General features: G+C 44.8%; 56 protein-coding genes and 1 pseudogene (2 of these 57 running past the window's edge). 18 read left to right on the top strand and 39 right to left on the bottom strand.

Features of this window, described 5'->3' with window-relative positions; genetic code table 11:
* Positions 1 to 69: the beginning of a beta-galactosidase gene (locus tag MMB75_RS21625; protein WP_277510641.1), read on the bottom strand. 2,289 nt of this gene lie to the left of the window's left edge; 69 of the gene's 2,358 nt are visible here — the first part of the coding sequence; it begins with the start codon at positions 67 to 69; its stop codon lies beyond the left edge, outside the window.
* A gap of 78 nt (positions 70 to 147) precedes the next feature.
* On the bottom strand, positions 148 to 1,434 hold the full coding sequence (locus MMB75_RS21620; protein WP_277510639.1) for a cellulase-like family protein: 1,287 nt from the start codon (positions 1,432 to 1,434) through the stop codon (positions 148 to 150).
* 249 nt (positions 1,435 to 1,683) lie between these two features.
* Here MMB75_RS21620 and MMB75_RS21615 point away from each other — a divergent pair, with 249 nt between their 5' ends.
* Together MMB75_RS21615 and MMB75_RS21610 are read left to right on the top strand one after the other, a co-directional pair.
* Positions 1,684 to 2,565: an AraC family transcriptional regulator gene (locus tag MMB75_RS21615; protein WP_277510638.1), complete on the top strand. Its 882-nt coding sequence runs from the start codon at positions 1,684 to 1,686 to the stop codon at positions 2,563 to 2,565.
* A gap of 84 nt (positions 2,566 to 2,649) precedes the next feature.
* Positions 2,650 to 3,624 (top strand): bile acid:sodium symporter family protein, encoded by a 975-nt coding sequence (locus tag MMB75_RS21610; protein ID WP_025363946.1) that lies wholly within the window; start codon positions 2,650 to 2,652, stop codon positions 3,622 to 3,624.
* 69 nt (positions 3,625 to 3,693) lie between these two features.
* Here the strand turns inward: MMB75_RS21610 and MMB75_RS21605 are convergent, their stop codons facing one another.
* The 4 genes from MMB75_RS21605 to MMB75_RS21590 form a co-directional block, all read right to left on the bottom strand.
* Positions 3,694 to 4,122, bottom strand: coding sequence for a MarR family winged helix-turn-helix transcriptional regulator (locus MMB75_RS21605; RefSeq protein WP_025363945.1), 429 nt, complete (start codon positions 4,120 to 4,122; stop codon positions 3,694 to 3,696).
* 132 nt (positions 4,123 to 4,254) lie between these two features.
* Positions 4,255 to 4,989, bottom strand: coding sequence for an SDR family NAD(P)-dependent oxidoreductase (locus tag MMB75_RS21600; RefSeq protein WP_277510632.1), 735 nt, complete (start codon positions 4,987 to 4,989; stop codon positions 4,255 to 4,257).
* A gap of 385 nt (positions 4,990 to 5,374) precedes the next feature.
* Positions 5,375 to 5,884 (bottom strand): hypothetical protein, encoded by a 510-nt coding sequence (locus tag MMB75_RS21595; RefSeq protein ID WP_277510629.1) that lies wholly within the window; start codon positions 5,882 to 5,884, stop codon positions 5,375 to 5,377.
* 656 nt (positions 5,885 to 6,540) lie between these two features.
* On the bottom strand, positions 6,541 to 7,551 hold the full coding sequence (locus tag MMB75_RS21590; protein WP_277510627.1) for a zinc-binding dehydrogenase: 1,011 nt from the start codon (positions 7,549 to 7,551) through the stop codon (positions 6,541 to 6,543).
* A gap of 253 nt (positions 7,552 to 7,804) precedes the next feature.
* On the opposite strand from MMB75_RS21590, the gene MMB75_RS21585 reads away from it, so the two are divergent.
* Positions 7,805 to 8,239: a MerR family transcriptional regulator gene (locus MMB75_RS21585; protein ID WP_016819563.1), complete on the top strand. Its 435-nt coding sequence runs from the start codon at positions 7,805 to 7,807 to the stop codon at positions 8,237 to 8,239.
* A 39-nt stretch (positions 8,240 to 8,278) separates the two neighbouring features.
* Here MMB75_RS21585 and MMB75_RS21580 read toward each other — a convergent pair.
* The 7 genes and pseudogenes from MMB75_RS21580 to MMB75_RS21550 all read right to left on the bottom strand — a co-directional run bounded on the left by MMB75_RS21580 (position 8,279) and on the right by MMB75_RS21550 (position 15,490).
* Positions 8,279 to 8,807 (bottom strand): annotated as a pseudogene (locus MMB75_RS21580) (aldo/keto reductase).
* Positions 8,808 to 8,895: 88 nt separating this feature from the next.
* Positions 8,896 to 9,876, bottom strand: coding sequence for an aldo/keto reductase (locus tag MMB75_RS21575; RefSeq protein WP_277510625.1), 981 nt, complete (start codon positions 9,874 to 9,876; stop codon positions 8,896 to 8,898).
* A 409-nt stretch (positions 9,877 to 10,285) separates the two neighbouring features.
* Entirely contained in the window at positions 10,286 to 11,542 is a 1,257-nt protein-coding gene (locus MMB75_RS21570; protein WP_277510623.1) for a nucleoside permease, read from the bottom strand.
* A gap of 327 nt (positions 11,543 to 11,869) precedes the next feature.
* Entirely contained in the window at positions 11,870 to 13,060 is a 1,191-nt protein-coding gene (gene deoB / locus MMB75_RS21565) for a phosphopentomutase (protein ID WP_277510620.1), read from the bottom strand.
* A 154-nt stretch (positions 13,061 to 13,214) separates the two neighbouring features.
* Positions 13,215 to 13,676 (bottom strand): nucleoside deaminase, encoded by a 462-nt coding sequence (locus MMB75_RS21560; RefSeq protein ID WP_277510617.1) that lies wholly within the window; start codon positions 13,674 to 13,676, stop codon positions 13,215 to 13,217.
* Between the two features lie 46 nt (positions 13,677 to 13,722).
* On the bottom strand, positions 13,723 to 14,634 hold the full coding sequence (locus MMB75_RS21555; RefSeq protein ID WP_016819557.1) for an EamA family transporter: 912 nt from the start codon (positions 14,632 to 14,634) through the stop codon (positions 13,723 to 13,725).
* Positions 14,635 to 14,671: 37 nt separating this feature from the next.
* Positions 14,672 to 15,490 (bottom strand): purine-nucleoside phosphorylase, encoded by an 819-nt coding sequence (locus tag MMB75_RS21550; RefSeq protein ID WP_016819556.1) that lies wholly within the window; start codon positions 15,488 to 15,490, stop codon positions 14,672 to 14,674.
* 364 nt (positions 15,491 to 15,854) lie between these two features.
* Here MMB75_RS21550 and MMB75_RS21545 point away from each other — a divergent pair, with 364 nt between their 5' ends.
* Positions 15,855 to 17,069, top strand: a complete 1,215-nt coding sequence (locus MMB75_RS21545; RefSeq protein ID WP_016819555.1) for an ROK family protein — start codon at positions 15,855 to 15,857, stop codon at positions 17,067 to 17,069.
* Positions 17,070 to 17,330: 261 nt separating this feature from the next.
* Here the strand turns inward: MMB75_RS21545 and MMB75_RS21540 are convergent, their stop codons facing one another.
* From MMB75_RS21540 to MMB75_RS21530, 3 genes are all read right to left on the bottom strand, one after another.
* Entirely contained in the window at positions 17,331 to 18,149 is an 819-nt protein-coding gene (locus MMB75_RS21540; protein ID WP_277510614.1) for an alpha/beta fold hydrolase, read from the bottom strand.
* Between the two features lie 828 nt (positions 18,150 to 18,977).
* Complete coding sequence (locus tag MMB75_RS21535; protein ID WP_155399775.1) at positions 18,978 to 19,148, bottom strand: hypothetical protein; 171 nt, start codon at positions 19,146 to 19,148, stop codon at positions 18,978 to 18,980.
* Positions 19,149 to 19,347: 199 nt separating this feature from the next.
* Positions 19,348 to 20,370: an MBL fold metallo-hydrolase gene (locus MMB75_RS21530; RefSeq protein WP_017427997.1), complete on the bottom strand. Its 1,023-nt coding sequence runs from the start codon at positions 20,368 to 20,370 to the stop codon at positions 19,348 to 19,350.
* A 165-nt stretch (positions 20,371 to 20,535) separates the two neighbouring features.
* Between MMB75_RS21530 and MMB75_RS21525 the strand changes: the two genes are divergently transcribed.
* Both MMB75_RS21525 and MMB75_RS21520 read left to right on the top strand, forming a co-directional pair.
* Entirely contained in the window at positions 20,536 to 21,546 is a 1,011-nt protein-coding gene (locus tag MMB75_RS21525) for a fumarylacetoacetate hydrolase family protein (RefSeq protein WP_025363934.1), read from the top strand.
* Between the two features lie 93 nt (positions 21,547 to 21,639).
* On the top strand, positions 21,640 to 22,221 hold the full coding sequence (locus MMB75_RS21520) for a TetR/AcrR family transcriptional regulator (protein ID WP_016819551.1): 582 nt from the start codon (positions 21,640 to 21,642) through the stop codon (positions 22,219 to 22,221).
* A 222-nt stretch (positions 22,222 to 22,443) separates the two neighbouring features.
* Here MMB75_RS21520 and MMB75_RS21515 read toward each other — a convergent pair whose 3' ends face one another.
* From MMB75_RS21515 to MMB75_RS21495, 5 genes are read right to left on the bottom strand one after another with little or no spacing between them, the layout of a single operon-like run.
* Entirely contained in the window at positions 22,444 to 23,763 is a 1,320-nt protein-coding gene (locus tag MMB75_RS21515; RefSeq protein ID WP_277510608.1) for an ABC transporter permease, read from the bottom strand.
* On the bottom strand, positions 23,756 to 24,658 hold the full coding sequence (locus tag MMB75_RS21510) for an ABC transporter ATP-binding protein (protein WP_277510606.1): 903 nt from the start codon (positions 24,656 to 24,658) through the stop codon (positions 23,756 to 23,758). The genes MMB75_RS21515 and MMB75_RS21510 overlap by 8 nt, the downstream gene beginning before the upstream one ends.
* Positions 24,655 to 25,620 carry an ABC transporter ATP-binding protein gene (locus tag MMB75_RS21505; protein WP_019686051.1) on the bottom strand — a complete coding sequence of 322 codons (966 nt, stop codon included), beginning with the start codon at positions 25,618 to 25,620 and terminating at the stop codon, positions 24,655 to 24,657. The genes MMB75_RS21510 and MMB75_RS21505 overlap by 4 nt, the downstream gene beginning before the upstream one ends.
* 5 nt (positions 25,621 to 25,625) lie before the next feature.
* Positions 25,626 to 26,027 (bottom strand): GntR family transcriptional regulator, encoded by a 402-nt coding sequence (locus MMB75_RS21500; RefSeq protein WP_017428002.1) that lies wholly within the window; start codon positions 26,025 to 26,027, stop codon positions 25,626 to 25,628.
* 41 nt (positions 26,028 to 26,068) lie between these two features.
* Positions 26,069 to 26,788 (bottom strand): hypothetical protein, encoded by a 720-nt coding sequence (locus MMB75_RS21495; protein ID WP_174821133.1) that lies wholly within the window; start codon positions 26,786 to 26,788, stop codon positions 26,069 to 26,071.
* 238 nt (positions 26,789 to 27,026) lie between these two features.
* Here MMB75_RS21495 and MMB75_RS21490 point away from each other — a divergent pair, with 238 nt between their 5' ends.
* Both MMB75_RS21490 and MMB75_RS21485 read left to right on the top strand, forming a co-directional pair.
* Complete coding sequence (locus MMB75_RS21490; RefSeq protein ID WP_174821132.1) at positions 27,027 to 27,254, top strand: DUF1858 domain-containing protein; 228 nt, start codon at positions 27,027 to 27,029, stop codon at positions 27,252 to 27,254.
* Between the two features lie 14 nt (positions 27,255 to 27,268).
* The gene (locus MMB75_RS21485; RefSeq protein ID WP_151255706.1) at positions 27,269 to 28,534 is read left to right on the top strand and encodes a DUF438 domain-containing protein; all 1,266 of its coding nucleotides are present in this window, start codon (positions 27,269 to 27,271) and stop codon (positions 28,532 to 28,534) included.
* Here the strand turns inward: MMB75_RS21485 and MMB75_RS21480 are convergent.
* The 3 genes from MMB75_RS21480 to MMB75_RS21470 all read right to left on the bottom strand — a co-directional run bounded on the left by MMB75_RS21480 (position 28,526) and on the right by MMB75_RS21470 (position 30,296).
* Positions 28,526 to 29,035 carry a GNAT family N-acetyltransferase gene (locus MMB75_RS21480; protein ID WP_090891018.1) on the bottom strand — a complete coding sequence of 170 codons (510 nt, stop codon included), beginning with the start codon at positions 29,033 to 29,035 and terminating at the stop codon, positions 28,526 to 28,528. The genes MMB75_RS21485 and MMB75_RS21480 overlap by 9 nt on opposite strands.
* Positions 29,036 to 29,219: 184 nt before the next feature.
* Complete coding sequence (map, locus tag MMB75_RS21475) at positions 29,220 to 30,002, bottom strand: type I methionyl aminopeptidase (RefSeq protein WP_107734813.1); 783 nt, start codon at positions 30,000 to 30,002, stop codon at positions 29,220 to 29,222.
* A 105-nt stretch (positions 30,003 to 30,107) separates the two neighbouring features.
* Positions 30,108 to 30,296, bottom strand: a complete 189-nt coding sequence (locus tag MMB75_RS21470) for a hypothetical protein (protein WP_007428354.1) — start codon at positions 30,294 to 30,296, stop codon at positions 30,108 to 30,110.
* A gap of 363 nt (positions 30,297 to 30,659) precedes the next feature.
* Here MMB75_RS21470 and MMB75_RS21465 point away from each other — a divergent pair, with 363 nt between their 5' ends.
* From MMB75_RS21465 to MMB75_RS21445, 5 genes are all read left to right on the top strand, one after another.
* Positions 30,660 to 31,697, top strand: a complete 1,038-nt coding sequence (locus MMB75_RS21465) for a serine hydrolase domain-containing protein (protein ID WP_025363931.1) — start codon at positions 30,660 to 30,662, stop codon at positions 31,695 to 31,697.
* A 43-nt stretch (positions 31,698 to 31,740) separates the two neighbouring features.
* Positions 31,741 to 32,892, top strand: coding sequence for an MGDG synthase family glycosyltransferase (locus MMB75_RS21460; RefSeq protein WP_102998364.1), 1,152 nt, complete (start codon positions 31,741 to 31,743; stop codon positions 32,890 to 32,892).
* Positions 32,893 to 32,922: 30 nt separating this feature from the next.
* The gene (locus MMB75_RS21455; RefSeq protein WP_277510573.1) at positions 32,923 to 33,204 is read left to right on the top strand and encodes a transposase; all 282 of its coding nucleotides are present in this window, start codon (positions 32,923 to 32,925) and stop codon (positions 33,202 to 33,204) included.
* Positions 33,205 to 33,648: 444 nt separating this feature from the next.
* Positions 33,649 to 34,332 carry an MOSC domain-containing protein gene (locus tag MMB75_RS21450; RefSeq protein ID WP_016819538.1) on the top strand — a complete coding sequence of 228 codons (684 nt, stop codon included), beginning with the start codon at positions 33,649 to 33,651 and terminating at the stop codon, positions 34,330 to 34,332.
* Between the two features lie 141 nt (positions 34,333 to 34,473).
* On the top strand, positions 34,474 to 34,812 hold the full coding sequence (locus tag MMB75_RS21445; RefSeq protein WP_019686043.1) for a DUF4870 domain-containing protein: 339 nt from the start codon (positions 34,474 to 34,476) through the stop codon (positions 34,810 to 34,812).
* Between the two features lie 57 nt (positions 34,813 to 34,869).
* Here the strand turns inward: MMB75_RS21445 and MMB75_RS21440 are convergent, their stop codons facing one another.
* Entirely contained in the window at positions 34,870 to 35,826 is a 957-nt protein-coding gene (locus MMB75_RS21440; RefSeq protein ID WP_017428007.1) for a sigma-70 family RNA polymerase sigma factor, read from the bottom strand.
* Positions 35,827 to 35,844: 18 nt separating this feature from the next.
* The gene (locus MMB75_RS21435) at positions 35,845 to 36,288 is read right to left on the bottom strand and encodes a carboxymuconolactone decarboxylase family protein (RefSeq protein WP_277510566.1); all 444 of its coding nucleotides are present in this window, start codon (positions 36,286 to 36,288) and stop codon (positions 35,845 to 35,847) included.
* 150 nt (positions 36,289 to 36,438) lie between these two features.
* On the opposite strand from MMB75_RS21435, the gene mscL reads away from it, so the two are divergent.
* Positions 36,439 to 36,933: a large conductance mechanosensitive channel protein MscL gene (mscL, locus tag MMB75_RS21430; protein ID WP_222821966.1), complete on the top strand. Its 495-nt coding sequence runs from the start codon at positions 36,439 to 36,441 to the stop codon at positions 36,931 to 36,933.
* An 85-nt stretch (positions 36,934 to 37,018) separates the two neighbouring features.
* On the opposite strand, the gene MMB75_RS21425 is transcribed toward mscL, so the two are convergent.
* Together MMB75_RS21425 and MMB75_RS21420 are read right to left on the bottom strand one after the other, a co-directional pair.
* Positions 37,019 to 37,720, bottom strand: a complete 702-nt coding sequence (locus tag MMB75_RS21425; RefSeq protein ID WP_025363925.1) for a histidine phosphatase family protein — start codon at positions 37,718 to 37,720, stop codon at positions 37,019 to 37,021.
* Between the two features lie 76 nt (positions 37,721 to 37,796).
* The gene (locus tag MMB75_RS21420) at positions 37,797 to 38,090 is read right to left on the bottom strand and encodes a hypothetical protein (RefSeq protein ID WP_016819532.1); all 294 of its coding nucleotides are present in this window, start codon (positions 38,088 to 38,090) and stop codon (positions 37,797 to 37,799) included.
* A gap of 173 nt (positions 38,091 to 38,263) precedes the next feature.
* On the opposite strand from MMB75_RS21420, the gene MMB75_RS21415 reads away from it, so the two are divergent.
* Positions 38,264 to 38,896 (top strand): NUDIX hydrolase, encoded by a 633-nt coding sequence (locus MMB75_RS21415; protein WP_277510558.1) that lies wholly within the window; start codon positions 38,264 to 38,266, stop codon positions 38,894 to 38,896.
* Positions 38,897 to 38,904: 8 nt separating this feature from the next.
* Here the strand turns inward: MMB75_RS21415 and MMB75_RS21410 are convergent, their stop codons facing one another.
* Together MMB75_RS21410 and MMB75_RS21405 are read right to left on the bottom strand one after the other, a co-directional pair.
* Positions 38,905 to 39,693, bottom strand: a complete 789-nt coding sequence (locus MMB75_RS21410; RefSeq protein ID WP_017428008.1) for a TrmB family transcriptional regulator — start codon at positions 39,691 to 39,693, stop codon at positions 38,905 to 38,907.
* Positions 39,694 to 39,758: 65 nt separating this feature from the next.
* On the bottom strand, positions 39,759 to 40,604 hold the full coding sequence (locus MMB75_RS21405) for a zinc ribbon domain-containing protein (RefSeq protein ID WP_277510557.1): 846 nt from the start codon (positions 40,602 to 40,604) through the stop codon (positions 39,759 to 39,761).
* Positions 40,605 to 40,915: 311 nt separating this feature from the next.
* Here MMB75_RS21405 and MMB75_RS21400 point away from each other — a divergent pair, with 311 nt between their 5' ends.
* Positions 40,916 to 43,348 carry a UvrD-helicase domain-containing protein gene (locus MMB75_RS21400; RefSeq protein ID WP_277510556.1) on the top strand — a complete coding sequence of 811 codons (2,433 nt, stop codon included), beginning with the start codon at positions 40,916 to 40,918 and terminating at the stop codon, positions 43,346 to 43,348.
* 211 nt (positions 43,349 to 43,559) lie between these two features.
* On the top strand, positions 43,560 to 44,321 hold the full coding sequence (locus tag MMB75_RS21395; protein ID WP_017428009.1) for an SDR family oxidoreductase: 762 nt from the start codon (positions 43,560 to 43,562) through the stop codon (positions 44,319 to 44,321).
* Between the two features lie 113 nt (positions 44,322 to 44,434).
* Here the strand turns inward: MMB75_RS21395 and MMB75_RS21390 are convergent, their stop codons facing one another.
* The 3 genes from MMB75_RS21390 to MMB75_RS21380 form a co-directional block, all read right to left on the bottom strand.
* Positions 44,435 to 45,769, bottom strand: a complete 1,335-nt coding sequence (locus MMB75_RS21390) for an SMI1/KNR4 family protein (RefSeq protein ID WP_277510554.1) — start codon at positions 45,767 to 45,769, stop codon at positions 44,435 to 44,437.
* Between the two features lie 71 nt (positions 45,770 to 45,840).
* A complete protein-coding gene (locus tag MMB75_RS21385; protein ID WP_228552516.1) occupies positions 45,841 to 46,041 on the bottom strand; it encodes a hypothetical protein in 201 nt (66 codons plus the stop codon).
* A gap of 87 nt (positions 46,042 to 46,128) precedes the next feature.
* Positions 46,129 to 46,923, bottom strand: coding sequence for a GNAT family N-acetyltransferase (locus MMB75_RS21380; protein ID WP_277510551.1), 795 nt, complete (start codon positions 46,921 to 46,923; stop codon positions 46,129 to 46,131).
* A gap of 444 nt (positions 46,924 to 47,367) precedes the next feature.
* Here MMB75_RS21380 and MMB75_RS21375 point away from each other — a divergent pair, with 444 nt between their 5' ends.
* On the top strand, positions 47,368 to 49,338 hold the full coding sequence (locus tag MMB75_RS21375) for a glycosyl hydrolase (RefSeq protein WP_277510549.1): 1,971 nt from the start codon (positions 47,368 to 47,370) through the stop codon (positions 49,336 to 49,338).
* Between the two features lie 231 nt (positions 49,339 to 49,569).
* Here MMB75_RS21375 and MMB75_RS21370 read toward each other — a convergent pair whose 3' ends face one another.
* From MMB75_RS21370 to MMB75_RS21345, 6 genes are all read right to left on the bottom strand, one after another.
* A complete protein-coding gene (locus tag MMB75_RS21370) occupies positions 49,570 to 51,249 on the bottom strand; it encodes an ABC transporter substrate-binding protein (protein ID WP_016819522.1) in 1,680 nt (559 codons plus the stop codon).
* A 42-nt stretch (positions 51,250 to 51,291) separates the two neighbouring features.
* A complete protein-coding gene (locus tag MMB75_RS21365; protein ID WP_016819521.1) occupies positions 51,292 to 52,230 on the bottom strand; it encodes a carbohydrate ABC transporter permease in 939 nt (312 codons plus the stop codon).
* Positions 52,231 to 52,244: 14 nt separating this feature from the next.
* Entirely contained in the window at positions 52,245 to 53,201 is a 957-nt protein-coding gene (locus tag MMB75_RS21360) for an ABC transporter permease (protein WP_016819520.1), read from the bottom strand.
* Between the two features lie 86 nt (positions 53,202 to 53,287).
* Positions 53,288 to 54,838, bottom strand: coding sequence for a response regulator transcription factor (locus MMB75_RS21355; RefSeq protein ID WP_123796772.1), 1,551 nt, complete (start codon positions 54,836 to 54,838; stop codon positions 53,288 to 53,290).
* Complete coding sequence (locus MMB75_RS21350; RefSeq protein WP_045245058.1) at positions 54,835 to 56,616, bottom strand: cache domain-containing sensor histidine kinase; 1,782 nt, start codon at positions 56,614 to 56,616, stop codon at positions 54,835 to 54,837. Before MMB75_RS21350 ends, MMB75_RS21355 begins: the two co-directional genes overlap by 4 nt.
* A 130-nt stretch (positions 56,617 to 56,746) precedes the next feature.
* Positions 56,747 to 57,671, bottom strand: partial view of an alpha-galactosidase gene (locus tag MMB75_RS21345; RefSeq protein ID WP_045245059.1) — the final stretch only. It continues 1,259 nt past the right edge of the window; only the last 925 of its 2,184 coding nucleotides appear in the window; the start codon falls outside the window, past its right edge; the stop codon is at positions 56,747 to 56,749.

The following is a 57,671-nucleotide window of genomic DNA, read 5'->3' as shown; positions in this document are numbered from 1 at the left end:
GCCAAGTCTGAGTTGGCCTTTCACAATATGCTTATGATCATCTTGGACCGTAATTCGATAGTTTCTCATAAAGTTCACTCCCCTCAATCGTTCATATTGAATGACACCAGCTATCTCAGAGACAATAGATTGTCTAGGAAGGAACCTCTAATCTGAATTTAGGATAAATTGGTTCCACTTGCGCTGCCAGGCTATATCATTCCAGAACGGATGATGCGGAGCACAGTTGGAGCAGAGGGTCATTCCCCAGAACCCCAGTGCCATCCCTTTTCGCAACACATATTCAGCTATATATTTACCGACTGGGCCTTCTTCAAATTGGGCATGCAGGGGTGTATAGCCTACATATCCTTCTCCTATGACAATTGGAATACCGGAATGACGAGTCCATTCATGAATCTCTTCCAACCGGGAGTCGGCCTTCTGCAACATGGCCATTTTATGATCTCCGTACCGATCGTACAAAAATAAATCCCATTGATCCGGATCTACCCAGTCGTGTAAATAGATAAGCCTCATCCCAACGGGATTGCCCTCCATCCGCCATTTCTGCTCTGTGGGCAGGTCCCACTCTGCGAATGGAGGAGCATCTTCCCTCAATAGAGATTGGACGAATGAATTGGGGAATGTCGCCAACTCATCATCAAGCCCCGCCGCTTCCATCAGCTCATTCAGCACCCCTTTAATATAAAGATGAAAATGGGCCACCTGCATATTGCGCGCGACGTAAGCTTTGGGGTAGGCTTCATTTAACGTATAGCTGGCTGTCATCATAATATCTGGATGGCTTTGGCGAAGATATTCAATCGCTTCTTCTACGTAAGGCTGCATTGCTTCAATAAGCGCTGGTATGTTTGTTTCCGCTATGCCTTCAGACGTTCCGACAGCGTTTAACTGCCCAAACTCCACTTCGTTATGTAACTCTGTATAGATAATCTGATCCCTATAGCCTGCTGCTGTAACAAAACGAATCAACTGATCCATTGATTTTGCAATCGTCATGAATCTTTCCTTAGGTGGGATCGCAGCTAATTCATCTCTAAGCTCAGCATGGGCCAGGAAGGTCGGACTCTGCTGATATTCCCAAGAGGATAATATAATGTAACAATTATGAGCCTTTGCCTGTCTAAACAGTTCGAGCAAATGAGCATGCCCATCCAGCACTGCACCGCCGCGACAGTTATACCAGCGCGTACGCTGGCCCACTTTTCCAAGACTCGCAAACTCCAATGAACCTGGGCGTTTGCCATCCACCGTAAACAACATAAAGGGCATAGCGCATATTCGGATCGTATTGTAGCCTCTTTCGACCGCTTCCTGAAAACGAGCTGCCAGGTCGCTGTAGGGCTCCCCCTCCTGTGTCATGGTATACCAAGAGAAGTCCCACATCGTGATCGTCAATTTACGCGGTACATTTCTCATCAGATTACTCATGTGATTTCCCTCCCAGCCCCAGTCCATAGGGTTCAATGCTCCTTAATCTACAAGCCTTCCGCAGCCCTTCTACAGCCTGTTCAATCTGACCGGTTACCTTCATTTTCAATTCATCACTCCCTCATAATCGCTCTTATATCAAAGCTTACAAGTTAGCGATATTACAGACAATTGACAATCCACTGTTTATGATGGACTATATACGTATTTCATCATTAGAGCCGCCTACGGCTGGGAGATAAATAGATTATGACTAAAAAAGCCGATGATTTTGAACGTAAAAAGGTATATGTCCTTCCTCCCTATATGCTGAAAAAATTAAAAATGAATCCGCTTACGAAAGATTTATATATTACGGATATAGGCTGCTTTAGCCATGCCCGTCATCATTTTCGTGAAAGAACAAATGGCTGCGACTCTCATATATTCATTTACTGTGCGAGCGGAAAAGGCTGGATACGAACCAAGGATAACCTAACCATTGTCCTGAAAGAGCGAAGATTTGCGTACATTCCTAGGGACATGCCGCATGCTTATGGGGCTGACGATGAAGATCCATGGACAATTTACTGGTTTCATCTTAAAGGGGATCAAATGGATGATTTTATGGATTTGTTTGAGCCGTTTAAAATGTATATTTCGCTGGCTGTTAGTGATGAAATCAAACTGCTGGAGCTATTTCATCAGTGTTACGACCTTTTACTGAACAAATCATACTCCATGATACATTTAGTTCAAGTGTCGCAAACCATCCGCTATCTGCTGAGTTTTGTTGTATCCGTTGCAGCTCGCAAGGAAGACAGCACGTACCAGAGCCATGTCGATAAGGCCATACGTTATATGGGCGAACAATTGGAATCCACCGTTTCGCTTGATGAGCTTAGCCAGCATGTTCAGGTATCCAAGCAGCATTTAAACCTAATATTCAAGCAATCAACCAGGTATTCCCCTGTCGATTACTATTTAAGAATGAAAATTCAAAGAGCCAGTCAGCTTTTGGATTTAACGAATGCTTCTATTAAAGAAATTAGCATACAACTCGGTTTTAGGGACCCTTATTACTTCTCCAGGCTATTCAAAAAAATAATGGGCTGCTCTCCTCTGGCGTACCGAAATAATTTAAAGGGCTGATCCATAGATGATCTTCCCCCTACACGGATCATTTACGGATCAAGGGGCAAGGTCTATACTTAAGTACAAAAAAGGAAGTTTTGTATGCTCCTAACGTTGAATCGTAGACTCAATTCAGCTATGCCGCTAATCACACCCATCAGCATTCTAATCGGCGTCCTGATCGGTACGCCGTTGTCCCAATATACTGAGCTTTCTCCCTGGCTATTTGCCTTCATGACCTTCGCGGGCAGCATCAGCATGGGGTTCAAGGATTTTATCCATGTAATCAAGCATCCGGGTCCGCTGATCGCCTGTCTGTTTATTCTTCACCTAGCCATGCCGCTGCTCGCCATGCTGCTTGGGCATCTGGCTTTCAGTGACGATCCTTATACGATTACTGGACTGATTCTTGGTGCAGCTATCCCTACTGGCATTTCCAGCTTCGTCTGGGTTAATATCTACAAAGGCAATACAGCCCTTACATTGGCGATCATTCTAATCGATACAATTTTGGCCCCGTTCGCTGTGCCCGGCATTATGTCCCTGCTGATCGGAGCGAATGTCCAGCTCGACACCTGGGCAATGATGCAAAGCCTGTTCTGGATGATTGTCGTTCCTTCATTAATTGGCATGGTGCTGAACGAATGGACCAAAGGAAAGATTAAGCAGGTGTGGGGGCCTCGGCTGGGCCCGTTCTCCAAGCTAGCTATGGCTCTGGTCGTCATGATTAACGGATCTGTCATCGCACCTTACCTGGTTGACTTTAATCTCAAGCTTGTCGGAGTATGTCTCTCCATCATTATCCTTGCCTCCACTGGATATGCGATTGGTTACCTCATATCATGGCTGATGCGGTGGAATAATGCAGACCGAACGGCGCTGGTCTTCAACGGCGGCATGCGCAATATTAGCGCGGGGGCTGTGCTAGCCATCACCTACTTCCCGGCTCCCGTAGCACTGCCCGTTGTACTCGGAATGATTTTTCAGCAATCCACAGCATCTCTGGTCGGATTTCTGCTGAGCCGCCGCGACCGCGCCAACGCTAAGAATAAGCGCAGTACGCTCTCTGCTTCCTAAAGTCGGAGCGGTTACAATTATTAATAAAAAGAAGCCGCCAACATGGCGGCTTTTTTATGATTACCTGTATCAATCCTCACTCATGACCTTATTTAGTTTTTCATAAACAGACAACAAGGCCTCTCTTTCTTCTTCAGTTAGGTTTTCAAATAGTTCTCTTCTAAGCTGTCGTCCGTCTTCCTGCGCTTTATTTAGCATTCCGACACCAGCGTCAGTTATTTGCAGGTACACAATCCGCCGGTCCTCCTCATCCGCCACTCGTACAGCCAACTCCTTTTTTACAAGCTTTCCAGATAGATGGGTTAATGTCGGAGGAGTTAGCCCCAATAACCTGGCCAGATCAGAAGGGCGGCACTTTCCGTAACTATTTAAGTACGAAAGAATAAGGATATGTGATACCCCTAGATTCTCATTAAACATTTTATTCCACTTAATTAATAGGTTATTGGTAACCTGGTCCATAGCATGAATCAGCGTAAATATATTTTGTTCTTTCATTAATACTCTTTAACCTGCTTTCTCAAATGAAGTAATAGCCCCCTATATTGTATAGGGGGCTTGTATAAAAGTCATTCTTTACTGAAAGAAGGTCAGGCATATACCCATTCCCCTGTAAAGTGAATTCTAATTTTATTGAGCAGAAAAACCGCCATCAATAACAAGCTCCGATCCCGTAATGTATGAAGACTCGTCAGAAGCCAAAAACAAAGCAGCGTTAGCTACATCATCAGGTCGACCAAGTCGCTGCAATGGAGTCGCTTGAATTAAGTGGGTAAGCATTTCTTTAGATGTGCTAAGGGCTTCAGTCATTGGTGTCTCAATAATGCCCGGAAAAAGCGTATTTACACGGACCCCAAACCGGCCGAACGTTGTTGCCGCAGCCTTCGACAAAGCACGTACAGCACCTTTTGAAGCGGAATAATGATTAAATCCCTGACCGATTTGAGCGGTGTAAGAAGAAATATTAATAATAGCGCCGCTCTTTTGGGCAGCCATATACGGGGCTACATGCTTAATACCTGCAAACGGTCCATACCCGTTAATCGACATTAATTTATGCCAGTCATTTAGGTCGATATCCTGATATCCTTTCTCAGAAGTTATTCCTGCATTGTTAACCAAAATGTCAATTTTACCGAATTTATTGTTCACTTCTGCGGAAAGAGCCTTCCAATCCTCGTCAGAAGAAACATCCAGTTTCATTCCGTACACATTCGTTTTATTACTAGCCCGTTCAAGAGCTTGAACATTGATGTCTGCAGCAATAACTACAGCTCCCTCCTCACTGAAGAGGTCGACCATCCGTTCTCCTATCCCTGATCCTCCGCCTGTGATTATAGCAATTTTACCTGCCAGTCTATTCATGTTGATATCTCCTTTTATCATTATCAATTTACTCAAATCTTATTTATTCAGATATTTTAATTAGATATCTAAATATTAGATATCTAAATTATATTCCTTTTATACTCAACATACAACTGCTGCTTTATCCCAGCCATATGGTTAGTTGCTATGTAGAAAGGAGTAATATTATCGCTCTCGAATAATAAAAAGCACCGGAGATTTCTCCGGTGCTCAGAGTATCGAGAAACTTTCTCGACAGCTTTTTTTATGTGTTTATATTCTTGTGTTCAGTGATCTTTTCAATTATATTATTTCGATTTTAAAACACTGTCCAATATTAGGAATCTAAAATATTATTTCTGAGTAGAGCGAAGCTTAGGCTCATATACTTAATTTTTTCCGATTAGAAGTTTGTTTTTTTCCAGTCAGTCTCACATTTTTTTTCGTATGTTATAAAACCTTCAGTCGAAAACCTTTTCTCAAGCGCCCTACTAGCCTCATATTTACTACAATCCTTTTCCACATAAATTTCATCTTGTGAAAATAATATAAATATAGAACTAGATACATCGTTATTCGCCAAATAGAAACCCAATAATTCGTTGTATTGAGTACTAAAAAACAAACCTATATATTCTACTCTGAGTTTAATATTTTCTTTAGATTCAATCAATCCTTCATAACTTGCAAATAAGTTAAAATCATCCAAATCGTAAATTCTATTCACTGAGATCAACGGATTCATGCCTCTTATATATAAGCCTATAACATTACCATCACCTTTCTCAAGGAAAAGGACATGGTCTAATCTCTCATTATCATCCTCATCATGTATATAAATAATATTTGAGATTTCTTTTTGCTCGAAAAAATAATCAAACTTTTTTGTAAAAGATATTATATAGTTATTCATAGTCGTCCTCACTCTCTAATCAAATCTAATTCTGATTTTAACTTACTTGATAAACGATCTCCTTTTTTTTTTAAAGAAAGTCAATATCTCGTTTGTTTGTCGATTAACTAAAACAACTGCATCCCCCTTAACAAAAGCGTCTACAGACTCGATTGTTTCCACTACTAGATTAGGAAAGTTACGTATTTTCCCCCATGTCGCTTCTACACTCTCATTGGCAAAGTTTTTTTTATTTCATTGAACACAATTCCGCTTAGTCTCATCCAGGTCTTTCATAAAAGAAAGGGACTTTCCCTATACGGCTCATACTCTTTTTTAGAGCAAAACATGTGCTTTGTTTAGAAGTCGTTGAGGACGCGGCTTATTATAGTACCAAAACCGCGTTTTTTTGAGGTAGCAGCTAAAACAGCACAGGATCGATTACAATGTTATCCTGATAGTCATGTTCAAATCATTAAGTCCACTGAAGCTTACAATATTGTGGCTCAAGGAGCCGGTTGTATGGTGTTGGATTATTTCTTGTCCACGCCTGAGATGAGAACTTGAATCATCAAACAAAAAAGACGAGCCTATCGACTCATCTTTGGAAGTGACTGCTTATTTACGTACGACGTCATAGCCCTTATTCTTCAGAAATTGGTGACTCCATGCTCTCGTTAATCTTGTGGAATGGTCAAAACGATTTTCCCGAAGTTTTCTCCCTTTTCCATTCTGAACAGTGCCTCGGTCACTTCCTCCAGCGGATAAATCTCGTCCAAAACAGGATCAATCTTGTGTTCTTCTATGAGTTTGACCATATCAGCAAAATCTTGCTGGCTTCCCATCGTTGAGCCTAACACCGAGATTTCTTTCACATACATATTGGGTAGAAGCAGATTCGGAATCGGACCTCTCGTCGCCCCGAAGCTGACGATTCGACTTCCGATTTTGCCAAGTGACAGCAGTTGATTGAACACCTCGCCGCCAATACTGTCGACGGATAGATCAATGCCGCCAGTTAGTTTCTCCAATTTCTCCACCCAATCATCTGCTGTGTAGTTGACACCTCCGGTTGCACCCAATGTTTTTGCTTTTTCGATCTTTTCTTCTTTGCTGGATGTCACGTAAACCTCAGCTCCGAGTGCGGCTGCAAACTGAACGAGATAGGTAGCTACACCTCCACCAACGCCGGGGATCAGAACGGTTTCGCCTTTCTTTACCTTGCCTTTCGTCACGAGAGCACGGTAGGCGGTCAAACCGGCGAGCGGGAGCGCTGCTGCTGCTTCCCAAGATAAATGGGACGGCTTTGAATAGACACTTTCCGCTGGTACCTTTACATATTGGGCATACGTTCCGTTAGTAGGAACGCCGAGAATTGTGAATTCAGCCCTTTTTTTGTTCATATCGTTGCCCCAGTTCAAACCTGGATTGATGATCACTTCATCACCGATTGAGACATCATAAATCTCATCTCCAACCGCAACAATTTCCCCTGCGCCGTCAGAGCCGGGAATAGCAGGTACCTTGGTCCCCGGATATCGGCCTTGTATGACTAGCAAATCCCGGCGATTAAGAGCTGCTGCTTTTAATCGCACGACAACCTCTTTCGAACCAGGTATAGGCGTTTCTACATCTTCCAGCTTCAGTTGGTTGAGTCCGCCAAATTCTCTTAACATCATTACTTTCATATAATTTTACTCATCCCTTTTACCCTCGGCTTTTGTCATTCGTTTTTAAATATCAAATCATCTTAGCCCCAAACAATTAAAATCATACAACCTTCGAGTAACACGAAGTCAACAATGTTAAAAAGTTTTGTTCTGTATTCGGAATTTACAATTATCGAAGCTTAAAGTATTATTTAAACCATCACCTTCGAGTAACACGAAGGAAATAATAATTTAAATAGCTTCATTCAACATGAAATTGGGGAGAGGTAACATGTATACTGTGAAAGAAGTTGCAGAACTACTTGACTTAACTGTACACACCATTCGCTTCTATACAGATAAAGGATTAGTTCCAGGTTTACAGCGTGATAAAAACAATAACCGTATTTTTAATGACGATTCCATACACTGGCTTACAGGTGCAAAAAACTTAAAAAAGTGTGGTATGTCCGTCGAAGACATCAAAAAATATGTAGACCTATGTTTGGAAGGCGATGCAACCATTGAGGAACGTTATGAAATAATACGCAAGCAAAAAGAAGCGGTTCTAGCTCAATTAGAAGAAGTAAAATTTATGGCAGAATTTATTACCAACAAAGAAGAGCACTACCGTGACATTATAAATCAAGTGATCCCGGATGATACCAATCCTGCCTATTGGTCAAAAGAAACGCCGATCACATCCTGCCCATTGAAGACTTGTTAGGAGGTTTCTGCGTCGACTTTTTGTAATAGAATGATAGCATCAAATCTCAAATCGGGCCGTACCAAGCGCTTTTACGATTTCCGGATCATTGTGTGAGAAGAAGCTGCTTTGTTTCATATCTAATGCAGCAATTGTCTCCATATCCTCTATGCTTAAATCAAAGTCAAAGATATTGAAGTTTTCAATGATTCTTTCTTTATGGACGGACTTTGGAATTACGACGACTTCTCTTTGTGTTAACCAGCGTAAAATCACCTGAGCCACGGATTTTTGATACTTTTCAGCCAGTGACACCAACACTCCATTATGGAACATATTATTTCTGCCTTCTGCAAAAGGCCCCCAAGACTCAATCTGTACATTGTATTCCTTCATAAGTGTGGCACCTTTAGATAGCTCTGCCAACTGCTTCTTCGTTTTGATAAGCCGCAGCGGTATCGATTAGACGATAGCCTGCCATAAGAGCGTCATAAACGCTTTGTTCGCATTCATTCGCATCTTTAATCTGATATACTCCAAAACCGATGATAGGCATTTCAACACCATTGTTCAGTATTACTTTTTGCATATAAACCTCCCGGAAAGTAGTTTTTCATCATTTCTATCAGGTATTTAAATTTTGCTATGCCAAAACAGCAATTTTCAACCTATGTCAGTTAATTAAAACCAACAATAGAGTGCGGCACATACGGCTCTTCCAGGAATGCTACTTCTTCCGTTGTTAATTTCACAGTAAGTGCAGCTACAGCCTCTTTAAGATGAGATATTTTTGTAGCACCGATAATAGGAGCAGTTACCGGTGCTTTTTGCAACAACCAGGCAAGTGCAATATGTACGCGGGGAACACCATGTTTTTCTGCAATGTTCGCAACCCTCTCCACAATCCATCGGTCGGCATTTGCTGTTGCATCATATTTTGATTTTTGAATATCATCGGTTTCAGATCGATAGGTTGTTTCCTCCGGATCACGGGTCAATCTTCCCGATGCAAGCGGGCTGTATGGAATTACACCGATTTTTTCTTCCCTGCACAATGGAAGCATTTCTCTCTCCTCTTCACGGTAAATGAGATTCAAGTGATTCTGCATGGATACAAACCGAGTCCATCCATTTTTCTCGGCAACATGCAAAGCCTTCTGAAATTGCCAAGCATACATAGCGGATGCCCCAATGTATCTGGCCTTTCCTGCCTTCACTACATCGTGCAAGGCTTCCATCGTTTCCTCAATAGGCGTATTGTGATCCCAACGGTGAATTTGATACAGGTCTACATAATCAGTACCTAGCCGTTTCAGACTTTTATCGATCTCGCTCATGATGGCCTTGCGAGAAAGACCGGCGCCATTAGGTCCTTGATGCATACGTCCATGAACTTTCGTTGCGATTACAATTTCATCCCGGCTGGCATAATCCTTGAGCGCGCGTCCCAAAATTTCTTCGCTTGTTCCAAGAGAGTATACATTAGCCGTATCAAAGAAATTGATGCCAAGCTCAAGCGCTTTTTTAATAACCGGGCGACTACTCTCTTCATCAAGTACCCATTGGTGAACCCAACGTTTCGCATCGCCAAACCCCATACAGCCGAGACAAAGCCGTGATACATCCAAACCGGTATTTCCAAGCTTCACAAATTCCATTGAATTGACCTCACTTTACAATAAAATGGTGTGTTAATGAGTGCAGTATGTTGTTTATAAGTAGTAGCCTACCATCTTCGTGTAACTCGAAGTCAATACGTTTGAGTCAGTTTCTTTAAAATTTTTGTCAGCAGGACTTATATGTATACAATGGCATGATGCAACCCAACGGCTTAATATGTTTGAACATACGGTGTGCTTTTATACAGATGGCGAGCCCCTCACTGTTCATAACAGATAAAGGCTCGCCATCTCACCAAGCTTTTCTTTTATTGTTGTATAAATATCTTGCCCTGATCTGAAGCCAATTTCACTTCATTCGATCTTTTGCTTCCTTTAAATATGAAATAAAGAGCTAAAATCATAAACAGCAATGCAGAAAAACATTAACCTTCTTTCATTATTGATTTCAATGGCCTGTAGTTACATCTTTTATAGCATTTCGATCATGTTTATATTTGAAGCTTATAGCAAAAACAACTGCAAGTACGAGTGTATATGCTCCAAAGGTCAACCAGATACTTTGCCAATCTTTCACACCATCCACTGTGAAATAATCTACAACCTTTCCACTTGCGATGGCGCCTACATACGCTCCGATTCCATCAACCATGGCTAAAAATAAGCCTTGCGCACTTGCGCGAATACGAGGATCGACTTCTTTTTCTACAAAGATGGCTCCAGAGACGTTAAAGAAATCAAATGCACAGCCGTACACAATCATGGATAACAGAAGGAAAGTGAATCCCACACCAGATGGGTTACCATATGCGAAAAATAAAAAACGTAATGTCCAAGCCACCATACTAATGAGCATAACCTTTTTAATTCCAAAGTTACGTAAAAAGAATGGGATGGCAAGGATAAAACACACCTCAGCAATCTGTGATACTGATAATAAAATAGATGGATACTGTACGACCAGGCTATCTTTAAATTCAGGATTCAGTCCAAAATCATGCAAAAACGGATTACCAAATGTATTGGTTATTTGCAAGGCAACACCTAGAAGTGTTGAGAAAAGAAAGAATATAACCATTCTTTTCTGTTTGAACAGTACAAACGCATCCAAGCCTAAAAGACTAATCCATGACTTTTCTCTCTTCTCGTTAGAGGTTGGGCAATCAGGCAGCGTAAGTGAGTATAGGGCTAGCAAGAGCGAGATACTCGCAGCTATATATAACTGGATGTTGCTCAACTCAAATCCGCTAAGACTAACTACCCACATGGCAATAATGAACCCGATTGTTCCAAAAACGCGAATTGGTGGGAAATCCTTTACTGTATCCAATCCCGCTTTCTCAAGCGCAACGTATGATATAACATTTGTCAAAGCACTTGTTGGCATGTAAACCAACGAATTGAAAAATATCACCCAAAACATAGTCATTGGATCTGAAATGTGTGCTGCTATAAATAAAGAAATCGCACCTAGAACATGGAATATTCCATATAATCTGTTGGCTTTAATCCAACGATCCGCAATAATGCCTGCAAGACTAGGCATGATGATCGCGGCTAATCCTTTTGAGCTATAAACAATTCCAACTTGTGCGCCCGTAAAATGTAATGTATTGATCATATACGAGCCTAGCGTAACAAGCCATGATCCCCAAATGAAAAACTGAAAGAAATTCATTATTCTAAGCCGTGTTTTCATTGCCATTTTTCCTGTCCCCTTTTGAGCTTGAATATTCAAGTTGTTGTGTTACTACTCTTCCGTCGATTCTTCTGTCGGACACACTTGGAAAGGCTTACATTTTGTTATTCATAGTGTAATAGGTAAAGTCATTAAAGTAAAGAACTAAATATATATTTTATAAAAAGTAATGAATTATTCATAATAAATGACTTATAATATACATATTAATTTTATACTTTTTACATAAAATAATAAAAGTTTGTTTTTTTCAAACCAAATGACCTCCGTAGAAGCGGAAGTTATTTGGTTTAATTCGTTTAATCCAAGTGCTGGATTAGCAAGCTACAACGTTTATCTTTTTATCATTAATTCATGCATAAAACTGGTACCTTGGTCTGGCAGTTTGACCCCAAAGTTGTCAGCAACGGATGCTCCAATGTCTGCAAACGTTTTGCGAAGAGGCAGCTCTCGGCCTTCCATAAACGCTTTGGAGTAGATGAGTAGCGGCACATATTCACGTGTATGATCGGTTCCGTGATGAACCGGGTCATTTCCGTGGTCCGCAGTCAATATAAGCAGATCCTTCTCGGTAAGCTTTTCTAGCAGTTCTGGCAACCGGGCATCAAATTCCTCCAGTGCATTGCCATACCCTTGCGGATCTCGGCGGTGACCAAAAAGGGCATCAAAGTCAACCAGGTTTAAAAAAGACAAGCCCGTAAAATCCTTTTGTGCAACTTGAATAAACTTGTCCATTCCATCCATGTTGGATACCGTTCGGATCGCCTCAGTAACGCCTTCCCCATCATAAATATCTGAAATTTTCCCTACAGCAATCACATCCAGATCAGCATCCTTTAATTCATTCATGACCGTCCGGGAAAAAGGTTTCAGTGCATAGTCATGCCGGTTAGCCGTTCGTTTAAACTGTCCCGGCCCCCCTACAAACGGCCTAGCTATGACTCGGCCAACCATATAATCACTGTTTTTGGTCATTTCACGTGCCATTTCACAGACATTGTATAACTCATCCAGCGGTACAATCTCTTCGTGAGCAGCAATTTGCAGAACGGAATCAGCTGATGTGTAAACGATCAAAGCCCCCGTTTTCATATGCTCCTCCCCAAGCTCATCTAATATTTCAGTGCCGCTGGCAGGTTTATTTCCGATGATTTTTCTCCCTGATTTGATTTCAAGTTCTTCAATCAAAGCGGCAGGGAAACCATACGGAAACACCTGAAAGGGGACGTCTATACGTAACCCCATGATCTCCCAATGCCCTGTCATCGTATCCTTCCCGTTAGAGGCTTCCTGCATTTTGGTCCAAAAAGCCGCTGGGTGATTAGCTTTCGGTATTCCTTGAATTTCTTTAATGTTGGACAATCCAAGTGCAGCCATGTTAGGCATATACAGTCCATTCATTTTTTCTGCGATATGCCCCAACGTATCAGACCCCTCATCTCCAAAAGCCGCAGCATCCGGTGCTTCTCCAATACCAACTGAATCTAGGACAATTAAATGAATTCGTTGAAATCGTTTATTCATATATCAATCTCTCCTCTCAACACGCACCTTTGTTTTATCTGAAGCATTATTTTTTAGATTTCAAGCAGTAAAACGATACATAAAAGAGGACAGCTTCACTATCCAGTGAAGTTGCCCAATGAATTCATAGATTCTCATATTTTTAAAAAGTTATTTAATGAGAAAATTTGTATCCATCAAAGACTTTTAAACCTTCTTCGTTGAGTATTTGTTCAACCAGTTCAGGTCTTTGAGGGCTTTTCTCAAATACTTCATTACATGCGATCATGATGTTGCTCCCAGCGATTTCAGCTAACTGATCATGTGATACGCTGTATACTATTTTGCCCAGATTAGACCACACCATGGCGCCCGAACACATAACGCAAGGTTCACAACTTGTATACAAAGTGTATTCGCTCAAATCAAATACATTGTTTTCAGAACAAAATTTCCGGATTAAACCAATTTCTGCATGATGTGTTGGATCACAAAACGTATTAATTTTATTTTCCCCAACCATTACGACTTCTTCCCCTTTGACCAAAATTGCACCAAAGGGCTCATTTCCTTCATTTCGGGATTGTAGAGCAACCTCAATTGCCTTTTTCATAAAGAGTTCATCTTTGTTTGTCATTCCATATTCCTCCCTAATCTATGATTATTATCCATCTAAGGACGTTTCAAATGGTTAAGATGTCCTTTTTACTTTTTTTCAGTAATTTTGGTAATGATATTCCAATTAAGATAAGAACGATCCCTACATATTGCGGAACACCAATGTGCTCATTCAGGACAAAGACAGACATTAATAAGGCTGTTGGAAGCTCCATTGCACCTAATATTGATGCTATTCCTGATCCCACTAACGGAACACCTTTAGAGAAAAGCAGTGTGGAGAGGAAGGGACCGACAAAAGCTAAAACAAACCCGTATTGTACAGCCAGTTGTAATAAAAGCTTTCCGTCTGTTAAAAACGTTGGAGGTAAAATGATCGAACAAACGATGAGGCCTCCGGTAGTCATGAAAGCTGTCTTCATCATCGGATTTGCTTGAACGGCGACCCTACCACTAACGATCATAAAAATAGAATAAGATAATGCTGCAAGCAGACCATACAAAAAGCCAAGCCAATGAACGGCTGAAATTCCAGTTGAATAAATATTAGTTGCGCTTATCGTTCCGATAAGTAAAGGAATGATGGATAGTAGCTTTCCTTTTTCAGGAATTCTTCTATTGAAAATTGCCTCTAGCAACACACCGATCCATGTAAACTGAAAAAGGAGTACAATTGCCAAAGAAGCTGAAATATATTGAAGTGAGAGATAATAAAACATTCCTGTAAGCCCCGTTGTAGCCCCTACGGTAACTAATAATATTATTTCCCTTTTACCTGGCGTTACAAACTTCTTCTGTTTTGTACTCTTCGTGCCTTTAGTAACCAGCACTCCGCCCCATAATAATATCGATCCTAAGAGGAGCTGTATTCCAACAACATCATTCACGATATAACCATCTTTATAGGCTAATTTCACAAAAGTCGATAATAAACCATAACAAATTGCACCTAATATGACATATATATACCCTTTCATAACCTCGCCTTTTTCTTCATCGGATTTTATATAATTACTAAACCTTCTCTACAATTCCCTTAACTAAAGCAATGAAATTCTCTCTTACCAAGGCAGCTACCTCAATTACTTCGTCATGACTTAGAGGCTGATCTAGAATTCCACAAGCCATGTTGGTTAAACAGGAGATTCCAAGAACCTTCATATTCGCGTGAACAGCTACGATGGCTTCTGGTACGGTTGACATTCCAACAGCATCTGCGCCTAATGTACGAATCATGCGAATTTCAGCTGGGGTTTCATAAGCTGGACCACTCCACCAGGAATATACGCCTTCGCGTAAAGTTGTATTTTGTGCTTTTGCAACTTCCGTAGCAATTTGTCGCAATTCAGCATTGTACACTTGAGAAAGATCAGGAAAACGAGTACCCAGATCGTTATTATTCGGTCCAATCAATGGATTCGTACCTACCAAATTGAGGTGATCCGTAATCAACATTAACTCACCCGGTTTAAAGTCTTTATTAACGGCGCCGCAAGCATTGGTGATGAGCAAGTTTTCTACACCCAGGGCCTTCATCAAACGCACCGGAAAAGTCACTTCATCCAAAGAAAAGCCTTCATAGTAATGAAAACGTCCTTTCATTGCCAATACAGTTTTTCCCTTTAGCTCCCCAATAACTAATTCGTTGGCATGACCTAACGCTTCAGATTTTGCAAAGTGAGGAATTTCGCTGTAAGGTATTGTGAAAGGGTTTTCAATTTCGTCAGCCAATGTCCCTAATCCGGACCCCAAAATCATTCCGATCGTCGGACGATATGATGTTTTACTCATGATAAAGTCTCTGGTTTCCAAAATATCTTGCATTTTATGCATATTCAATTCCTCCTAAAATAGTTTGCTGTAAGCTATCTGTATCAATCACTTCAAATTGCTGCTCCAACAGCTTTCATTGATTAGTGTAATAGCTTAACTACCTTTTGTAAATAACTATTTATCATTTATATAAAAAGACTAACTAAATGTTAAATAATTCGTCATTATCTCCAGTTCTTTTTATACTAATTATCAAAAGTTAATTCATGTTTTCTTCATTAGCTCAACGTGTATCTAAAACATCCAAAATTGTACAGATTTAATAATCAGAGTAGATATATCATCAAAAAAGCCCGATAATAATTGTAACTATATATTTATGTCTGAAAACAACATCTTGTATTAAAGATCAAGGGGAAGTTATATGTTAAATAAATTTGAAGAGTTATCATCACCCAAAGCGAAAAACTTAAAACTGTTATATAGCTTAGTTCGTAAATTAGGTCCTGTAACCATTAACACGTTAGCTGAGCACACTGGTTTTAAGCATGTAACATGTGGGCGTTTACTTGACGAACTTGTTGCAGAAGATCTTATCTATGATAGTGGGATTGGAAAATCAAGTGGTGGACGTAAACCTCTGGCCTATGTGATCAAACCGGATGCTTACAACTTGATTGGGGTTGAGATTACAAGCTTATACACAACTGTCTTGCTGCTTGATTTAAAGCTAAATATTATAGGCGTCAAAAAATTAAAGATGACCACCGAATGTACTGGAGAGTACACATTAAATTATGTAGCAAAGTGCGTTGAGGATTTACTGGCTGAACATAACGTTCCTAGGGAGAAATTGTTGGGCATCGGCATTGGGGTTCTCGATTCGTTTGATCCGGCAATGGGAGTCATTTCACATCCCCAACTTTTTCCTGCAGGTGGATGGGATATAAATATAATTGAATATTTAAAACATAAAACCAACACTCCTGTATTTCTGGAGAATGGGACCAACTTGGCTGCGCTAGCTGAATATCGTATGAACTTTTGGAAAGAAACAGATAATTTAGTCTTTGTATCCAGTGATATTGGAATTCGATGCGGTACTATTTTTCAAGGCAGATTGGTTAGCAGAAAAAGAGATATGGATGATACCTTTGGGCACATCATCATTGATATTCATGGTCGACGTTGTTCTTGTGGCTCATATGGGTGTCTCCAAGCATACAGTAGTTTGCCTGCTATTCGTGACGAAATGGTTAGGCTCATGAAGCGTGGCAAGCCTTCAATGCTTACGACCGAAGTTAACGATTTCGAAGAGATCAATTTACACCACATTTTATATGCTTTAGAGCAAAACGATGCGCTCTGTTTAGAAGTTGTTGAGGATGCAGCTTATTACTTTGGTGTGGGTCTCAGTAATCTGATTTTTCTGTTACGTCCTGAGATCGTGATTTTCGGAGGAACTCTAGTACCAAAACCGCGTTTTTTTGAGGTAGCAGCTAAAACAGCACAAGATCGACTAAAATTTTATCCTGATAGTCATGTTCAAATCATTAAATCCACTGAAGCCTACAATATTGTGGCTCAAGGAGCTGGTTGTATGGTGTTGGATTATTTCACTGAAGAGGTACCTGTTTAGCATTTAGTCATCGATTCAAGTTCTTATCCACACCTGAGATGAGAACTTGAATCATTCAAAACAAAAAAAGACGAGCCAAGCGACTCATCTTTTTGAAGTGACTATTTATTTACGTACGACGGCATAGCCTTTATTCTTCAGTAGATGTCCTGTTGAGATTCGAACGATTCCAGCTCCAAGATCGGTAGCTTACGCTTCAGAGATTTCTGAATAAAGTACAGATTAATTCCCTGCCCGTTAGTTCAATGGATTCATATACAACTAAAATCCAAACTCTGTTACTCTTTCAAGCCACTCACGAATAAGTGACTCAAATAATAGAGCCTGTTCAATTTGAAGATTATGGCCTGCTCGATCTAGAACGGCAAAGGTTGCTCTAGGATAATTGTCTAAAATTTTAAAAGCGTCTATGTAACCAACGACTGCATCTTGTCGTCCAAGAGTAAATACTGTTGGTTTATCGAATACTAATTCATCTATATTGGTGGAAAATCCATAGTTTCTTTGAATCTTGCTAAGAAAATCGTAGTCAGCGATCTTACAACCTGCCACGATCTCTTCTGAATACCTCTTCCAATTATATTCATCGAGAACGACTTGATTTGCGCTAAAATCACTTATTTGCTCTTCACTTAAGGTGCCCATAAACTCGCGATCACGATGAACAACAAAATGCTCGGGAAGTATTCTCCTTTTGTGTTCAGGAACAATTAATGGACAAATCAGTGCAGCTCCACCAATACGATCTTTATGTCTATTAATTATTCCTCTTGTAATATAACCACCGTATGTTTCGCCTGCTATGAGATAATCTTGGTTTGGGACAAGAGTTTCAATAAAATTTATAACTGCTTCTAGCATATCATTTGAATTACATATTTGATCGTAATCCATTGTTTGTCCCATTCCAGGCAAATCAAGATAGATACGACGCCAACCGGGGATATCTTCAAATATCGGTTCCATACACCCACTCATTAACCGATGGTCTGGTGTAAAACCATGGATCATTATAATCGGTTTGCCTGTACCAATTTCCTCGTAATATATATTGGCATTCTTGACTTTACAATATGGCATACAGACTCCTCCAATTGATATATTTATAATGTGCTTATACTAAAGAAAAATCTACATTGCTTTATCTAGCACACCAGATCTCCGTTTCCGTTTCGTTTTGATTATATACTCATACATAATATATGTAAAGAACACTTGTTCGCCATAATTGTTTCCGGGGTTAAACTAAATTGCTGTTTTATTATTCATCACCATATAAAGTAGGAAGACCTTGATTCATCAGTGCTTCTGACGAATCAAGGTCCCTACTTTGTCTCAACTATAATGGTTACTCACAATGTGCGGTGTCATAATTAGTGAGAAAATTATCGCTATCCAACTCATGTAAGCCATAAAAATCATAATTAATGAGAATATCCTCATTACTGTAATGCATAAGTATACATCCACCTTGTATAGGTTTCATATTATCTTTATTAGCTCAAAAGACATCAAAAAAAGCTTGCCAGCGACAAGCTTTTTCAATGTTTAATTTCAACTTAAAATAGCGACTTTCAGCGGGACAATGTTATCGTGGTTTTAGAATTGCTTTCTTGTAAAAAATATGAATTTAGAAGAATCACTTCGGGCGGGGCTTTGCCATGACAGAGCTGCGCGAACCCAACATATAGAACATTCAAAGCAGATACAACGCCATTCCAGCCGCGACTTTGGTGCTGTTTTTTTACATTTAACATCGTTACACCACTTCTACTTGGCAATTTATACATCGTTATTTTCTAAAAAATGTTACAAATGCCCTAGCTGCAATAGATGATGCTGTATTGCATTTTAACTAGTAAAAGCCACTCTGTAACATTAAATGCATCGAAACCGGGATGAAGGATTTTATTCAAATCCGGGTGCCTGACGCAAGGTGATTTCAGTACGTTTCATCCGTTCCACTACACCACGAAGTCCTTCTATAAACTGCTCCTTACTCTTCGGCTGCTGCGGTGTGTACTGCGGCGAATCCGGGACCCGTATCCGAATGGGTGGAAAACTTCCAAGCTCAGACACTACCTTGACTTACCACTCTCTGTTTTTTCTCCCATGATTGAGCTGCGAAAGTTAAGTTAGTCATAAGTCCATCTCCATTTCTTTATAATCGGTTCTAAACGCCGATTTAAATTCCGTGGAACAATAAAAAAAAACGGCCGCTGTTCGCATCGTTTGCGACAAGGCCGTTTTTTGTTTTTCGTACGCTAGCTTCAACTTGCTATTCTTGCCAAACACTCATAGGGTCCCATGGCTTGATCTGATCGCCATATTTTCCGGCCAAAAAAGCTTTCATGTCTTCCAGCTTAGCAGGCACCTCGTTCCAAATTGGAAGGGGTGGTAACCCTCGTTTGCTTTTCAATAGGATATCCACTGTAACATACAACCGTTCTGGCTGAATCCAATGAAGGAAGCGGGAAATATCAATTTGCTTGGTCAGGGACAAGGTATCAATTTCGTCATTGTAATGCTTGTTAAACTCGCTAATCAGGTTCAGGAGGTAGTCTCTTTGCTCCTTCACGAAGTCCAGGCCGCAGATGGCGCCATGTCCTGGAACAACGATTTCGGGTTTAATTTCATCAATAATGCGATCAAGCACTTTAACCCAATTGAGGGTTCCCTCTTCGCTGTATGCCGTACAACCGTTAAACACGACATCGCCGGCGAACAGCACCTTTTCTTTTGGCATCCACAGCAGCAAGTCACTGTCAGAGTGGGCCGGAGCTACGTTGTAAATCATAACTTCCATATCGCCAAGACGGATGTTGATATCGTCCTTTATCTCAATATTCGGGAGCACCCATTCTACGCCTTCTAGGTCGAATCCTTCAAATTCCGCTGCAAAAAACCGCTCGCCCGAAGTCGATTCCGGAGAATTCTTTCCTCTTCTGATGACGCTATCCATCCAGGCGATATTTTCGGTGAGACGCTCTCTGGACGCTTCCTTGTGCATAATAATGCAAGCATCTTCAAACACTTTGTTTCCCCAGGCATGGTCACTGTTATAGTGCGAATTCACCACATATGCGGGAGAGCCGCCGTTGCTTACTTCCTTAAAAGCCTCACGCATTTCCCGCGCATGGAACAAATCGAAGAACGTGTCATACACCAGCCCTCCGCCCTTGTTGATGAACCCGGCATTGGCCCAACTGATGCCGCGATACGGCGAAATACCGGCAAAGACGCCATTTGCGACTTCAAAAAATTTAACGCGAGGTTTTTGGATAATACGTCCATACTTCATGGAAATTCTCCTTTGCGTATATGTTTTTGGGGTAAAGCACACTGATTATGTCTTTAATATAGAGAATCGAAAACATAAATGCAAGCAAGCACTTGCATGCATTTATGTTATGCAATATGATAGTAACAGAACAACATCAAACAACATGGATGGTGGCGCTGCAACATGAAGCTAGTAACCTTTCAAACCAAGACATCTCAGGAACCTTTATTTGGGCTTGTAATTAACGAGAAATTTGTCGTGTCTTTTGCCGCAATCATGAAAAAGCAGGGAACATTCGTTGACAGTCTTGAAAGTATGGACAGCTATCTTCATTATTTGCCGGCAAGTTATGATGCCGCTAAGGAATTGATGCAATATGCTGTCGAACTGTCGCATCAATTCAATGAAAATGAAGTCTGCCCGATTGCAGCGGTAAAATTGCTGCCGCCGGTTCCACATCCGGCTGCGCTTATCGATTTCGGGCTGACGCCAAGACATCTGAGAAATGCTGGCGTAAATCTGCTGCAAAGAGAATACACAGGACCGGAAAGAGAAGAACTTAAACGAAAAATTGCTGAAAAATTCCAGCGAGATCCGAATAAAGTAATTTTCAGTTATTACAAGTGTAACCATAACGCATTAATTGGCGATGGGGATACGATACATTGGCCTTCGTACTCTTCCTACCTGGATATCGAGCCGGAGCTGGCCTTTGTTACAGGGAAGGGGAACTGCATTGCAGGTTATGTTATTTTTAACGACAGTACTGTTCGCGATGTGCAGTGGCCTGATTTCCTGGCGCTGACTGGACCGACGCGCTGCAAAGATTTTGATCGCAGCAAAGGAATAGGACCATTTCTGGCTACGCCGGATGAAATCGGCAACCCGCTGGCACTGGATGTGGATGTACGGATCGGGGAGAGACTGCACTGGAAGGGAAGCACATCCGAGTATTCTGTACACCCTGCAAAAGTGATGGAGGAGATTCTCAAAGTTTTCACGCCGCTCCCGGGCACGATTATAGGAATGGGGACGATACCGGATTGCTGCGCAATCGAGACCGAACAATGGCTGTTGCCCTCTGACCGAATCCAGATTACATTTGATAAATTAGGCTCGCTCACGCAATTGGTGCCTGATCATGTCAAGATTACTGAACCAAGCCGCTGGGAAAAAAGAAGCGATTTGCCTTAAATAAACGTTTATGAAAATGATGAACCCCGACCCTGCTGCATATACAAAATCTTGTAGTAGAATAGGTTTAACATATGTAAAAGGAGAAATGCAATGCAAACTTCAGACAGAATCATTGAAGCCGCGACACGGCTCATCAAAAAGAAGGGCTATCGGGGAGTAAGCACCAAAGCCATTGCAACGGAAGCTAAGGTCAATGAATCTACGATTTTCCGGCAATTTGGAAGCAAGCAAGGCATATTGGAAGCCATCATTGAAAGACATTCGGATATCCCGCAATTTGAGAAGCTGTTAAAAGAGGATGCGACCGATAATCCGGAAGTAGATCTGCTGAATGTAAGTCAGCAGTACCGCTTGTTTTTCCATAGAAATGCGGACATCATTTTGATTGGCATCCGTGACAAAGGAATGCTTCCCGAATTGGACAGAGTGCTGGCCGATCCGCCGGTGAAGCTGCACTCCTTGCTGGTTGAATATTTTGAACGCCTGCAGAAGAAAAAAGTTATAGCCAGACAGGATGAGCGTCTTGCCGCCATGACTTTCCTCTCGATGTGCTACGGATTTCAGATGAGCGAGCTGATTCACCGGCAATATCAGTCCCAACTCGTCACCGAGGAAGAGTTCTACAAGCACAGTGTCTCATTGTTTGTTAAAGGAATCTTGTCTCAGTCATAAGCTTTATTGATTTATTTAATGATAAATCTAACTTCTCCTCTCAAAACATCACCAATTATTAATCATCACCATATAAAGTAGAAAAGCCTTGATCCATCGGTACTTCTGATGAATCAAGGCCCCCACTTTGTCTCAAACATATATTCAAAAAAGTCTCATTTATTAATTACATTTGTCTCAACTATAATGGTTACTCACAATGTTCTCCTACACCTAAATTTATTAAATCTTGTAAGCCTTCATCGCTTTTCTTAGCTCTTTGAACGAAGGTCGTTTGCCATACATTAAGACACCCGTACGGTAGATCTTGGCGGCCAGCCAGCCAAATAATAGGATGGAAGCAACTAGAATGGCTAGTGACAGCCAAATTTCCAGCAGGCTCGCCCGTTCCAGTCCGATGCGTAGCAGCATGACGGTCGGAGAAAAGAACGGAATGTATCCGGCCACCTTAATGAAAATCGTATCAGGTGCCGCAATATTGAAAATCCCGATGTAAAAGGCTGCGAGTGACAGCACGGTAATCGGCATGATTGCCTGCCCCAACTCTTCAGTACGGCTAACAATGGAGCCCACCGCGGCGAACAATACCGCGTACAGAAAGTAACCGAGAATGTAAAATATGAGACCATAGCCCAGCACCGCAATATTCAGTTGAGACAAATCCAGTCCGACCGAGCTAAGAATGACATTATTATGCGGCAGCATGAGGTTGGCGCACATAACAGCTGCGAAAACGGCAATTTGCAGCAGACCTACCAGGAAGATGCCAATAATCTTCCCAAACATTTGGGTCAACGGCGACACGCTTGTGATGAGAATCTCCATGATCCGTGAGCTTTTTTCCGATGTTACCTCTGCGGCGATCATATTCCCCGTCATCATGGAAGAGGTGAAGAATAAAATCATCAATACATAGACCAAACCATAGTTAATCATGGAGGTCGCTTTTTCCTCTTTCCCCGCAGCTCCCCCTGCCTCAGACGGACTGTCTACTTCCCTGCTATCCACCAATACAGGTGCACTAATTTCACGTATTTGGTCGCTGGTCAGCGACTTGTCACCCATAATAGCCTTGACCTTTGCTTCCTGAAGTCCCGTTTGCACCAATGTAATGACAGCCGGAGATGGCTCTTTTTCTACAGAGACGTATTCCACTTTAGGAAACGTGTCTCCCTTGGCGGCAGGCTCCGTGAACTGCACGTAACCTTGCAGCTTTCCGTTGTTCAAGGCTTGCTGCATTGCCGGCGCTTGTACGCTGTCATAACGTACCCAGATGGCTGCCGGATTGGACTGCTCCTTAGTAAATCGCTCCAGCTGATTTGCCACTTCTGTCTGATTCCCGGCAATCAGACCCAAGCGTTGATGTGCGGCTGCAGTTGTGCCGGAACCTCCGGCCCCTTCTCCTTTAAACAAAGAAATCAAATACGGCAGATTCATGCCCATCGTAATGAGCAAGGCCAATACCAGTGTCGTAATGATAAAGGATTTGGTCCTCGCCTTCTGACGAAACGTAAACCCGATCACCGTACCCAGTCTATTCATGGGAATCCCCCACCTCTCTTATGAAAATTTCGTTGAGCGTAGGTTCCTTGATCTCAAAATGCTCCACATCCGTTTGTCCCAACGCTGTTTGCAAAATTAACTTCGCCGCATCCGGCTGCTCAATATGCAGCATCCAGCCACGATCCATATGCTCTACACGGCGTACGCCCGGCAGCTGTTCCAGTCCGTTCACTTCACCTGTAGTGATGAGGCGAACTTTTTCACGTGGGTAACGGCCCTTAATCTCTTGCACACTTCCCTGCACTACGGTATTCGAGCGGTGCAAAATCGTAATATGTCGGCACAGTTCCTCTACATGCTCCATACGGTGGGTTGAAAATAAAATCGCTGCCCCCTCATCCCGCAGTTCCTTCACCGTATCCTTAAGCAATTCGACGTTCACCGGGTCCAGCCCACTGAAGGCCTCATCCAAAATGAGCAGCTTCGGGCGATGCACGACCGCGGCAATAAAGCCCATTTTTTGCTGATTTCCCTTGGATAGCTCCTCAATCCGCTTGTCGTAATATTCCGGCACTCCAAAACGCTCTAGCCAGTAGCGTAGACTTTTGTCTGCCTCCTTGGCCGACATTCCCCGCAGCCTGCCCAAATAGTTAATCTGCTCGCTCACCTTCACCTTGGGGTACAGTCCACGCTCCTCGGGCAAATAGCCCATTGTCCGCTGAAGCTCCTTGCTGTAGGGCTTGCCTTCATATTGAATGCTTCCCCCGTCAGGGTAAATCAGGCCGAGCACCATGCGCATCGTTGTCGTTTTACCTGCTCCATTGCCTCCCAGCAGTCCGTAAATCTCGCCACCGTTCACATTCAGGGATATTCCGTTTACCGCCGTATGATTCCCATATTGCTTCACGACCTTTTCCAATTGCAGCATGCTCATGATTGCTTTACCCCTTCCTTCTTCATGAATGTCTCTGTATCCGTCGATAGTTGTCCCGCAGACCAATGTACTAAAATATCATCCAGCTCCAGACGGCGCACACGGATGGGGCGAATACCCGCTTGTTCCAATATGGCACTGGTCTCTCCAGCTGCCAGCGTTATAATTCGCTGTAAATTCCCATCACTCTCCGTCTCTACAACTCCCGGAAGCTCCGATGCCTCCTCTGGTGTACCTTCAAACCACATTTCCTTGCCATTTTCGAGCAGATGGTCTTTTTCCAGCTTGCCAAGCAGCCTGCCATCGTGCATCAAGACAATATAATCCGCCAAACGCTTGATCTCGTCCATGATATGGGTAGCAATAATGATCGTCGTTTTACCGTTCTTCATACAATCCCGCAGTTCCTCCAGCATGATCTTCCAGGCAAAAGGGTCTAGACCCGATGAAGGCTCATCCAGTAGCAACACACGGGGGTGCGGCGCCAAGGCAGCAGCCAGTTCGAATTTCCGGCGCTGTCCCTTGGACATACTCGATAATTTCGTATGTGCTGGAACCTGAAAGCGGTCCATTAGACGCTGAAAACGTGTTTCATCCCAGCCGGGATACCACAATGCTCTAAAAGCCGCTGCTGCTTCTGCAGTTAGTCGATCCTCCTCGCGAACCGGCTGCTCCGGTATATACCCAACCCATTGTCGTGTATCTGCCGGCATGCCGTCGGGGTATGCTTGACCGAACCAACGAATCTCACCGGAATCCGGATGAACAAGCTGAGTCAGCAAATGAATCAATGTGCTTTTCCCTGATCCGTTATGTCCAGCCAAAGCGACCACATATCCTGGTTCAACCGTTAAATTAATCGGTCCAATTTTCCGGTCACCCCGGGTTTTATAGACCTGGCTCATCTCAATAATTGGTGCTTTCATCTGTATTTCCGTAGGAACTCCCACATGATTATTCACGGCTGTCACTCCCTCACCTGGACTTCATACCTTCTTTTCACCATTTCTGCAAAAAGCTCCAATAATTCCTGCTCTTTCATCTGTACAGCGATGCCTGTGGCAATCGCCGTTTCCAATGCCTCAGTCACCGCTTTAAGACGGTAACCTGAGCGCATATCATCCTCGACCAGAGCTACGAAGGTGCCCGTTCCTTGCCGGGTACGAAGCAAGCCTTCGTTCTCCAAATCCTGATAGACTCGCCGGACGGTGATTACACTGCAACGGAGCGTTCCCGCAAACTCACGAATGGAGGGAAGCAGCGTTCCCGCTGCAATCTGTCCGGTTACAATGAGTGAACGAAGCTGCTTTTCAATCTGCGCATACAGCGGTTCCGCGCTATTCTCATCAATTTGCACTGGAATATTCACCTGCTTTCCCCCCCTTTTTAGTTATTTTTGTACACATACTACTAAGTTAAGTTCCGTTTCATGAGCTTACGCTGTGTCACCCGATAGGACACTGACATAGCCAGAACTCCTCCTAACAATGCTCCCCACATCACCGGGGACAACAGCAACCATTCCTTACTATAAGAAGCCGTTATCGATACCAGGTTGGCCCCACATACTCGAGCTATAATCGTAACCATCCCGCACATTAGCATGATCACAATAGATAGCCAGAAGTACTCTTTTCCTCTTTTCAAAAATTCCAAGTGAATATAAATGGCTTGAATGAGCATTCCGTAGCCTATCCAGGTCAGAGCAAACGATACAAAGAATCCTGTGCTGGCATATATCCGAAGCGTACCTGACAATGTAAACAAAAGAGCAAAAAATATCACACTATTCGCAACAAACGCCAACACCGCCTGTTGAATTCGACTCATAATTACCGCTTTCATCGGTATAGGCAAGGTGCGGAAAAAGGCTAGCATGTGCGTATAAGAATCTTCCTGTAAATATTTGAACGCTCGACGGTTATAAATGAACCCTAAAAACGGAATCAACGTCAGCATGATGAAATCAGCTACTGGACTCAAGGCTGCATGCTCACCCCATTGCACACTTACCGCAAAACTCATGGTAAATCCCAAATACGCAATAAACAGCAACGTCCATAGTCCTGCATATGGATTCTTGCGAAAATCCTGACGGGTAATCATCCATGCCTGCTTCATGATTGTCATTTTCTTATCCTGATCCCTTCTGCACTGCTTGTGTAATAACAACTTCGTTCGCTCTTCATTTCAAAGGTGTTACCACAGTATTCAGTGTTATTACTGTATATATCTTTATACACAGTATATAAACCAAGATTTACCGTTGTCAACTACCTGAACAATATTGTGCGTACAATCACAATAGCTCGTTTGGACCTATGCTACTCTGTAAATGAAAAACGTTCTCAATTGAGGGGATGAACAAATGGATAAAATACTGCATTGGGATGAGTCCATATTTAACCTTGTTAATCGTTATCCTGAAGTGAAGGACATTATGGTAGAACTGGGTTTTCACGATATTGCCAAGCCCGGCATGCTCCAAACCGCAGGACGTTTTATGACACTGTCCAAAGGAATTGCGTTGAAGAAAATAAGTATGGAAACTATGCAGCAGACGTTTATGCAACATGGTTTTACCATTCAAAAATAAAGGGGTTAACGATCATGAGCGAGCTAATTAACAACCGTGAACATACAGCACAGGAATTAACGGAGCGTCAGCGAACATTGAAGGAAATTATTAAAGAACTACATGCCGGGAAAAGCGTGGAGGAAGTTAAAGCGCGTTTTGCAGAGGCTGTTGGTGGGGTAAGCGTGGCGGAAATTTCAGCGATGGAGCATGCCTTGATGACCGAAGAGGGAATTCCGGTGTCGGAAGTCCAACGTCTCTGTTCCGTTCATACATCGATATTCAAGGGCTCTATTGAGGATATTCATCGTCCTTCGGGACCGGAGGAACAACCAGGACATCCTGTTCACACCTTCAAGCTGGAAAATCGTGAGATCGAACGTCTGGTCAACTTTAAGCTGGCCCTCCATGCAGAGCAGTTTCAAAAGGAAGACAGCCCCAAGGTTATTTACAAGCTGCTTGAAGATTTAAGTCTGTTGATGGATGTCGACAAACACTATAGCCGCAAAGAAAATCTAGTATTTCCTTATCTAGAACGCTATGGAATCTTTGGTCCAACCAAAGTGATGTGGGGGGTGGACGACGGCATTCGCGCCGCAATCAAGGATGCGAAGAAGCTGCTTACCGAATATAACGGAGATCGTGATCAGATTGGGAAGGCGCTTGCTCATATCATGAGTGAAGTGAATGAAATGATATTCAAGGAAGAGAATATTTTGCTGCCGATGGCACTCAGTAAGCTGACCGAGGATGAATGGCTGAAAATAGCCCGGGAAAGCGAGGAAATCGGGTTCTGCCTGACCGCTCCTGAGCGTGAATGGATACCTGAACGGGCAGAGGAACCTGTAGAAGCCCTTGAGCAAACAGAAGACACTTCCACTTCTGGTACTCCGCAAGGGTTCGTGCGATTCGAGACAGGGATTGTATCCGTACAACAATTGGAGCTACTGTTGAATCACCTGCCTGTGGATCTGACCTTTATCGATGAAAATGATGTTGTTCGCTATTTCTCTCACGGTAAAGAACGTATCTTTGCCCGCACAAAGGCCGTCATTGGTCGTACCGTGCAAAATTGCCATCCGCCGCAAAGCGTGCATGTCGTTGAGAAACTGCTGGAGGATTTTAAGGCCGGACGCAAGGATGTTGAAGATTTTTGGATTCCAATCAAGGACAAATTTGTCTACATCCGTTATTTTGCCGTTCGTGATTCCGAAGGACGCTATTTGGGAACACTGGAATTCACGCAAAATATCGCGCCTATTCGCGCCTTGGAAGGACAAAAGCGTATTCTATCAGAATAGCAGCCAGCCATAAGCCACCATGTTCAGGTTTTTGCCGCCCATATTAATAATATGCTGTTCGACTACAGGCTTGGCCCCTAGCTTTTCGTAAAAAGTACACGCTGGATTATCTGCCAGCACCCACACCATGACAGAGTGAATATCCATACTATTAAAGTGTTGAAGCAACCGCAGAAATAGTCTCTTGCCGAGCCCTAAACTATGGTATTCACTCAAAACATAAAGAGCCGTTATCTCTCCCCCGTACGGGGGATATTCCCCTGACTTTTCTGGACCTCCACTCACAAATCCGATCATTTCCCCCTTCTCATTTTCAGCCACATATACGAGATGACCGTCTTCAGTAGATAGATTCGCATTCCACAATTCTGTTCTTTGCTCATAGGAGAGCCGTTCCAGAACCTCGGCAGGCATGATATCTTTGTATGTCGTTCTCCAGCAGTCTACGTGCACCTTGGCGATGTCTTCGGCATCTGATATCATCGCTTCCCTAATTATCATGTGGGTTCCACTCCTAGTTTCCAATATTATGCCTCCTATTATACCGACGATCCGAATCGCGATCTATGACCTATAACAAGAAGCTCATTGTTTGGTGAAGCGGATATGCTATCCTAAAAAAACTTACCAAGAGAGTCTTATGCACACAACCCGCACATTGGACTCCCTATGGCACAATACTCTTTTATGAGGTCAAAATATAAGGACCGTTCTTTGTAATCGCAATGGTGTGCTCATATTGAGCGCCCCAACTGCCGTCTGCTGTGCTGATGGTCCAACCATCATCCCCCCAGAGCACCGCGCCTTCGGGTCCGAGGGTAAATACCGGCTCAATGGTAATCACCATCCCTTCGCGCAGTGGCAATCCCGTTCTAGCGCGACCGTAGTGGAGAACGTCCGGCGGTTCATGTATTTGGCGGCCAATCCCATGCCCGATCAGAGATTTGACGTTACCGTACCGTCGCCAGCCTGCCGCTTTTTCGACCGCATGCCCAATATCCCCTAATGTCCGGCCGGGGCGGGCAACCTCGATGCCGCGCATCAGCGCCTTATGGGTCTGCCGCAACAGCCTTGCTACCGGCCGACTGATGTCACCCACTGCGTAGGTCCATCCCCGGTCAGCAAGCCATCCGTCCTTGTTAACCACCATGTCGATGGTTACAATATCCCCATCATGAAGCACCCGCTCCGAAGGAAATCCGTGACATACCACCTCATTGACCGAAGCGCAGGTCGCATAAGGGAACCCCTTGTAGCCCTTTTGTTCAGGCGTAGCTCCACGCTTGTTTAGAAATTGCTCCACCCAAGCATCGATTTCAAGCGTTGTGATTCCCGGAAGAATACGACTTTCCAGCGCACGATGGCAATCTGCCAAAATACGCCCGGCCTCCCTGATGTAGCCGATTTCCTCCGGTGTTCGTATCGCTATTTCTATTGGAATCCGCCTCCTTTGAGCATACAAATTCACTAAACCTATCCCATTGTATGCAGGACGGACACAAAAAAACCGTCTCCTCTAGGGAAAGACGGTTTATAAAAGTCGTGTTTCTAGTTGTTCGGGTAAGCGAACCCTTTAAGATACTGAAGAATTGATGCGGCCGAGTTCGTTTTCCACCACCATGGTCAACTCTTCCTCATACCCTCCTGTTATCCGGTATTTTCGCACATATTCCTTTACAAATTTTTTGGGATCCTTAGGCCGGAAAATTCGAGTCATTTCCCGCAGACTTTCCTTAACTTCATTGTGACCTTTCGTTGCCATGTAACTCCCTCCCAAAACGTTGAAAATAAGTGCTCCGTTGAAGAGAATGCCGAAAAGTATTGATGTCCTTATGCAGTGAAGTAGTATGTCTAGTGCAGCTTAGGTCGGGAATGCCTTACGCGAGGCATGTACCTGACACTATTATTAACCGATTTTCTATTGGCTGAATCACTACCCCATTATACCATATTCAGATACAGCTTTCAGCTTTCCAGTAAATTTACATTGATTTTACCTATCTTTTACGCTTCATAGCATTTGGAGTTCTCAATTAGCTGCTGCATAGAGGTATACCTTATTTATCGGCTTTTGGAGCGTATGTGTTTGGGGTAAAATAAATAAACATAAAAAGGGGGGAAAGGGATGAGCCGTTATGCTCCACTGTTCACTGCACCTGTTGCCCGTCTGTCTGCGCTGAACCTCGGAACTTGTGAAGAGGAAGGCATCGATGCCTCCCTACTTGATCAGGCAGATCATGAAATCCGAGCTAAATTTCCGAAAATGCACAGCTTTCTCCTGCTTCGCCACGGCAAGCTGATCTGGGAGCGCTATTACAACGGTCATGAAGCAAGCGCTCTGAACGATTTGCGTTCCGCGACCAAAAGCTTCACTTCCACGCTCGTCGGCATGGCTATGGCACGTGGGGATATGCCCGGACCAGATACGGCTGTGCATAAGCTGTTGCCTGAGTATTTGCCCCGGCGGAAGGAAACACTGCTAGAGCGGATTACGATTCGTCATTTGTTGACTATGACGTCAGGCTTGTATTGGCAGACGGGCAAAAAGCTCGGCGAAGCCTTTATCCACCGTTTTCATCGCAGCAAGAGCTGGCCGTCCTTTGCCCTCCGCTTACCTGTACAGGAGGATCAAATCGGGGTATTCCAATATCGCAGTGTTGATTCACATCTGCTGTCCGTGCTCCTGACCCGTTGCTGTGGCATGGACGCCTATACGTACGCTCTCCAGCATTTATTCGAACCGTTAGGTTTCGGGAGAAGTGGTTGGGCACAAGATCCAGAGGGTTACACCATGGGCCATATCGGACTGTATCTGACGTCGCGAGACATGGCTAAATTCGGCGATTGCTGCCTTCATCAAGGCATCTGGAATGGAAGAGAATTGATTCCAGCCGATTGGCTGCATCAGGCGACGCAGCGACAGATTGAAGGCTATCCAGAATTCGGAGATTACGGATTCCAATGGTGGACTGGACGACTCCACGGCATTGACTATGCGTGTGCACACGGACATGGAGGACAGCAAATATATCTGATACCGGAAGCGAATGCAGTCGTGGTATTTACAGCAGACAGCAAGGTGAGCCGTTGGAAAAACCCACGAACACTGCTAGAGCGTTTCGTCTTGCCAGCCGTATCCTCCCTCAACTTGGAACGTTCCTAAAATGAGCTACATGTGCTTATTGAATATAGGGGGCTAAACAATCATGAAAGTCTCAGCACCGAAAATTCTAATTTTATACGCCAGCTACGGGGAAGGCCATGTGCAGGCCGCTCGGGCAATCATGGATAGTCTGCGAAGACTCGGACACTGCGAGGTACAACTACTCGACCTGATGGCTGAATCTCATCCATGGTTGAATGGGCTGACCAAATTTGTATATATGCAAAGTTTCAAAACCATTCCACAGCTTTACGGCTGGGTCTATAACATCACGCGCGGTATGCAGGCTAAATCAGCCTTTGGCCATGTGTTGCATTCATTCGGAATGCGTCAACTTGCTCTTACACTGAAAAAGGAGTTGCCGGACCTCGTGATCCATACGTTCCCGCAGCTCGCTCTCCCGGCGTTACGCCGCAAAATGGGAATGAATTTGCCTATTGTCAACGTGGTTACAGACTTTGACCTGCATGGGCGCTGGTTGCATCCCGATATTGACCGCTACTATGTAGCCACTGAAGATCTGCAGCAGGAGGCCGCACAGCGGGGAATACCTATCGAACGTATTACCGCGACTGGAATTCCGATTCACGCTTCTTTTTATAGCCTATCTGTCAACGAACCCCCTGATCAGCAACAGGTAATCCCACCGTTACAGGCTGAGACGACTACGCTGCTCATTATGGCAGGTGCGTATGGTGTGTTATCCGGCATACTGGATATCTGTCATCATTTAAGCCAGCTGCCGCAGCTTCGACTGCTGATCGTCTGCGGACGCAATCAGCAGCTGAAAGCAGAATTGGATGCGCTGTATGCAGACCACCCCGACATCTACACCTACGGATTTGTGGACTACGTTCCAGCACTTATGCGAGCAAGCAGTCTGGTGATTACAAAGCCCGGCGGTATCACACTCTCGGAAAGCATCGCATCGGGTTTGCCTATCCTGGTGTTCAAACCCGTACCCGGTCAGGAACTAAATAATGCTCTGTATCTGCAGCAAAAAGGAGCTGCCCGCATTGCTCGCACAACGGAGGAACTGATTCAACATTGTCTGGATCTGATCTCCACTCCCTCTCTTGCTAAGGAAATGAAGCAGGCGATTGAGTTACTTCGCAAACCTCATCCCGCAGACCAGATTGCCGAGGATATTTTACAGCAGCTTGTGGATAAAAGAACCTCCGTCCGGACAAATTAACGAAGAATAAGCCAGACGGAGGGGATACCAATGGAACACAAAGGAAAGGATTTACTCCCACTAACGGGTGAAAAGGTAGAAGTGGATGGTATTTATGTGGATGAGGATGGACATGAGCAGCATTTGCACAGAGGCCAGCACTTTCCCGCTGATGTTGTTTTGGGTACTTCTGAGTGGAAAATGACCGAATATGCCTTTGAGAACCATCACGAAGGACATACCGATGAACGACTTATCCCCAAAGAGGATGACAAGAATAAAATGGGTAAAATCACACACCCGCGCCGTCATTTAAAAACTGGTGACCGATAATTACGGAAGTATATCCACAATTACTACCAATATGTTGATAGTTTGTGGACAAACTGTGCGCAAACTATGAATTATTGTAATATTGTCTACAGTTTGTGCACAAGTTGTGTATAAACCACGTTGTTTTTGTGGATAAACACTATTATGCGGTGGATAAAGTGCGTACAACATGTGCAAAACATGTGTATAACTGTTTAAAAGGCTGAACGAATCTTTTTCGTTCAGCCTTTTTCGTATTTTTATACACATTCTCTAATTCGCAAATAGCACATGGAGAAGTGTAAAATGGAAACGGGGACAAACAGAGTCAAAAGAGGAATTACCGAAATGTAAAAAGGCGGTGTCATCATGGACGTGATGAAAGCGGAACAGGAATGCAGGAACGTGAATATAGAAGCATCTAGCGAAACTCGTTGACCAAAATTTGGAGTAGAGGTGATCCGAATGGCATCTATTAAAATCCTTTCTCTTAATGTCGGTATGCCCAAGCAGATTCGGTTTAATCAGAAGGATGTTTCTACGGGGATATTCAAGTCGGCCACAGATGAATATCTGTATTTATCTTATCTAAACTTCGAAGGGGATGGGCAGGGCGATCTAGTTCATCACGGAGGGCACGAGAAAGCTGTATGCGTCTATCCCTACGAGCACTACCCGTTCTGGGAAAATGAATTGCGGAGTCCGCTCGATTACGGCGCATTCGGTGAAAATTTAACGATAAAGGGTTTGCTAGAATCCGACGTTTGCATTGGAGACGTCTTTAAGCTTGGCAAAGCTATCGTTCAAGTTAGCCAGCCGAGACAGCCTTGCTACAAGTTGTCCCTCAAGTACGGCGTACCCGACATGCCCCTAAAGGTACAGCAAACAGGCTACACGGGATTCTACTTCCGCGTTCTGGAAGAGGGAGTTGTCTCTAAAGCCGACGGACTATCCCTCCTTCATCGCCATCCGAAAGCAATTACGGTTTCATTTGCCAATCGAATTATGCATCAAGAGAAGGATCATATCGAGGGTATTAAACAAATTCTCGAAGTGGAAGAATTGTCCGTAAACTGGAGAAATACGTTTCTAAAACGTTTGGCGGGAACAGAAACGGATTCTCGGGAAAGACTATCAGGCAATTCGTAAGGAAGAGGTTCAATGAGTTAGTATGTTTTGTGTAGAGTGAACTTTTTTACCGAGATCGGGCATATCCTTCAATCCTGTCCTCATAGCTTGTATAGTACGGAGACTTAGCTTGAATCATTTATAAAGGAGGATATGCCTGACATGTCAGTCTATAAGTCTTCCACAGGACTGGATGAAAATATAGCAGCTGTCCTGTGCTATTTGTTCGCATTTATTGGAGCGCTGGCCTTTGTCATGCTGGAAAAGAAAAGCCGATTCGTATTATTTCACGCACTGCAATCCATACTTCTTTTTGTAGCCCTCATGATCGGGCATGTGCTAGTCGGATTCATTCCGCTACTCGGTCCTTTGCTCGCTTCCCTGCTAACGCTGGCAAGCCTTGCCATGTGGATTATCTTGTTAATTCGTGCGGGACAAGGAAAGTGGCTCAAGCTTCCCTGGATAGGCGATCTGGCTCTTCATCAAGCCCGGCAGTTATAAAGACAGCAAAAAACCTTGATCCTAAACAAGGATTCAAGGTTTTTCCGTTTGGGCAGTTCATTCTTTTACGCTTGCTTCTTCTGTCCTTATATGAATGTGTCCTAGCTTATCTGGATTAACCATTAAATAAAAATTCTGAATATGCTCCCCGTCCGGTGCCAGTCTGAGACACAAGGTTTCTCTCACTTCACCGTCTTTCAGAAATGCCAGCTGAACCTCACCATTGATGACCGTGTGGACCACATCTCTTTCTCGTAAAACGGTTAATACCCGACGAGAGGTCAACAGTGCGAGAACGCCTTTGCGTACAACCATCGGTCTCATCACCGTATGCACATTACCTCCACCATCTGACACGAATACAGGTTGTTCAGCCAGTAGTTCCAGCATAGCAGTCACATCGTAGGCGAGAAAAGCAGTTGTAAAACGTTCCAGCAGTTTTACCCGGGAAGAGTTATTTATATTAGGACTGATTGGAGCTTCAGGAGCAGAGTCTCCGGAAGATAGAATACGACGGGAGCGACTGAACAACTGACGACAATTGCTCTCGGTCTTGCCCAGTAATTCCGCAATATCTTTATAATCATACTGAAAAGCTTCTCTCAGCACAAAAACAGCCCGTTCTATCGGCTTTAGCTGCTCCAGCAGAACCAGAAATGCGTAAGATATCATATCTTTACGTTCTAACCAATCGGCAGGGAGATCTGCGCTTTCACCCAACGGCTCTGGTAGCCACTGTCCTACATACGTCTCTCTTTGCTTGCGCGCAGAATTCAGTAGATTGAGACACCGATTCATCGTCATTTTGGCTACATAGGCTTTGGGGTTCTGTATGTCATTCAGGGGCTTATGCTCCAGCTCGACAAAGCAGTCTTGAACGACATCCTCGGCATCTGTAACCGTTCCAAGCATGCGATAAGCAATGGCAAAAGAATATTTGCGATATTTCTGATACAGCTCCTCCAGACTTACATCCACCGATTCCTGTTCAATTCCGTATTCTTTGCCAGACAAAGCATAGCCCCCTATTCATTAAAGACTGCCTGGATACATCCCGGTCGCTATGGCAATCCGGTTCCAGCTGTTGATCACATTAATTGCCGTGATCAAATCTAGGTATTCTTCCTCACTAAAATGTTCTCTGACCCGATTATACAAGTCTGTAGGTACCCCTTGCTCTGAGATATGAGTGACCGCTTCAGCTAATTCAAGCATAGCACGTTCTTTTTCCGTGAACAAAGGAACCTCCCGCCATAAAGCAAGCTGCAAAATATGGTCAGCATAATCGCCTAGTTTTAGCAAATCCTTTGCATGCATATCAAGACAATAGGAACAGCCATTGATTTGGGATACTCTAATTTTCAATAGTTCGTACAATACTTTGTCTGTAAAACGGCCGGAAATATATTTTTCCATCTCCATCATTGCCTTGAATGTACTAGGACTCACTGCTCTGTGATTAAATCTTAAACTCACGATATATCGCCTCCATTATTGGTTTACATATAGAAGACAAATGAACATGTGGTTTTGTGACAAAGTGCAATACATCAATTTGGAATTGCCCTCAGTAGGCATAGCATGTATTATAAATAAATGATTTTATGTAAAGAAGGTGTACATCACATGAGCGGAAAAGGTTTTATTCAAGAATTTAAAGAATTCGCTGTACGGGGTAACGTGATTGACCTCGCGGTCGGCGTTATCATTGGTGGAGCGTTTGGCAAGATTGTCACTTCTGTGGTGAACGATATTATTATGCCTCCGATTGGTAAACTTCTGGGCGGCATGAATTTTCCAGACTTATATGTAGCTTTACAAGCTGCCGATCCTCTAAATTCTGACGGTACACGCAAAACCCTTGCACAAGCCAAAGAAGCAGGAATTGCGGTCCTTGCCTATGGTCAGTTTATTAATGTCCTGCTGGACTTCCTCATCGTGGCCTTCTGTGTGTTCATGCTGGTCAAAGGGATTAACATGCTGAAGCGCAAAGAGGAAGAAAAACCTCCTCAGGAAAAAACGATCAAGGAATGCCCACATTGCCTGTCCGAAATTCCTATAGCTGCTACCCGCTGTGCACATTGCACATCCAAGCTAGAGGGATTCGTTGAATCACGCTGACTCAACCTACACTCCTATAAATACAACAAACGGCTTAAGACGGTGTATCGTCTCAAGCCGTTTTGGCATTAGTATAGAAATCCCATTAACTGAAGTTGGTAATAATACCCCGAGGTCTGACTGGCAAACCTTCTGCGTACAAATGGGAGACATCACCGAAGCCAATGCAACGGGGAACTGCCCATTCCTTGGAGCGTTCATCAAACAAGATGGTGGTTACAGAGCTAGGCGGCATCCAAAAACCGGACCAGACCAAAGCCAAAGGTAGTTCCAACAGATGTGCAAGCCAGGTCAGCCCGAAGCCGCCATGACAAAATACGGCTACCCTGTCTTCGGTATGCTTCAAAATTCGGTACCTGCCCTCCACCCGCTCAAAGCCTTGCCGCTTCAGGAATTCATCAGAATGAACCTTCAGTCGCTCGAAGGTTTCGGGACTTTGCGTCCCCTGATAATAGGAAATTTCCTTCCAAGAGTCATGAGTCGGCAGAGGCGACCCGGAACGAATCACTTCACCAGGCAAATCCCAATGGGAAAGACGACCGTATGGAGTATCCTCCAGCTTTAGAGCCAGCTCCTGCGTCCAGTCCTCCACTTCATAAGTCATACCGAGAGAGTCGGTGGTGTAGCGCATTGTGTCCAAAGCCCGCCCTAACGGAGAGACGTAAATACGGTCCAATCCGTGACTGGACAGTCGTTTGGCCAGTGCCTTGGCTTCCAAATGTCCCTCCGGCGTGATGGTGTTGTTAGGGTAATCAGGGTCTGCATGTCGGATAATATACAATCTCATCATTGGTTCTCCGTTCCTAAGAATGGCGACAGGATCGCTTGATCTCATTCCATTGGTTAGCTCTCCTGATCTTTAATTAATGTTTATTCAGCAAATTTTCCAAAATCGCGCGCAAATCTCTGTCTTCTTGGTAAACTTCCTCACCCGTATCCAGCTCAATAACCCGGATATATGTATAGTTCGCTCTGGCATCGACTGGTTTAAAAATCAATTCCTCCGGGTTGTCTGGACGCACATCATAGCCCATATTTTTGAACATATCTGTTATTTGGTCAATCCCCGGCTTGCCTCCGCTTTCCAGCATAATAAGCCCGCGCAGTTCTTTGGGCTCCTCTGGATGCATCACTCGGAAATGTACAATACATTCCATGTAAAATCGCTCCTTTCAATCATAAACCTATGTTATGGCGCAAATCTCCATGTTCCCAGCATACCCCAAAAGCTACTCCACATTCCACATCGACCATCATATCGTCAGGGTGGAAAACACGTTATACTGTAAAGTAAGACTTTGATTTTCTGCTGATTATAGGAGGAACCACGATGACTAGCGAGCTTCTGGATATCTATGACGATGAAGACAACCCCCTTGGCACAGCCTCTCGACAGGAAGCACATGCCAAGGGATACTGGCACCATACCTTTCACTGCTGGCTGGCACGAGACACTTCGACAGGCCGCCGCTTGCTATTCCAACAGCGTCAGGATACAAAGGACACCTTCCCCGGATGCTACGATATTACAGCAGCAGGGCATTTGACCTCAGGCGAAGATATGTCCCAGGCAGCTCGCGAGCTGGAGGAAGAACTGGGCATTCAAGTTCCCTTTACCTCCTTAACACCGCTAATGACCGTTCGGTATGAAAGTAAAGGTACTGCACAGGGCACCTCTTTTTGGGATCGGGAGGTCAGCTCGGTGTTCGGACTGCTGTCCAACCAGCCCCTGGAAGCCTATCGTCTTCAGCAGGAAGAAGTAGCCGGACTGTACGAAGCAGACCTTGAGCAAGCACTGGCCCTGTTTGAAGGCCATATTCCATTTATCGAAGCCCAAGGTATTACGTCGGGGCCGAACCCGGAAAAAACTCGCCGCCTGATTACACCGGATCAATTTGTTCCTCATCAAGCGGGCTATATTACATCTGTATGCCGGGCTCTGATGGAACTTCCCTCCCAGTAGTCCTTAACCTATTCTCCGGCTGACATATATTTGCCGACAATGCCTTCATACCGCCAGCCATATCGGGTCGACAGCTCGCTGCCCATATCATGCTCCAGCTCATACAAAATAAGATCCTGGGCAAAATGATCAAGCAGCAAACCTGTCATCACCGGATGCTCGGTAATAAGCGCCTGTGTCGGGCAATTCTCTCCCCGCATTCCCAGCATGCACCAACGCCGGTCAATAACAAAGGAAAACTTGCGCCCTGACGGTTCCTGGCCGTTTGTACCAGATGCACGCGGTAGCCACGGCCCCAACATGCTTTCTCCGTTGTCGCAGGACCATAGGAGTCGCACACCCCGACTCTCGGCTTTTTTCAACTCTTCCCGCAGCAGTTCGGCTTCCTCACGCCACAAATCCAGCACAATCTCATGCTTAGCCCGTTCCAGCTCGCGTGTCAGGCTTTCCAGCACCTTCCGGTCACCTTCCACGTTATAAAAGGTCGGCTTGGCTGGTTCTGTTCGTGGCATCTCCTTCTCCACCGCCAGCAGGGATTCCCGCATCTGCCCTTCAATCATCCGGGTCAGCTCACCCGGCGGCAGCATGCTGTAGCGTACAGGTTCTCCTGCACTCGCTCTGAGATATCCCTGTCCGGCCAAACGCTGCAAAGCTGCGTACACGTTGGAGCGCGATGCCCCCAAACGCTTAGCCACTTCATAGCCGGACGCTGCATTTTGTCTCGAAAGCTCGACCATCACCTTGGCTTCCATCTCCGTAAAACCCAGATTCCGCAGATGTTGCAGCAAACGCTCCATATGTTCTGTTCCCCCTATGCTGCCCGGCGTTATGTCTGTGTCCTGCGGCAGCCTGTTCGGCTGCGTCAAATCTGTTCAGCTCCACAGCGCGGGCACCATTTGGAGCCTTTGGGTAGTTCCGCTGTGCAGATTTGGCATTTTACATTTTCGCGTATTTGCGTAGACGGTGTTGCCGGCTTCTCGGACCCGGAATTGTTGGCCTTCCAATATCGAATGCGCTCATCCAGCTCCTCTTGACGCTCCCGCTCACGTTCCAGTTCTTCAAGACGCTGGTGTTCTTTCTCCAGTTCTTCCTGACGACGGCGCTCCCACTCTTCATCAAATGCCGCTTTTTCTTCCGGAGTAAAATCAGACACCGTGTAATTGCGGTCTAATTCCGTTGGATCATGCGTTTCATACCGCTCATCCTGTTCATGCCGATCGATGACTTCATCTACTGCATACTCCGTGTAAGCAGGCGCAGCATCCTTCACTGCCTCTGACTTGAGCAGATCAAACGAATAGGCGTCTGTCGGCACCTCTTCCCGCACGGCCGCTACTTGCTTGGAGGCAGCCTGCCCTTCATTCAGCTTGCGCCCACATTTAGGGCAAAAGTTCGCATCCAGCGGTACAACTGCACCACAGGTACATAAATGGGCATTTTTCAATTCTGCAATTCTGCTGCGCAGCTCATCAATTTCATCCTGAAGCTCATCACAAGCAGTAGACAACTGTGTCATCTCGGTTTCAGCCACTGACATATCGGATGCCCGGTAACCTTCGTAAAAGATTTGACCCATTCGTAAAAAGTGTACATCCATTTCCTGCTGAATTGTTGTAATTTGCGAATTGATCTTACTAATCTCGACAGCATGCTGCGCCTTTTCTGTTGCGCGATTAGCGCCTTCCTTTATACGTTGAATCAGCTTCATCGTTATTTCCTCCCCATATCCAGCCGGATTTCACTGTACCGTCCGTATATCCCAAAGTTTTTTTCTGTTGGCAAGCCTCGAACTCCTGTATAATGGAATGCGGTCATATTGCCTGTTTGAAGGCTATAGGCATTGGCGTCAACCTATTAACGTTCTGACGCTCCAGCTCTAGATCCGCATGAATTCAGTATCATTTTAGTCCATCGCCTTGTTCTTATCATCATCTAAAGCTGACTAGAACTCTATCATACCAAAAACTACCCCCATTTGTGAAAATGGAAGATTTTAAGAACGAAAGGGGTTTCAGGATCATGAACCCAAATCCTGCATTTTACCCCCGACCCATCGGGGTTCCTTATTCAACGACGAGCCCTCAGGCACGTCGAGCTTCTATGGATACCAGTATAACGCTGGTACCCGACACCGACCAAGACGCGGCCTATTTTCGTGCTATAGAGAATGCGGGCATTCATCTGAACCGCCCGCAGATTCAGGCTGTACGCCATGGTAAAGGCCCCCTTCTCACCCTGGCAGGGGCTGGCTGCGGCAAAACCACGGTGCTGGCAGCCCGTGCAGGCTACCTTATGGCGATGCGGGATGTCCCTGCATCTTCCATCCTGCTGGTGACCTTCACCAGCAAAGCAGCTGCCGAAATGAAGCTGCGCATCGCGGGATTACCCGGTGTGCGACCTACCGCTGCACGCGCAGTACAGGCGCGTACCTTCCACTCATTCGCTTTGGCGATGCTGCGTCATCGCGGCGTGCAAGACGAAGTGTTCGGTGAAACGCAGGCCCAACATACCGTTATGAAAATGATGCTACGCCAGCTTGGACTGAGTGAGGCTTTCCAGCCGGAAAGCCTGCTGTCCGCACTCTCCGCCTGGAAAGCGGAAGGCCGTAGCGCAGACGAGTTGCCGGAAACCATGCGCGAGGAAGCGGATGCCAAGTGTGCCATGCTCGCCTATGAAGCGTGGAAACAGGAACGCAATAAGATGGATTTTGACGATATTCTGCTGCGTGCCTCTGTTCTCCTGCGTGACCCGGATGTGCTTCAGCCGCTTCAACGGCGTTTTTCCTATATCATGGTCGATGAATTCCAGGATACGAATGCCCTGCAATACGAAATGGTGCAGCGATTGGCTGCGAGGCATCGCAATCTGATGGTCGTCGGAGATGATAACCAGACGATCTATACCTTTAACGGAGCCCGCCAGGAATCCATTCTGGAATTTGACAAGGTCTATAAAGATGCAAAGGTCATCACCCTTGATATTAATTATCGTAGTGATGCGCGCATTTTGGGGCTGGGTTCCAACATCGTCGCTAAAAATGTTCATCGACGTTCCAAACGTCTTGCGGCTGCTGGGCGTGAGGGCTTGCCGCCACAGTTTGCCACCCCATCCGGGCCTGAGGAAGAGGCGGGACATATTGTTACTCATCTACTCGGACAGGTAGAGGAAGGTCGGCTTCGCTACCGGGATATCGCTATTTTGCACCGGACAGCCAGCGGAAGCCGATCTATTTTTGAGCAATTGATTATGCGGGATGTCCCATTTATTCAGTACGGAGCGGGAGCCGTATTTTACGATCAATCTCTGATTCGTCCCTTAATGGACCACTTGCGTCTGTCGCTGAATCCCCGGCGAATGGAATCTATTCCAAGCACCCTTGGACCGCTGTATGTCTCTCGTGAGGCCGGAATGGAATGGATTATGCGTGAAGAGAAGCAGCAGGCTAAAAAATACCCGCTAATCCACCTCAGCCGTTGGGATCGACTACGTGATTTTCAGCGTGAACAGGTGAAAGAACGCATTCGATTGATTCGCAGTCTCACTACCATGAAGCCTGCCTATGCCATTCAAGAAATGCGGCGCGTCTTTTATGACAAATATTTGGAAAGCGGAGATACAGGCGCATGGACACATTATAAGGAAACGATGCAAGAAAGTCTGGAGGAGCTCGAAACGGCAGCCAAGCGCTTTGACACGGTAGAGGCATTCGTCAACTTTGCGGACGAGCTTTCCGAGCGCCACCGCCAGATGGAATCTCTGCGCAGAGAGGAAGACAGCGATGCTGTTCGGCTCATGACGATCCACCGAGCCAAGGGACTAGAGTTCCCTTGCGTATATTGGATCGGGGCCAGCGAAGGCATCCTGCCGCACAGCTCAGCTCTACACAGCGAGCTGCCAGAGGATCGTCGGGCAGGCGCCGCCCCCGCAACAGCCGTGGATAACGATGCTGCGCTGGAGGAAGAGCGTCGCCTCGCTTACGTAGCCGTTACCCGGGCGAAGGAGCTGCTGTATATCACCTCCCCCGCCTCCAATCACGGCAAGCCTGCCGCCGTGTCGCGTTTTCTGCTGGAAGCCTATGGGGTCACCCCTGAAGTCTCCAAGCCAGAAACGCGCCGCAGTAGCTTCGGCCAACCGAAGGGTACTTCGGGGTATGGCAGCCGGGCTGGCGGTGGTTCGCCAATGTCTGGCACGGCAACCCGTGTGAGCAGCAGGCCGGGACCAGCCCCAGCACCCCCTACAGCACGTACGGCTTCGGCGGCGGCTAAGTCGCAGACAGAGCCACGCGTCAATGTGCCTGTGTGGAAATGCACGGACGCCGCCTGCAAGGCATGGATGCGGCGCGACACAGTAGGTGGACGCCGCACAACGGGGACCAATGCAGGCACGCCGCCGGTGTGTCCGCTTTGCTCCTCCCCGATGACGGAGGGAACGCGCAACATCCCGGCCAGATAAATGTGAGGCGCACATAGCCGGATGGAACTGTCTTTTGCGAAAATAAGTTTTAGACAGACTAAATAAAATAAATAACGGCAGACTAGGATGTGAGAATAAAATCCTAGTCTGCCGTTTTTTTATATATAATTTTATCTAAGTTAAAGTTACAGTTTAGGCACAGCGCATTCAGGAAACAAGAACGAAAACTAATAAAAGGAGAGAACATATAATGAAACTTTCAGGAAATACAATACTAATTACCGGTGGAAGTACTGGAATAGGATTAGCCTTTGCAGAACGATTTTTAAAAGCTGGAAATAAAGTCATTGTTTCTGGACGGCGTGAACATGTACTTCAAAAAGCGAAAGAGAAATTGCCTAGCCTTATTACTCATGTAAGTGATTTGAATATGGAATCCGAGCGTATAGCTTTATCGGATTGGGTAACAGCCAACTATCCAGAAGTAAATGTGTTAGTTAACAACGCCGGTATCCAGCAACGCTTTAACGTTCTAAAAACGGATGTAAAAAGCAATTGGGATTATTTCAGTAAAGAAATCACCACTAACATTGAAGCACCTTTCCATCTATCCATGTTGTTCGCTCCCTATTTTGCAACAAAAGAAGAGGCGACTATCATTAACGTCACTTCTGGGTTAGCTTTTACGCCGTTTGTGATTGCTCCGATTTATTCAGCAACGAAAGCGGCACTTCATTCCTTTACAATCAGCCTAAGACACCAGCTTTCTGATACGTCTGTAGAGGTAATTGAGGTTGTCCCGCCAGCAGTAAATACAAATTTAGGTGGAGCAGGGTTGCATACGCATGGAGAGCCGTTAGATGCCTTCGCAGATGGAATTTTCAAAGGATTAGAAGAGGGGAAAATAGAGATCGGATTTGGTACCTCTGTGCCTCGCTTACGCATGTCACGAGACGAAGTAGACGAACACGTAGAAAATATGTATAAGGCAACGAAAAATTCAATAAAATAGCTCGCTTATGGGGCTGTCCTTTTGCGGGATTGCCCTTTTTTCAATTCGCTTTTTATTGATTTACCTAGTAGATTGACTAGCACGTTATCATCGTCATTTCCAAATCTCATTTCTCACGATTCGCCCTTGTCAAAATAATCATCTGGCAAATGCAGTTCTTGCAAACAACTGATAAATTTTTCTTTGAAATTCGGATTTCTTTTATATTCAGGCCATACCGCCTGATAGTAAGGCAGCAACTTCTCATGTGGAATAACGCCCCAATATAAAATTGAGTTTTTCAGAACATGCGGGTCGTCGCCCACCAACATCTGTTCAATGATCTGCCAGCTTCCCAGCTTGTTTTCGCAACTGCGTGCGGCATAGATGGCAGTGGTTTGTATTTTCGGATCGGCGTCACACAAGAAAGGCGCAAAGTTCTGGAGCGTAATCGCACCGTAATCCTCCAGGATATATCCTGCATAACGCAACGTTTCCGGGTCGTGAATCCTATCAAGACTGTGCAAAATCGCTGGAATAAATTCCTTTAAATTTACTGTTTTACTGGAAGCGTGCAGAATCATTAAAGCTTGCAGAAAATCCTCATGTTCATCTGATTGCAATAGCTCCAGAAGATATTTTCTTCCCGTGTCAAAAGAAGTTTTGCAGATTAGCCGAACAGCTGTGGCTCGATTTTTTGGGCTTTGCTCCGCAATTTTTTTCATAAAAACAAGGGTTGGCTGAGAAACTACTTTAAATTTGAACATTCCATCAAGCGCTTTGGCTTGGATTTCTTCGTTTGGAGCGCTCTGATAAATCTGGATCAGCGCATTCTCATCACCCGGCATTCGACTGCCAAACCACCCAATATCATAATCCAGAATAATTTCATCCAGCCAGCGTTCGTACCAGTCCAGAAAGCTGTCTTCATAGACAAAGAAAAAGGGATGATCGGGATGAAAATCGGAGGTGTACACAATTCTCCCCCTGTATTTCCCTTCAAGTACGATATACATGTCGTATTCGCAGCCTTGGGTGCCTATGCACAACATGCCGCCCAGCACCTTATTACGGGCGTCATCGTATTCCTCGTCGGGGATGTCCTCATCCTTGGTCAGGGGCTCAATCAGATGGTTCCATTCCTCTTTGGTCATCTCGGGGTGCAGAACGGATTTTGCAAGGAGTGCCTGGTGCTCGGTATAGGAAGTTGCCTTTTCAATCGGATAAATTCCATAATAGGGTCCGGCGCCTCCGTTGCCGACGTTCGTTAAAAACAGCGCGTAAGGCTCAGGAAGTGTGACCTGATTGTGGGCTTGCCAGTCCGCCAGCGCTTTTGCTGTAAGCTTCTCATTAACCTTATATTGATGTGAGGATGCTCCAAACACCAAGAAATCCTTGTCTTTGCTCATAGCCTGATTCAGTTTGTTTTGTATTCGATCCAGTTGTGTTTCTTTCTTCCTAAACCACATATTTTGTACCCTCCTGTTGACTATATGATATGTACCTTTAAGTAAGTTTTATATAATCCAGTGGATACTGTTTAATTAAAGTATGAAAAGTGATCGCGCATAAAATGAGTTAACGCATCCTTCAAATTTTGATGCCGTTTCAGATATTGGAACAAGATGGCCGAGGTGAGTACGATTTCAGAATCCTCGATACTAATAATCCAAGATGGTAGTTCCTCAGGATTATAACTAAATTCGCTAACGATGCCGTATGCTATACCTAGTTTATCCATTCTCTTGTGTAAAATTTGACGGATCTCGCCAGCCAGTTGATGAACATTAATATCATTCTGTTCCAGGGCCTTCTCCCTCCTCGTTCGTCAATCAATAGATAGTTTAAAATCAACAATAGCCTGTTCAGCCGTGACCTCATATCCTAATCCTTTGTAAAGTTGTACAGCAGCCTGGTTCTCCTCCAGTACTCCCAGATAGACATCTGATGATAGTGTTCTGCCCAGTTTTGTAAGTTGGCTCGTCAAGTGCTTTGCTAGTCCTTTCCCCCTGTGAGCAGGGCTTGTATATATGTTTCCGAGCTCCACGAGCTTAGAATCATAAAAGTGGAAGCCGCCTGCGGCAATAAAATGACCATTTTCCTTTATCCCAAGGAAAGGATATTGTTCAAGTTCGCTGCTCGTAAAAAATTTCATGCCCCCATTTCGCAATAAATCCACTATATCTGAAATGTCATTCCCCTTAACTAGCTCAGCCACGTTTGAATCGAGCAGTTTCGATTGATCCATATGCTTCATCGTTAAGAAACGTTGTGGGTTACCCGTTACAAGTCCATGAGACTGAAAAAGTTGTAGGTCACGATCACACAGGATTGTACCACAAACGGTATTTTTCTTAAGTTGAATGAGTTCCTCTGTAAAAGCAATAAGAGCTAGGAAGTTAAGCTGCTCTCGGTTGATGCAGTGGAAAGAAAACGCAGGGAAGGAGAGCCCGCAAAAGTATGCTAAGACCCCTGTCAGCTTGTCATCTACATATTGACCAACAAATTTAGCCTGCTCTTTACGTTGAGTTAAATAGCTATAGAATAACAAGTGTTGATCCCTATGAATCAGGTCCGCTAATTGATAAATAATTTCGTAGGTAAGCAGTCGATGAGAAATCATGTATTAGTCCCTTTCATTTCCATGTGGGTAATCTTCTTATTGGCATGATACCACAAATTGAAACTATCCTTCCCGCTTACCCCATATAGCCTTAATAATCTTGGGTTATACATTTCAAAGAATATATGAAGATTGCTTGCCACCGGAGTATAAAAATCCATAATTTAAGGATGATTTTCTCCGAAATTCATTGTATGGTTCCTGCCTCGCCTCTAATTTATGATGAAATTAAAGAGAGGTGAGGTGCCAAAAAATGAATACCAAATATTGAAAACGTATACAAATGAAGAAAAAATGCTTACAAGTGCAAGCTGGTCCTTAATCACCTGTCATCGATTACTTCAAAGCGTACTTCATATGTACACAATAATGAAAGCGTTTTCTGTAATGCATATTGCAGGTCAATTGAGGCGGTATCATCTACTAATTCAAGGAGTGAGTCATATGCCAGATCCATGGAAAAAAAGGTTTTTCAGTATTCTCAGTTTTGTTCTCTTATCCTTTTTGTTGGTATCTCTTGATTTAATTCCAAGCTTAGCTAAAGCAGAATCAGCTCACTTGGTCACCGATGTTGAAGGGCGAACGTTGATGAATGCAAGTCAAGATTCATCCACTAATGACAATTCCTCTTCTATCGTCGTCAGCTCCAAAGATGCAATTCTTCAAGGTTACGGTGTAGAAAAACGGGATACACCCTATACCGGCGATACGCTTTATAAAGGCGATGGCTATGTATCCTTCTTTTATGACTACGACCCAAATTCCGGCAAGTCCGACGGGACGGCCACGTTTAAAGTGAACGTGCCTACAGCAGGTCTTTATAGACTGAGCCTCGGCTACTACATTCCGGCGGGCACTGGTTCCAAGGATACCAGCATCGAGGTCAATGGCACAATGTCTGAGAACATAACGCTGGCTGCTCCTCCGAAAGGTGCGGCAGTGAACGAGAAAATATTAACCAAGATCATGCTGAATGCCGGCACAAACGAGCTTACTTTTGCAAGAGGCTGGGGATATTACGGGATCGAATACGTGAAGGTTGAATTCGCCAATCTACCTGCTGCAATTAGCAAAATTGAAGCCGAAGACGGAGTCATTACTGGTGAGGTCAAGATCGAAGCTGCTGATACAGGCTATTCAGGTAGCGGTTACGCAGCCTTCAAAAGCACAGGATCGTTAACCTTTGCCTATAATGCACCTTCAAGCGGGCTTTACAATCTTGCAATCGGTTACAGTAACCCCAATGGAGACAAAAAGACCCAATTGGTGGTCAACGGCCAGACCAGCGAAATATCACTGCCGACAACAGCAAGCTACACAGAGGTATCCGGCGGTAAACTGATGCTGAATTCGGGAAACAATATCTTACAGTTCAATGTCGACTCGGACCAATATCATATCGACTACGTCAAGCTATCAGCAGTGTCCCCCCCGAAACTGCATCAAATTGAGAAAAAGCCAGTAAACCCGAATGCGACTGCGGAAACCAAGGCACTCATGGGTTATCTCGTGGATAGTTACGGCAGCCTCATTCTTTCCGGTCAGCACACTTTGGAGGATGCACAGTGGATTAAAGACCAAACTGGAAAGTATCCTGCCATGTTATCAATGGACATGATGGATTATTCCCCCTCTCGCATCGAGCATGGCGCCACCTCAACTGAGGTGGAAAAGGCAATTCAATGGGCCCAAGAAGGTGGACTTGTCACATTCGCATGGCACTGGAATGCTCCTAAGGGATTGTATGATATTCCCGGTAAAGAATGGTGGCGCGGGTTTTACACGGACGCTACTACATTCGACGTTCAATATGCACTTAGTCATCCCGAGTCGGAAGAGTATCAGCTTATCCTAAGGGATATCGATGCCATTGCTGCTCAGTTAAAACGCCTCCAAGACGCTCACGTTCCGGTGCTGTGGAGACCGCTGCACGAGGCAGAGGGCAAATGGTTCTGGTGGGGCGCCCAAGGTCCAGACTCCGCCAAGCAGCTGTACCGTATCATGTACGACCGCCTAACACACTACCATCACCTGAACAACCTGATCTGGGTATGGAACTCCGAGAGTCCCGACTGGTATCCAGGGGACGATGTCGTCGATATTGTAAGTGTTGATATCTACAACCAGGCGGCTAATTATAGCCCAAGTATTGGCAAGTACGACAGTTTGGTAAATCTCGTGCAGGGTAAGAAGCTGGTTGGTCTGTCTGAAAACGGCCCGATTAGCGATCCCGAATTGCTTCAAACCTATTCAGCGCATTGGCTCTTTTTCACGACGTGGACGGGCGACTTCATCCGCAATGGACAATATAACTCCCTGGATCATCTCATAAAAGTGTTCAACAGCGATTACGTGATTACGAGGGATGAGCTTCCTCAAGACCTGCTTACTTTATCCAAAAATAAAGCGGAGTAAGGCGCTTTTATGAGAATTACCGTATCCGTAACTATACCGTCCCGTCAGCGTCATGAAGTAACGAAGTAGTCTACTTTAAACAAACAGCGGCCACCTCTAAAAATAACCGGGGTAGCCGCTGTTTGTTTGTGCCTTGAGCAAAAGTCGTCTATGGCAAACCATTATGAAAAAAGGACCGTCTCCTTTCCGGCAGGAAAGTGGAAACGGTCCCGTTCTTTTATGTGAATCAAGTTAGTTAGTGGACCACAGCTTAATTCGGTCTTGGATATGCTTGGTAAAAGATTCTTCCATTTCTTGTACTCCGGCTTTCTCCAGTTCTGCCATATAGGCATCCCAAACCTTGTCGAAGTTTTCCGGCTTGGTCATGACAGCTTCGGGAATTCGTTTCCATGTAATATCCTTCATCTTGGCTCCGAGAATAACAGCCGGATCGTCATTGGGAAGAGACATCGTGTAAGCTGCTCCGTATGCTCTCGGTTGGAATTCATCTTCCTTCGGGAATAAATCCTTCCAGTGCTCAATCTTATAGCCCTTCAGAACTTCCTTCTCCGACTTGTTATAAGTCGCCGTCAGCAGTTCCGGATAACTACGAGTAAAATAGTTGCCAGTTGAGTCCTTGATGCCATCACCATAATGGACCATCAAGTTCCAATATAGACCGATTCCGGACTCTTTTTGGAAAGCCGCATTGTCATTGTTCATCCGTTCAAGTACAGCCGGAATAATCGTCCGTTTGCCGTCTTTAACCGTGTAATGCTTGCCTTCAATTCCCCAGTTATTCAGGACTTGACCCTCTTCCGATGCCAGAAAATCGAGGAACTTAATAGCGCGTACCGGGTCCTTGCACTTGCTTGAGATCGAAATTCCGTATCCCCCATCAAAACCAGGCAGCCAGAAGTTGGTATCCTTGTACTCCTTGCTCATGGTGACTGGGTAATGACCGTAAGTCTGGTCGAATTTGCCTTCCGCCTTCAGTGCATTTTGTCCATCGCCATAGTCCCATTCTGGATCGGCTAGACCCAGTACGCGGCCAGAAGCCACTTTTGCCTTAAACTGATCGGTCTTCTGCACGAAGCTTTCCGAATCAAGCAATCCAATGGCATTCATGTGATTTAACCAACGGAAATATTCCTTTTCTTCCGGTCGGCGGAAATGATAAGTCGCTTGGTGTGTTTTTTGATCAATGTAGTACTCGCCGTCGTCTGGTCCCCCAGTAGTTTGGAAACCTGAGTTGGTTACCTGGTACATATGCCAATCGTCGGCATTTAGGGACAGTCCGATATTTTTGTTGCCATTTTCGTCCGTCGGATGCTTGGTTATATAGTCCTTAATGACTTTTTCGAAATCCTGTACTGTACGAATGTCCGGGAATCCCGCTTCCTTGACGACACGGTGTTGGAGTTTAAATCCTACGTCGGGTTTGATTTTTTCTTCTTCGACAGCGGACCAGGTCGGAATAACATAGATGGATTGGTCATCTAAACTGTACTTCGCCCGAACAAGCTTGTCTCCTAGCATTTTTTTGATGTTTGGTGCATGCTTGTCGATCAAATCCGTCAAATCAATGATTGCGCCAGCATCGACAAGTTTGCCGACATCCGCCTTAGCAGCGATTAAATCAGGATAGTTTCCTGTGGCTGCAATCAATGAAATCTTTTGGACCGGGTCGCCGACAGCGAATTCAGCATCTAGAGTTACTCCGGTTTTTTCCGCGATGACCTTGCCGACTTCATCCTTCATATTATTCCAATTCGTGCTGGAGTCTTCCGAAAAATAAGTAAGCGTGATGTCACCTGTAGTTACGGCCTTGGTAGCCTCAGACGGATTATTACCGCTGCACCCTGCTAGGGTAGCCACTAAAGTCAGTGACATTACGAAAGATACGATCATTCTGTTTTTTCTTGACTTCATGGAGCGAAACCTCCCTGTATAATGAATGTTTGCTGCTTCGTTTTAGCTTTTTACCGCTCCAAGCGTCATACCTTTAACAAAATATTTTTGTAAAAAAGGATAGACGATAAGAATCGGCACGGTAACAATGATGGTAATTGCCATTTTAACCGATTCCGGGGATACCTGTGCCATACGCTCCGCCATATTGGCAGCGTCCTGGGAATTGGTTGCGCTTGTTGTCGTACTTTGCAAAATTTTCATCAATTCATATTGCAGGGTCGTCAACGATTCATTGGACCCATTAAACAGATAAGTATCGAACCAAGAGTTCCATTGCCCAACCGCCAAGAAGAGCGCTACGGTCGCTAATGCCGGTTTGCAAAGAGGAAGTATAACGCGCCAGTAGATTGTGAAATCGTTGGCACCATCCAGCTTGGCTGATTCCTGTAACGCATAAGGCAGACCGTCAATGAAGGAACGAATAATGAAGACGTTAAACGCACTTACAAGACCTGGTAAAATATAGACGGCAAATGTATCAATTAAATGCAGTTCCTTCATCAGGATAAAACCTGGAATTAATCCCCCGGAAACATACATAGTGACGGCAAGAAAGATGGAGATGAACCTTCTAGCTTGAAAATCACTTCGGGCAAGTGTATAGGCAAGCATCGAGCCGCTGACCAAACCCGCTACGGTGCCAATGATGGTCCGCAGAAAGGAGATCTTGAATCCAGTAATTAACCCCTCATAGGTGAAAATCAAATCGTAATTCTTCAACGTAAATTGCCTTGGCCAGATGGTGATTCCCCCTCTAATTGTGTCTACCGAATCGTTAAAAGAGATAGCCAGCACATTTAAGAACGGGTAGATCGTCAGAACGGTGACCACAATCATGAAAAGATAAACAACTACCCCCAGGATTCGGTCTTGTGGTGATTTCGCCTGAAGCTTGTTGTTTAATCCGCCGACCGGCGTAGTGCTTTTGACAGCCTCCATGTCCATTCTCCTCCTTACATAATGCTCTCGTTGGTATAGCGCTTAAAGATTCCGTTAGCCGCAAACAATAGGACTAGGCTGATCACCGAATTGAAAATATTAATGGCCGTTCCGAAAGAGTAACGTCCCATCGCCAGACCATAATTAAGCGCATACAAATCAAGTACTTCAGAGTAATCGATGACCAGGTGATTGCCCAGCAGAAATTGTTTCTCGAATCCCGTACCGAGCAGATGGCCAATAGACATAATCAGGAGAATGATAATGGTCGGCCGGATCCCCGGCAGCGTAATGTGCCACATTTGCTGGAATCGGCTAGCGCCGTCCACCCGCGCAGCCTCGTATAATTCAGGACCAATACCGGCGATAGCAGCCAGATAAATAATGGCGTTCCAACCGGTTTCCTTCCAGATGTCTCCGAAAGTTACAACCCACCAAAATAATTTACCTTGGGCCATAAACTGGACTGGCTGGTCGATGATGCCTAGACCCATGAGCATATCGTTTACGACACCGCCATCCGCTGAAAGCATTTTGGTGACGATGCCTGCAGCAACCACCCATGAAACAAAGTGTGGCAGATAAGATACGGTCTGAACAAATCGCTTTATCACTTGTATGCGAACCTCGTTGAGCAATAGAGCAAAGACAACCGGTACAATAAAACCAGCGACCAGTCCCATAAGACTCATAGCCAACGTGTTCCGCAGTACTTGGTAGAAATGATCATCTTGGAACAAAGTACGAAAATGCTCCAAGCCCACCCACTTCTGTTCAAAAAAACTCAAACCGGGTCTGTATTTCTGAAATGCCATTGTCCAGCCCCATAGCGGCAAATACTGAAAGACGAAGACCCAAATAACGAACGGAATAGACATGTAGTAAAGATACCTTTGGCTTTTAAATACCTTCCAAGCATTCCTCTTCGGTTTTTTGTATACGTTTTCCGAATTTGCTGTTACCGCTTTCATTTTCTCATCCCCTCTCTTAAAATCCATCATAAAACAGAGGAGAGTCAGAGCCCAGATAACGGATTTCGGGAAAAATCATCCACAAATTATGGATTTCTATATTCCGACGGTGAACAGCCTTCGTACCTTTTGAATTTGCTGTAAAAGTAGTTGACGCTTGTGTAGCCCACGCTTTCAGCGACTTCGTAAACTTTCATTCCCTGATCCAGTAGCTCCTTTGCCTTGTGGATACGGACTCTGTCCAGATAGGTGTTAAAGTACTCCCCTGTCTTGTTCTTAAAGAGCTGGCCCAAATAGGCGGTACTGTAGTTTAGTAGTCCGGCTAACGCTTCCAGCCTCAGGTTGTCTGCATAATGCTTGTGAATAAAGTCGATCATTTTTTTGAATTCCTGCTCCTTTCCACGAGGTTCGGAGTCTTTCGCCAAAGCTAGCAGGAAACGGTAGGTCTCTTCCAAAAGGTCATCTAGGTGATCATGCTGGTATATCCCATTCAAAAAACGGGAAACTTCCTCCGTCTCTTTCAACTCGATACAGAACCCCGCGGTCAGCTTGTGAATGATCGCATTGGATAGAAAGAAGAACGACTCTTTGATCGACTTTTCATCTTGCCCCTGTTGGAGAAAAAATGCTGCCACCTCGTTCAACAATGGTAGTATGACATTCTGGTTTCCTACTTCCAGACTGTAATACAGGCGGAAGATGAATTCCTCCATCGTTTCTTCAGCTTTATCGACAGACAATCCGGGGGAAGCCAGCGAAGGAGAAAAGAAAGGATACGGATCTAGCAGTCGGTTCTTCTCGCTGAAAAAGGATCGTTTTACCGCTTCCTGGGCCTTTAAAAAAGATTTGCAAATATCTTCGGGAGCAGTTACTCCCCCTCCGGTTGCAGCGGCGAACCGGACCTTATCCGCAGCGTTACGAATCTCGTTGTACAGAGTTTCGCGTCGTTGTCTTCCACGCAGCGGCTCGTTGAGCAAAAGGACCGTATACGGCGGGATTACTGTGACAAGTCCCATCATCTGCCCCTCGATCGTTGCCTTCAATCCATTCGAAAGCTGGTATGCGATATCGGAACGGTCCACTTCGGAAACGCGCGGATACACGACCACAACTTCGTAGTGGGTCCACAACAAGTCTGCTTCTACTGCCTTACTTCTCAACTTGGTGGGATCTTCCGTCTTCTCTTGAGAGACGAGCAGGCTGTGCAGGTATAAATCCCGATTTATAACCTCCTTCTTACGCCACTCCCGTTGAAGGCGCTCCTCTTCGATCCGCTCGCGTACCTGCTTTAAACTGGCCGACATTTCAACAATGTCCACCGGTTTAAGGAGATAGCCGCACACCCCGTATTTGATCGCTTGCTTGGCATACTCGAAGTCGGCATATCCACTGAGGATCATAAAATGTAAATGATGACCGTCAGATCTCAAGTGCTCAATCAACTGTAAGCCATCCATAACCGGCATGCGGATATCGACGATTACGACATCGGGGGACTTTTCCTGGATGACTTCCAATGCTTCTTTTCCATTGGCTGCCGTAGCTGTAACGGTAAACCCAAGACTCTCCCATGGAATCAGCGTTTGAAGGCCTTGACGAAGCTTCGGCTCATCGTCAACGATAACTACCTTAATCATTTGGATTCACCCCCAGGTATGAAAAACTGAATACAAGTGCCTTTCCCCGGCTCGCTCTCAATGCTTAAGGCACTAGAGGTCCCATACAATAAGACAAGACGATCGTTTACATTTCGCAATCCAATTCGCTGGACCTCCTGCTCATGTACGGATGCAGCAAGCTCTTCTCGTACAAGGGCGAGACGATCACCTGTGAAACCGGCGCCGTTGTCACATACCATAACTCGGACCCCCTCCGGAATTTCCTTTACTTTCACTTCAATGACAGCTCCTTCTGCTTGATTATCCAGACCATGTACAATAGAATTTTCCACCAATGGTTGGATAATCAGAGGTGGAACCAACATTTCCTCCAAATCCGGATCAACCGTTAAGCGATACTCCAAACGCTCTTCATACCGGAACTTTTGAAGATCAAGATAACAGCACACCCGCTCAAGCTCCTTACGCAGCGGAATCTTGTCGTTACCGGCCTCCAGACTGCTGCGTAACAACGCGCTCAACTGCCATACTGCTTTGGCGATATCGTCCTGTTTGCGAATGTGGGCTTCCATTCTGATGGACTCCAAAGAATTGAAGAGAAAATGCGGATTAATCTGGCTTGCCAGCATTTTGAACTTGATCTCGTTTTGTCTTTGCTCCACCAGACTTTTCTGACGATTCGTTTCTTGAACCTCCTGGACCAGATGGTTTACGTTACTGACGAGCGCGTTAAATTCCTTCGATAGTAGACCAACTTCATCTTTTCCGTCGATATGGAGATAGGTTTCCCATGAGCCCGCCCCTACCTGGGTCATATGCTTGCTCAAGCGAAGAAGCCTTCTGGATAGTAGCGAAGCAGAAGCATAGATAAGTAAGGCTGCAAATATCAGGCTGGCCGTGATCACGACTCCGCCGAGCCATATCACTTGATTAGCATCTCGGGTAATCTCGGAAACGGAAAAAACGGAGATAATGCGAAGTCCATTCCAGCTGTTCTGTGGAGTTAGATTTGCGATCACCACTTTTGACGCTTTTCCATTAATGAGTGTGTTGTAACTTCCTTCCTGTTGGTAAAGTATATTCTCGTCGACATGAATTTCAGATAGATTCTTCCCGAACAACTCTGCTTCATTGGACGCGACGATCTGATTCCGGTTATCCACGATCAAGGTAGGGAACGATTCCTGATTCAGGATTGAATTTAATTGGCGCTTACTAACATTGATGACCAATACTCCTTTTTGCCCTAGTGAATTCACTGCGAATGAACGAATCAGGCTGAGATAATCGGCATCGTCCCTCTCATCCTTGATTAAGTTCCAGCCAGCCAATCCTTTCTGCTCTATAGCCTCCTTGTACCAATCTGCGGTTGTGATTCTTTCGTCCGGCTGAATAAATTCCCAGTTGTTCAATGCTCCAGGATTAGAAACATAGACTCGGATGCCGGATATCTCTTTGTACAATTGGAGGTAGTCACGAATACCTGTATACTCCCGGTAAGCCTGAATGACTTCAATGTAGCTGTCATACTTCTGGCTAGCCACCATTTTCATCCGGTTATCATTGGTTAGCCGATACGAGATGTCCAGTGGTACTTTAATCAGTTCTTCTGTACGATTTCGGACCCGCTCGACATTGTTGGATACTTGCATAAAAGCGTCCCTAATGACGGCCTCTCGGAGCTTTCCCGTCAGAAACAGGCCACATAACAGCAAGGGAAGAACAGCTACCGAAATGAATGTAAGCGTCATCTTCTTCCTTAGTTTCATATCATTCATCATTCGTATAAAAAACATGGCTTGCCCTCCCCGATCAGTACGCTGATACGCGCAAAATACCCCTTTTCATACAAAAAGGGGCATGCATAACTCAATCAATTGTTTTCTATCTTTCGCCAATTGTACTGTTGTACTGATCCTTTAAGCCCTAAGCCTTGCTGGACTTTATGGCCCGAAGCCTGAACCATCCACTTTCATAGTCTTTCTGTCTATAGACAAGAGGGAGGCCCAACTTCATAAGCCTATCCCCCCCATGGATAGACTTTTGCCCGCTATTTCCTGACTGAACTTCATATTCGAGCTCTGGATTTAGTCCATCAAGGCGCAGAGCTCGCCAAGGCGCGTTCGGGACAGCCATCACTTGGAAATAGTAGACGACGGCATCCTCTTGGTCTTCGGAAACAAACATCCAAGCCGACTCGTTATGTTCAAACGGACTCTTTAAGCGATACAAGTCACCCTTCTGTACTAAGCCACGAATCTGCTTGTATGCTGTGACTTGACGTTTAACCGTCTCTTTTTCCTCATCAGTAAATTTCGTGAGATCAAGCTCATATCCAAAATTTCCAGACATGGCGACATCACCTCGAAAATCAAGGGGCGTTATGCGTCCAACTTGATGGTTCGGAACGGCCGACACATGGGCTCCGATGGCGCTTACGGGATAGACAAGGCTAGTTCCATATTGAATCTTCAGGCGTTCCACCGCATCGGTATTATCACTAGTCCAGACTTGAGGCATGTAGTAAAGCATGCCTGGATCAAAACGTCCTCCACCACTTGAGCAACTCTCAAAAAGAATATGCGGAAATTCGGTGGTGACGCGCTCTAACAGCTCATACAATCCAAGAACATAGCGATGGGCAGTCTCGGATTGGCGTTCCGGCGGCAGATCAGCGGAACCAATTTCCGTCAGGCAGCGATTCATATCCCATTTCACGTAAGAGACTGGGGCACTGGAGAAAATGGCCGCCAGCGAATCGTAGATGTAATCGCGTACTTCCTTGCGAGTATAGTCCAGCACCAGCTGCCATCTGGCTTCGCTACGTCGCCGCCCTGGAACATGAAGGCAC

Origin of the sequence: Paenibacillus sp. P2(2022) (assembly GCF_029522175.1) — a bacterium.
Lineage (GTDB): Bacteria > Bacillota > Bacilli > Paenibacillales > Paenibacillaceae > Paenibacillus > Paenibacillus polymyxa.
The sequence above is the reverse complement of the archived record's forward strand: the minus strand, read 5'-3'. Positions and strand labels throughout refer to the sequence as shown.

Coding starts and splice junctions, on each gene's coding strand:
- MMB75_RS21615 (WP_277510638.1), top strand. CDS start 1,684: ATGACTAAAAAAGCCGATGATTTTGAACGTAAAAAGGTATATGTCCTT.
- MMB75_RS21420 (WP_016819532.1), bottom strand. CDS start 38,090: ATGGAATGTATTGTACATTTCCGAGTGATGCATCCAGAGGAGCCCAAA.
- MMB75_RS21560 (WP_277510617.1), bottom strand. CDS start 13,676: ATGACAAACAAAGATGAACTCTTTATGAAAAAGGCAATTGAGGTTGCT.
- MMB75_RS21455 (WP_277510573.1), top strand. CDS start 32,923: ATGGAACACAAAGGAAAGGATTTACTCCCACTAACGGGTGAAAAGGTA.
- deoB (WP_277510620.1), bottom strand. CDS start 13,060: ATGAATAAACGATTTCAACGAATTCATTTAATTGTCCTAGATTCAGTT.
- MMB75_RS21360 (WP_016819520.1), bottom strand. CDS start 53,201: ATGAAAGCGGTAACAGCAAATTCGGAAAACGTATACAAAAAACCGAAG.
- MMB75_RS21350 (WP_045245058.1), bottom strand. CDS start 56,616: ATGTTTTTTATACGAATGATGAATGATATGAAACTAAGGAAGAAGATG.
- MMB75_RS21530 (WP_017427997.1), bottom strand. CDS start 20,370: ATGAAGTATGGACGTATTATCCAAAAACCTCGCGTTAAATTTTTTGAA.
- MMB75_RS21600 (WP_277510632.1), bottom strand. CDS start 4,989: ATGAATAGACTGGCAGGTAAAATTGCTATAATCACAGGCGGAGGATCA.
- MMB75_RS21550 (WP_016819556.1), bottom strand. CDS start 15,490: ATGCATAAAATGCAAGATATTTTGGAAACCAGAGACTTTATCATGAGT.
- MMB75_RS21355 (WP_123796772.1), bottom strand. CDS start 54,838: ATGATTAAGGTAGTTATCGTTGACGATGAGCCGAAGCTTCGTCAAGGC.
- MMB75_RS21585 (WP_016819563.1), top strand. CDS start 7,805: ATGTATACTGTGAAAGAAGTTGCAGAACTACTTGACTTAACTGTACAC.
- MMB75_RS21605 (WP_025363945.1), bottom strand. CDS start 4,122: ATGAAAGAACAAAATATATTTACGCTGATTCATGCTATGGACCAGGTT.
- MMB75_RS21425 (WP_025363925.1), bottom strand. CDS start 37,720: ATGAGATTGTATATTATCCGACATGCAGACCCTGATTACCCTAACAAC.
- MMB75_RS21385 (WP_228552516.1), bottom strand. CDS start 46,041: ATGGATAAACTAGGTATAGCATACGGCATCGTTAGCGAATTTAGTTAT.
- MMB75_RS21450 (WP_016819538.1), top strand. CDS start 33,649: ATGGCATCTATTAAAATCCTTTCTCTTAATGTCGGTATGCCCAAGCAG.
- MMB75_RS21540 (WP_277510614.1), bottom strand. CDS start 18,149: ATGCCATATTGTAAAGTCAAGAATGCCAATATATATTACGAGGAAATT.
- MMB75_RS21480 (WP_090891018.1), bottom strand. CDS start 29,035: ATGATAATTAGGGAAGCGATGATATCAGATGCCGAAGACATCGCCAAG.
- MMB75_RS21395 (WP_017428009.1), top strand. CDS start 43,560: ATGAAACTTTCAGGAAATACAATACTAATTACCGGTGGAAGTACTGGA.
- MMB75_RS21545 (WP_016819555.1), top strand. CDS start 15,855: ATGTTAAATAAATTTGAAGAGTTATCATCACCCAAAGCGAAAAACTTA.
- MMB75_RS21515 (WP_277510608.1), bottom strand. CDS start 23,763: ATGAATAGACTGGGTACGGTGATCGGGTTTACGTTTCGTCAGAAGGCG.
- MMB75_RS21375 (WP_277510549.1), top strand. CDS start 47,368: ATGCCAGATCCATGGAAAAAAAGGTTTTTCAGTATTCTCAGTTTTGTT.
- MMB75_RS21460 (WP_102998364.1), top strand. CDS start 31,741: ATGAAAGTCTCAGCACCGAAAATTCTAATTTTATACGCCAGCTACGGG.
- MMB75_RS21370 (WP_016819522.1), bottom strand. CDS start 51,249: ATGAAGTCAAGAAAAAACAGAATGATCGTATCTTTCGTAATGTCACTG.
- mscL (WP_222821966.1), top strand. CDS start 36,439: ATGAGCGGAAAAGGTTTTATTCAAGAATTTAAAGAATTCGCTGTACGG.
- MMB75_RS21595 (WP_277510629.1), bottom strand. CDS start 5,884: ATGAATAACTATATAATATCTTTTACAAAAAAGTTTGATTATTTTTTC.
- MMB75_RS21510 (WP_277510606.1), bottom strand. CDS start 24,658: ATGAGCATGCTGCAATTGGAAAAGGTCGTGAAGCAATATGGGAATCAT.
- MMB75_RS21405 (WP_277510557.1), bottom strand. CDS start 40,604: ATGAAGCTGATTCAACGTATAAAGGAAGGCGCTAATCGCGCAACAGAA.
- MMB75_RS21365 (WP_016819521.1), bottom strand. CDS start 52,230: ATGGAGGCTGTCAAAAGCACTACGCCGGTCGGCGGATTAAACAACAAG.
- MMB75_RS21390 (WP_277510554.1), bottom strand. CDS start 45,769: ATGTGGTTTAGGAAGAAAGAAACACAACTGGATCGAATACAAAACAAA.
- MMB75_RS21575 (WP_277510625.1), bottom strand. CDS start 9,876: ATGGAATTTGTGAAGCTTGGAAATACCGGTTTGGATGTATCACGGCTT.
- MMB75_RS21520 (WP_016819551.1), top strand. CDS start 21,640: ATGCAAACTTCAGACAGAATCATTGAAGCCGCGACACGGCTCATCAAA.
- MMB75_RS21525 (WP_025363934.1), top strand. CDS start 20,536: ATGAAGCTAGTAACCTTTCAAACCAAGACATCTCAGGAACCTTTATTT.
- MMB75_RS21415 (WP_277510558.1), top strand. CDS start 38,264: ATGACTAGCGAGCTTCTGGATATCTATGACGATGAAGACAACCCCCTT.
- MMB75_RS21445 (WP_019686043.1), top strand. CDS start 34,474: ATGTCAGTCTATAAGTCTTCCACAGGACTGGATGAAAATATAGCAGCT.
- MMB75_RS21490 (WP_174821132.1), top strand. CDS start 27,027: ATGGATAAAATACTGCATTGGGATGAGTCCATATTTAACCTTGTTAAT.
- MMB75_RS21485 (WP_151255706.1), top strand. CDS start 27,269: ATGAGCGAGCTAATTAACAACCGTGAACATACAGCACAGGAATTAACG.
- MMB75_RS21410 (WP_017428008.1), bottom strand. CDS start 39,693: ATGGAGCGTTTGCTGCAACATCTGCGGAATCTGGGTTTTACGGAGATG.
- MMB75_RS21495 (WP_174821133.1), bottom strand. CDS start 26,788: ATGACAATCATGAAGCAGGCATGGATGATTACCCGTCAGGATTTTCGC.
- MMB75_RS21570 (WP_277510623.1), bottom strand. CDS start 11,542: ATGGCAATGAAAACACGGCTTAGAATAATGAATTTCTTTCAGTTTTTC.
- MMB75_RS21465 (WP_025363931.1), top strand. CDS start 30,660: ATGAGCCGTTATGCTCCACTGTTCACTGCACCTGTTGCCCGTCTGTCT.
- MMB75_RS21470 (WP_007428354.1), bottom strand. CDS start 30,296: ATGGCAACGAAAGGTCACAATGAAGTTAAGGAAAGTCTGCGGGAAATG.
- MMB75_RS21400 (WP_277510556.1), top strand. CDS start 40,916: ATGAACCCAAATCCTGCATTTTACCCCCGACCCATCGGGGTTCCTTAT.
- MMB75_RS21620 (WP_277510639.1), bottom strand. CDS start 1,434: ATGAGTAATCTGATGAGAAATGTACCGCGTAAATTGACGATCACGATG.
- MMB75_RS21380 (WP_277510551.1), bottom strand. CDS start 46,923: ATGATTTCTCATCGACTGCTTACCTACGAAATTATTTATCAATTAGCG.
- MMB75_RS21555 (WP_016819557.1), bottom strand. CDS start 14,634: ATGAAAGGGTATATATATGTCATATTAGGTGCAATTTGTTATGGTTTA.
- MMB75_RS21590 (WP_277510627.1), bottom strand. CDS start 7,551: ATGAAAGTAATGATGTTAAGAGAATTTGGCGGACTCAACCAACTGAAG.
- MMB75_RS21610 (WP_025363946.1), top strand. CDS start 2,650: ATGCTCCTAACGTTGAATCGTAGACTCAATTCAGCTATGCCGCTAATC.